The sequence below is a fragment of the Ruegeria discodermiae genome (genome assembly GCF_030758345.1).
Classification (GTDB): domain Bacteria; phylum Pseudomonadota; class Alphaproteobacteria; order Rhodobacterales; family Rhodobacteraceae; genus Ruegeria_C.
On the sequence record NZ_JAVAMO010000016.1, the window covers coordinates 1 to 57,671 of the forward strand.

The following is a 57,671-nucleotide window of genomic DNA, read 5'->3' on the forward strand; positions in this document are numbered from 1 at the left end:
TCGGTTCGTATTCATCACCCTAATCCTGCTCGGCAGTGGCAACCAGTTGAAAGTGTGTTCATGATTTCTTTCAAAGGCGCGCAGTATCTTACGCGATCATCGGCGACTACGTCTGCGCCCAAACTCAAGCTTAACCTTTCTACGGGGCCTTCAGTATCAGTGGATTTTGCCAGGGCAGGCTCCGCGATCAAATCCGGATCTACTGCCATTCCTGCAGCGCGGTTGCCACCCGGTCATAGATCAAGTCAGTGCTCGCTTGCGGTTGCGTCATCGTGTCGGCCATATCTGCGACCAGAGTTGAAATCTCATCCATCACCTGAGTGCGCGTCAATGTTCCCAGCCTGCGCATGTAGATTTCGGTTAGTTTGCTCAAGTTCTTGCCTCCCGCAGACAGGATCAGTTGCCGCAAAACCGATAGCTCAACAGTGTCAGATATCGCTTCCAGCGCGCGCGAAATGAGACCAGGCAAGGCGGCGTCCGAAACCAATTTGATCAGGTCAGTAAAGCAATCGATGAATGCCCGCGGCGAAGTATTTTCGACCTCTTCAACGATCGCCATTACCTCGTCCGGCTCAAAATGTCGCAAAAACGGAAGCAGGGTGGTTTGCGCGGCATCTGGCTGATCTGCGCGCCACAACTCATAGATTTGTCTCACCTCCTCGGTGGTCTTGTTTTTTAAGGCATTTGACAATTCCGCGCGTGAAAGATGAGCGAGAAAGTCGCTTGGTAGCATTGCGATGGCGCGCTCAAGAACCGGGCCAGTAGAGGCACTGAACACCGCACCCCTGATACGTTCGTTGTCAAAGCCCAAGGCGTGGTAGTCCAATAGGGCATCAAGTTCCGCATCGCTCAGGTAGATGGCGCCGAATTGCGCGAGAGACGCGACTTGCGCTGCAAGTAACCGACAGGCGTTTTCCCCACCCGGTTCGGGAACAGCCGGATCGTCAGGTTGCACGATTGCGCGCATATAGGCGCCCAAGTAATTTGCCTGCAGGGTCGCGTCTTCGGGCGGCAACGCCTGCAACACATCGGTCCATTCTCTCCACTGGGTCCAAAGATCTTCGGATTCGGCCAGAGTATCGGCCCGCAGCTTCTTGGCGAAACGTCTTGTTTCATCCTCGATTTTCGGGTCCGTCGCGCCTCGGCCTAGCGCATAGTGTCTGGGAAGGTCGTAAAAACCGCGCACTCCGACCAAGATCTCAGGCAGAACAGACGGTGTTTCCTCTTCAAAAACCTCGCGCAGCCGCCGCGTCAGGTTGAGCGCGTTAGTTGTATCGACCTCTTGCAAATAGTCTCTGATCTTGCTTTTGGCGGCGCCGGACTTCTCGACATATTTCTTGTCTATCAGGCTCGCAACGAGATCTTCGGTCCGACGCTTCGGGTGTTCAAGGAGCAAATCGAGAAGCTCGAAGCGCTGATCTGCCGACAGGCAAGGCAGCATGTTCAAGACAAACTCAGCGTTGAATTCTCCGCTTTCTTCCATGATCTGGGCGCGCCAGACAGACAGCCTATCCTCCATGTAAGACTGTCGGAAGCAGGCAGGAAGCGCCCCAAGTACTGCGGCTTGGGCGAGGCTCGATCCATAGGCCAGATCTTTCTCGTTCAGGCGCTGCAAGGCCACTTTCGCATCCGGTTCCGACAAAAAACCTCCCAGCGCTTGCAGACAGCCGAGACGTTCATGTGTCGAAAAGGTCAGTGTTTTCTCAAATGCGTGATGAATGTTTGACGGCGACAGGTTCGGCGCAGCGGAATGGATCATCGGAGCGATGTCGTCGCCCGTGGAAACACGCGTTGCCACGCGAAGGGCGTCTTCGACCGTCTCGGAATCGAGATGGACGGAGACTGAGGCCAACGCCTCTTCGCGGTCCACGAGAAACGGTGATTTTTCAAGCTTTTGAAGCACATCAGGAACAAGTGATGATCGCATTTCCCTAGGCAGAAAGGAAATGTTCCGGGCCAGTTCGGCGGGGGCAAGGCCTTGTGCCGAATGATATGCGTTTTGCAGAATCCGTTCGGCTTCCGAACCATTCAAGTGGCGTGCAAGCGAGGTAAGCGCTTCAATGCGATTGAAACCCGGAAGCTCGTGCAACTCGGGCAGTTCGGCGAGAGAGAGCGCAATATCCAGGAAATGTTTCCGCTGGTCCGGCGCACATCGCTCGATCAAAGCGGTGCTGCACAGGAAAATCTGCGAAGGCTTCATAATCGCCTGCGCAAGTTGAAAGACCGCTTCTGCCGAGCTTTCCTCGGCGGCGTCCGTCAGTTTCGCCGCCGCCAAGATGTAATGCTGGCGTACCCGGCCTTCAGCTTCCTCGCGCTGCTGCTCTTCGTCAAAATACTGGCCGTAAAAGCCATATTCAGGGTCTGCCAGCAGTTCCATCATAGTCTCGACGTCTTCTGCAAAACGCTTGGACGTCAATGACGCGATTTCAGAAATAGCCGGACCTCGGATACTTGCTTGCAGCGGTGCCAGGGCGCGATGGACATCCGTCCAGTCAATTCTTGAATGGTCCGAGGTGCGGATCGGCTGCAGCGCCTCGTCCGCCAGGGCTTGTTGATCATCTGCATTCAAGGCATGCGCGATGTTACGGAATGCATGCGCCCGATCGTGCAGATTGCTGCCCTTTTTGGCCATTGAAATCAGTTTCTGCAGTTTTTGCTCATATAAGTGCGGAGCCAATTCACTGATTAACTCAAACAGCCGCGACGATGACATTCTCGCCTCGGCAGCCTCCAAAACGCGGTCTTGATCAGCCTGCGGCAAAACAGGAATGAGACCCGCCAGCGCGGTTTGGAGTGCAAGCTCGGAATTTAGATCAAGCGCGAGTTCGAGTGCTTCGGATAGCAGATCATCTGGCAAATAGGGCGCGAGATCCGCCAGGGCGCTCGCTTGGTCGTTTTCTTTCGCTAATGTGGAAATAGAGGCAAGGGCGTCTTCCAGGACGGTGCGACGACGGCTCTCGGGCAACGCTTCGGCGACGGCGGCGATGGCCTTGAGCCGTCCGGCTGGAGCGCGGCGCTCGGCGAAATGCAAAGCTGATCCGACAGCCAAGACGCCATGTTCGAGTGCTTTGGCAAGCAGCGCAGGGGGAATGCCCAGGCTGAGGCTTTGAATTGAGCTGGAGATCAGGGCGCCTGCAAACAGCTCGGACCAAAGCACGGGCCGCTCGCCATCGTCCGCGGTTTCCAGGGCATTGGCCATCGCCTTTTTGGCGACATCCACATCGTTGGAAAGACCAAGATATCCTTCGCTTTGCCTATCAGCCTCCCAGGCGGTGCGCCATGCAGTCGATAACAGCTCGGAATACGCATCAATAGGTGCTCGGCAGACTTCGAGATGTTGTGCATGAAACTGGAGAAGATAGGCGGGCATTGCGGCGGCGGCGATGTCGCCCGCAGCCAAGGCCGCGATTTGATGGCGGCCCCAATCTACAAACACCTGTTCTGCGCGGGCCACGATGTCCGAGCCGCCGAAATACTCCGCCCGAATGTAGTTTCTTAGCTTGGGATGGCCCAAAGCATAGCCCAGTTCCAGCCCGTCCCCCACGATGAAGCGTTGCAGCGGATCGACCGTGTCCTTTGCCAGGATATGCCTGTCATCTGTCAGACGCTCGACAAGCACCGCAAGATCGCGCAGGGGCAACGGCCCTATGGCGCAGGCCAATATGGCAAGGATGGCTTTTATCACCTGTTCGTCAAAGGCTGCGCCCGTATCTTGATAGATGCCGCCTTGCCGGTCCAGCCAACGATCGAAATAGGGGCCGAAGCCCGCGTCGCTGTCTGAGAGTTTTGGTGGCTCGCCCTCACCGGATTTCAAGGATTGGCGAAAGTCGTCGACATAGTAGGTCAAGAGCAAGGGGTCGCCTTGCGTCAGCCGGTTCAACTCGGCGATCAGCTCTTCATCTACAGCCAAATGTACCAGGACAGGGTCAGTTTGCCGAAGCACATCCGCAATGCCGACCGCATTGAGCGGCGGAATGCGGAGCGTTTCGACAGAGGCACCCGGTACATCCCAGTCAAGTCGGCGCAACCAACCCTCTTCGCCCTGGTCGCCAGCAAGAATGCGCGCCGAAACCAGAACCTTGAGATTTGAACCCATGCAATCTGGCAGGAAATCCGCGTCAAAGCGCCAGCCCGTGGCCTCGTCCAGCCCGTCAATGACGATCAGGCAGGGCGTGCCGCGGTCTTCCATCGCCTCCAGATACTCGATGAGTTTTTCTTTGTAGAACTCTGTCGGGTCACTCGTTGCTGTCGGCAATTGTTGCCCTAGCAAATAGGCGAGACGTCCGGCAAAGGCCTGAAAAAATACCGAAGGCCGGCTGGTTTCGTAACGAATACTGATTGGCACAAATGCCAGCTGAACATCGTCTTCCAGCTGTTCGAGCCAGCGCACAAGAAGCGCCGTTTTACCGCGTCCTGCCTCTGCCGCGACCAACAGGTGGCTGGAGGCCTCCGGATCGCGAAACCACTGATTCAGTTCGGCAATTTCCGTCGCTCTACCACCAAAAGCGACAGGCATCGCCGCCGAGCCCAGGTATCCGTCTACAAATCGCTTGATCCGCCTGCGAAAACTGACCGGTACTGTATCCACACCAAGATGGACATGAATGTCGCGACCATGAAACGTGCCTACGTCGACGACGGGACCGGCCGCACGGCCCGCGCCGGGGTCAGTTTTTTTGGCGAATGTTGGTCGCCTTGAAGTCACCTGAGAAAGTGGCGTCATCTGCCTTTAGGACGGTGCCGCTTGCTTGGATGTCGTCGAGAATGAATGCCCCTTTTGCTTCAAGGGTTTTGAAATCGAACAAGGCTTGCGCTTGAGGTTCATCTTTCAGGTCGCTAAGCGCCTCAAGCAACGCTCTCGCCAAATCGGCAAGTTCGGTGTCGCCGCCCGCATTTTCCGTTTCCAGACGCTTTTCCAGAACCTGTTGCTCCAACTCGGAGTCCGGGTCTTCCTCCAGAGCTTCCACGGCATTGCCAGCCTTCTTGTAGCGATCAGCGATAAGCTTCTTGATCGCGCCATAAGCGTCTTTCAATGCGGCGCCGCCCAGATCCTTGCCAGCTGCGATCGCTCCCGCCGAAAGAGCGGCCACAAGACCAGGAATAATACTTTCCATAAAATTCTCCCGCTCCACATATTTGCCCACCATGACGATAAGCCTACTAATTCGCAACTTTTTAGGTTGAAAACACTGGCAACCCCTGAAACGCCAGACAAAAGCAACTTGACTGTCAGCACAAGCTATTGTGGTGCAGCCACTGAACCTGAGTGCTAGCTCGCGGCTTGAAATTGCCGTTCAAAGCAAGTTTAGGGCGCCGTCATGCGGCATGTCACAGCGGACGTTGATTATTGATGCGACCATACCTGTTGGGCCCCGAAACCGTAGAAGCGCGAGGCAGTTTCCCCAAACACCGCGTTTTGGCTCTCTGGCGGGATCAGCGCTCGGAATGCCGAGAGGAGCTTGGCATAGTCTGAATAGAGATTATCGACCGGGAAGTTCGAGCCGAACATAACCCGGTTGGCTCCAAATTGGTCCAGACAGGTTTCAACGATCGGGCTGAGGCTGTCGGGCGTCCAGTAGTTTTCAAACATTCCCAGCCCGGACAGTTTGCAGGTGACCTGAGGTAGCCCTGCGAGGTGGAGAAGCTCGGCCGCCCAGGAATTGAGCCCTGCTGGCGTTCGGTTGTGCGGAGAGCCTGCGTGGCAGAGCGCAACTTTGGTGTTAGGAGCCTGTGCCAGAACGCGAGCGGTTTTTTCCATCAGCTCCGGGATAAGCTGGAGGTCAAAGCTCAGCCCTCGCCGTCCGACCTCTTTCAAGCCTGCCAGAAAGCGTGGGTCATCGAGCAACGCATTCGTGCCGGTCTGCGCGTCCTCGCCCGGGGCGCGGCCAACGATTTGGCGAACGCCGCGAACGGTGGACAGCGACTGAAACGCATTCAATTGTTCGTGCAGATCCGACGCCGTGAGGTCGCAGAACACGACCTGCACCATGCGCCAATCCGGGTTGGCGTTGGCGACGGATTGCACCCACTGGGCTTCGGTCATGCCGTCTTGGGCGCCGACCTGTATGTGAACCGAGGCGGTGAACCCTTCCGCCTTGGCCTCGGCACGGAATTCCTCCAGCAGGTAGTTGCGCTGGATCGGCGTCGGATCGCCAAAGAACCGCCGCACCCCGCGCTCCATGAGCCAGGGGTAGTGCACCGCGTCCAGGTCCCACAGATGGTGGTGCGCGTCGATCCAGTTGTTCATGCGCGGGGAGCATACTTCATACGGGCGAGAATATCGACGCCCTGTTGGTTCCAGAAATGCAGCAGGTCGATGAAAATCCAGTTCTCGGCCAGCTTGTCGCCCTCGCGGCGATAAATGTCGATGACCCGGAATTCACCCGCTTTGTCCGTGGCAGGCATGCCCATAAACCCACCGGTGGGCCGGGCTGTGAAGTTCGGCAAGCCAAAGAACCCGCCATAGTGGCCCTCGGCCATCCGGCAGATGTGTTTGGTCTTCGACCGGTCGGTGAATCCAGCGCGAAACGGTCCTGAGTGCTGCTTTGCATAGCGCTCGATCGTATAGGTTGCACCGATCCCGGCGGGGCCCCGCCAGATCATGTCTTCGCACCATGTCCAGCGCAATTCGTCCTCAAGGCTCAGGCCGCTGTTCCATTGGCCGATATCGGAAATTATGGCATTGATCGTGCCGAGGGTCTTTTCACGCTCTTCGGCGGGCTGCGGGCCGAGCATGCGCCCGTCATGCGTCATCGGTCCGGGCTGAACCAGATGCGCCGCAGTCTGCGGTGGGAAGGGCTGCAACCCGGTCTGCATCATGAGATGCGGGATGTCGAAATACATCGCGGTCTCGATGATTTTGCCATTCTCGACCTGGTTGAATTCACAATAGCGCAGAAACGCCATCTTGCCTGTTGGGGCGATGCCCAGCCACTCATTGTTGAACAGGCCCATTAGGTGTCCCATCGAAACAACCCAGGCTTTGCAGGCGACAGCCCGCGAAATGCACCTGCTGACCTGAAGATGTTTCCCGGCTTTCTGCAACGGCTGGCCGATGATGGCGGCACGCCGCAATATGCGCGGCCGATGTGCGTTGGTGAGGTCCACACGAAGGGGCAACGCGAACTGCACAAGGATATCGCCAACCTAAAGGCGGCGATGGTCGAACATGGGGTCGAGCGGGGCTTTATGAACGCTGCCAGCCCCGGTGTTATCTCTCTGTTTTTGAGAAATGATTTCTACCCGAGCCGCGAAGCCTATCTGGCCGCTTTGGCTGATACGATGAAGTCGGAATACGAGACCATCGTGACCGCTGGTCTGGACTTGCAACTGGATTGTCCCGACCTCGCGCTGTCACGCCACATGCTGTTCTCCGACCACAGCGATGACGAGTTCCTGACGATCGCCAACATGCACGTCGAGGCGTTGAACCATGCATTGTCCGATAGACCGGCCGAAAAAGTGCGTGTGCATATTTGCTGGGGCAACTACGAAGGGCCGCATTGCTGCGACATCTCGATGGACAAGATGTTCCCGATCCTCATGGCGACGAAGTCGCGTTATGTGCTGTTCGAAACCTCGAACCCACGCCATGGCCATGAGTGGACCGTGTTCTGTGACCGCAAGGCTGAAATTCCGGATGACAAGGTGCTGGTACCGGGCGCCGTGGACACCACCACCAACTTTGTCGAGCGCCCGCAGCTAGTCGCGCAACGCATTGAAAAATTTACGGACATCGTCGGGGCTGATCGCGTGATCGCAGGCTCGGACTGCGGCTTTGGTACCTTCGCAGGCTTCGGCGCGGTCGATCCGGACATCGCCTATGCCAAGCTGAAATCCCTGTCCGATGGGGCTGCGCTGGTCGGATGACATCCTTGGTTCTGATCCCAAACATGATGTGCGACGCGCGGCTTTTCAGTCCGCAGATCACCGCATTTTCCGGCTTGCGCGATCTATATCTCGCGTCGATCAATCAGCGCGACAGCGTGTTGGGTTTGGCGCAAGACATCCTGTCAAATGCCGTGCCACGCTTTGCCCTTTGCGGCCTGTCTATGGGTGGGATCGTGGCGATGGAGATCTTGCGTCTGGCGCCCAACAGGGTTGACCGGATCGCACTGCTGGACACCAACCCACTGGCCGAAAGGACGAGGTTAAAGCACACCGCTTTCCCCAAATGATGGCCGCGCGCCAGGGCCGGCTCGCCGAGATTATGCGCGATGAAATGAAGACCAACTACCTTGCGGCTTCGCCCCGTCACGGCGGGTTGTTGGACCTTTACATGGACATGGCGCTGTCACTGGGCCCGCATGTCTTCCTGCGCCAATCCCGCGCGCTGATGGATCGCCGCGATCAAAGCGACACGCTCGCGAACGCGAGGCTTCCCGCCTTGATCTATTGTGGACGCGACGATTGTGGGCGTGTGGGCGCGACGATGCGCTTTGCGACGTAGATCGGCACTGGCTGATGGCCAACTTACTTTCCGGATCACAGCTCGAAATCATCGAAAACGCCGGGCATATGCCCACGCTGGAATAACCGGAACTTACCAATGCAGCGCTTTCGCGCTGGCTGGAGGCATGATGGATGACACTATTCTTTCCTTTTGAAACAGGTGGATACGCCCACGGCCTGCAACGCGATTGAGGGCGTGCAGGGCAAGCGCGGGTTCAATGACTTCACTCGCGTCACCATGCTGGCGTCCGACCCATTGGCGCCTGCCATGGCCGGCTATGCCCGCACTGCCAAATTCGCGGCAGTCAACCCGCCAGCCGAACCGCCCGAGGTGATCCGCGAGCGGCGCATTGCCTATTATTGTCACATGGCCGAAGGCCCACGGCCCGCAGTCACTGTTGTCGAAGACGTGGATTTCCCCGACTGCATCGGCGCCTATTGGGGCGAGATCAACACAACCATACAAAAGGGGCTGGACCTGTCCGGCGCGCTGACCAACGGCGTGATGTGCGACCTTGGGGACCTGCCCGATGGATTCCCGGTGGTGGCGGTGTCTGTCGGTCCAAGCCACGGCTTTGTCCATGTCCTCGAAATCGGCACGCCCGTGGCAATCTTCGGACGGCGCGTCAACAATGGCGATCTGATCAACGCCGACCGCCACGGCGCAGTAGTCATCCCGGCGGACATTGTGGACCGGTTAGGAGCACGCCATCGCCAAACTGCTCGACACCGGGAGACTGATCCTAGACCCCGCCCGCGAACAGGATTTCGATCTGTAGGCGTTCGAGAAAGCGTGGGCGGCCTTCGAAGCATCACGCACATAGGGAGCCGAGGCGGCCTATGTCAATTCTGCGCGCAGTCTACCGGATACCTCGAAGGTCCGCATCAGGGTTTAGTTTGTGACGCCGTCGCACTTGCAGGGAACAACCACTCTCTGCCCGATTTGCAGATCGGGCATTTCCGCTATGGCTGGGTGCGGTCATCTGTCTTGAGAAGGCGAATGACTGCAAAGTCCCGCAGCGCAGACGCCAATTTTTTGGGTACTCAAATGACCCCAATGCGGGTTGTTAGACGAGAACTATTGGTCAAAGCTGGAGGCGTGAGAGTTCGACCGGGATTGTCGCGGTCAGTATTTGGCACATAGGGGAATGCTATCTGATGTCTCACATCATTGGTTCGCCAACGATCCAATTGGCGCGTAGGTTTCTGGAGCTTATGCAAAGGTCTCAGGTATGTTGGCAGCTGTCTCCAGCAAGGCCTTTTCGATCTGAGATTTCTGCTTACCATAGCGGGTTGACGGTACCGGAATTGATATAGCGTGCAGATCTCCGCTCCAATCTGCGAAACAAAACCCGATAGCTGAAACGCCGTCAGAATGCTCATCCAGATCATACGCAAGGCCGGTTAAGCGGACTTCTTCCAATTCTTGCATCATCGGGTCGATTTTGCGCACAATGCCGTTGCGCTCCCATTCGTTGCGTATCAATTTGGTTGCGGCATCTTTTTCCATTTGGGCCAGACAAGCTTTTCCATTGGCTGTTGTCGTCAGCGGAAACACCTCGCCCACCTGTGAAACTGTTGTCAACCGGTGCAGACCAGGCACCTGATCAAGAAACACCATGCCAATTCCACGCATAACAGCGAGGTCAGTTGTCTCGCCGGTCTTTTGCGTTAACTCGGTAAGCAAAAGGCGGCAATGCTCAACAATATTGTACTGCGCTGCACCTGCGAGCGCGCTGAGTTCTGGCCCAAGCCGAAGCCCGCCACCGCCGGCATCCGAGATCACGAATTTTTCTTCGGCCAACGCGCTGGTGATTCTCTGTACCGTAGAGCGGGGCAGGTTAACCCGTTCAGCGATTTTACCAAGGCTCCTACCCGATTGGGTTTCCTTAAGAACGCGCAAAATCGACGCGGCTCGGGAAATAACCTGAATTCCTGATTTTTCATTCTTTTCAGTCACCTGATGTATCCTTGCCGTGCGTTTGATCGCCACCTCTTAGGGTGAATGCCGGACATAGATTGTACCGCGATACGGTGCAAGTCAACCACATTGTGAGTTTTTTGTTGACCGCATTGCGGTGCATATGCATCATGATACGGGACAGGTGGGAGGAGCCACCCAGACAATTCAAAGATCAACAGCGCCGGCCTCCGGCGTACAGAGGAGATGTGCCAAATGGTCGAAATCCGCGGCATCGAGTTTCAAGGAAACACCGAAAACGACATGGAGTTGGAGTTCTACAACCTCAGCCACCGCTATGGTTTTCAATGTCCAAATTGGCCGTATTTCAAAGACGTCCAAATTGATCGCAAACACTATATGGCGAAGTCTGGCGTATTGTCGCAAACCATTACCACAACCATGCATGTTACGACACATATCGACGCGCCTGCGCATGTCGTGCAGGGAACGCCGTTCATTGACGAAGTGCCGCTGCCGCATTTCTTTGGCACGGGTCTTGTGGTTTCCGTCCCGAAAAAGAAATGGGAGCAGATCACCGGTGACGATCTTGAAAAGGCCTGCGGCCATGCGATCCGCAAGGGCGATGTCCTGATCATCAATACCGGCTGGCACAATCAGTACGAGGATGGTGACTACTTTGCCTATTGCCCGGGTCTTGTTCCTTCGGCAGCTGAATGGATGATCGAAAAAGGCGTAAAAGTTGTTGGTCACGACACTCAGGCCAACGACCACCCGCTGGCGACAGCGATTGGCCCACAGCGAAACGGTCCGATCATGCCGCACCTTGAGCAGGAGTATCTGGAGTGGTCCGGCGGCACTTCGTGGAAGGTTGATTTTCCCGAATGGGAACCGGTCCACAACATGCTGTTTTCCAAAGGCATTCTGGGCATCGAAAATGTGGGCGGTGATCTGGATGCCGTGACCGGCAAGCGTTGCACATTTGCGTTCTTTCCCTGGAACTGGGATCGGGGTGATGGCTGCATCATCCGCCTGGTGGCGATGATCGACAAATCTCAATCCTATCGCATTGCGGATGGATCAGATTTCTGAGGCTTTGTCGTTCGGGTCGCTGGCCCACCCAGCTACCCACCAACTTCACGGACGGAGGGGGATATGCATCTCAAACGCTTTAATGACGCCGAGGCCTATGAAGCTCCGAACCATTTTGGATGTCATGGACTGCGTCTGCAAGGGTTCGAAGAGGGCGGACCCACCAACCAGTGGATTGGGCTCAGCCAGTTTTTACCGGAAGGCGGAGCCGGGCCGGACGCCACCCCTTTCGAGAAGGTCTATGTGGTTCTTGAGGGCGAAATGACCGTCATCATCGATGGGATCGAGACGACGCTTGGCCCAATGGACAGTTGCACGATCGCACCCGGCAAGGTGCGCAAGATAGAAAACCGGTCAAACCATGTCTGCAAGATGCTGGTGGTTATGCCCTACCCGCCCAAGGCCTAAGGAAACACGATATGCTTGATCCACTTAACATGTTTGACGTCAAAGGGCATGTCGCTCTGATCACGGGCGCTTCTGGTGCTTTCGGGATGGTTGCAGCCCGCGTGCTTGCCGGCGCTGGATGCCACCTTGTACTGGCGGCAGGCAATCAGGAAGCTCTCGACGAGATAACCAAGGAATGTGAAGCGCTCGGTGCCACTGTCGTTGCTGTGAATGCGCGTCCAGACGATGAGGCATCCTGCGAAGCTTTGGTTGATGAAGCCGTCAACAACTTCGGTAAGCTGGATATTCTCGTCGTTGCTTCGGGTATGAACAAAGTGGCGCTGATCAATGAAATGGAACCGGAAACCTTTGATGCGGTGATGGACGCGAACGTCAACCAAAGCTGGTTGCTGGCGCGAGCTGCCGCAGGCCGGATGAAAGCAAGCGCCTATGGCAAGATCATATTCGTCAGTTCCGCGCGCAGCATCCTGGGGCATCCGGCGGGCTATGCGGCTTATTGTGCCTCCAAGGCTGCCATCAACGGGATCACCAAAGCACTGGGATGCGAGCTTGGCCCGACCGGAGTGACCGTCAATGCCATCGCACCTACGGTTTTTCGGTCTCCCCTGACTGCTTGGATGTTCGAGGATACCGAAGAGGCTGAGGCGGTGCGCGGCGGTTTCCTCACCCGCGTTCCTAAGGGGCGTCTGGGCGAGCCTGAAGATCTGGCAGGGCCACTGCTCTTTCTCGCCTCAAGGGCATCTGACTTTTACACCGGGCATATCCTTCATGCCGATGGCGGCTATACGGCGGGCTGAGCGATGGTACCCAAGAAACAGCAGATGGCGGTGATTGGTGCCGGGCTTATGGGCCATGGAATTGCGCTCGCTTTGGCGAAAGCAGAGCAATACATTGCCATCACAGATCCCGTTCAAGAGGTCAGAGATAGCGTACCAGACCGGATTCGCGCGAGCATGGTGGCGTTGGGTGACGACAAAGTCACCATCTCAAAGACCCTCAAAATGATTGAGATTTTTCCAACGACGGAAGGCGCGGTTCAAAAGGCTGACGCAGTGTTTGAGGCCGCACCGGAGAAACTGGAGCTCAAAAAGGCGATCTTTGCTGAGATCGAATCGAACGCGCCCGAGACCTGTATTCTGGCGTCCAACACATCCGTGATGCCAATCACCCAGATCATGTCGGATCTGCGCCTGAAAGCCCGCGCGTTGGGAACGCATTGGTGGAACCCGCCCCACATGATCCCGCTTGTCGAAGTAATCAAGACCGAGTGGACAGACCGGGACGTCGCGCAAACCATGTTCGATTTGCTGCAGGCTGCGGGAAAGACCCCGGTTATGGTTGAAAAAGATGTCCCTGGGTTTATCGGCAACCGGCTTCAGCACGCTTTGTGGCGCGAAGCGGTCAGTCTGGTCGAAAACGGGATATGTGATGCCGAGGCGGTGGACACTGTGATCAAGTCCAGCTTTGGGCGACGGCTCGCCGTGCTCGGACCAATGGAGAACGCTGATCTGGTCGGGACAGATTTGACGCTGGATATCCATGAAAACGTGCTGTGCGATCTGGAAGACCGAAAAGGTCCGTCGCCCTATCTGAAGACGCTCGTTGAAACAGGCAAACTGGGCATGAGATCGGGCCAGGGCTTCCGGAGCTGGACCGAAGGTGAAGCGGATGCCGTGCGTCAGCGGGTCGCCACGCATCTCAAGCAGCTAGAAAAGACCTTGTAAGGTGAAACGAACACTGGCTGGAGGTCAGTGAAGGGAGGACGCAATGAAAAAGACTCTTAAAACGCCCACACGGCGCGGTTTTTTGACAGGCGCAACGGCGGCCGTCGCTGCCCCGGCTATTCTGCAAGCGACGCGCGCATATGCTGCAGATCCAACCCTGCGGGTGGGAAATGTCAGCCCGCGCACCGGGCCGTTGGCCGGGTTTGCAGAAGCGGATGAATATGTGCTTCAGGCAGTTCAACAGGCGTTCTCCGCCGGGCTGGATAACAATGGCAAGACCTGGAACATCGAGATCATCTCCAAGGACAGCCAGTCCAACCCGAACCGCGCTGCCGAAGTGGCAGCAGATCTGATTCTGGGCGACGAGGTTGATATTATCGTTGCAGCCTCGACCCCCGAAACAGTCAACCCGGTGGCCGATCAGGCCGAGATTAACGAATTACCCTGCATCACCACCGACTGCCCGTGGCAGCCCTACTTCTTTGGTCGCAACGGTGTACCGGGCGAGGGATTTGAAAACACCTATCATTTTTTCTGGGGCCTTGAGGATGTGATCGCCGCATGTCTCGACATGTGGGACGAGACCGGCGTGACCAAAACCGTCGGAGGATTGTTTCCCAACGATGCAGACGGCAATGCTTGGGGTGATCCGGAGTTGGGTCTACCAAAGCCACTGGCAGCGGCGGGCTTTACTCTCACTGATCCGGGTCGGTATCAGCCACTCTCAGACGATTTTTCGAACCAGATCGCGACGTTCAAGGCCGCCGGGTGTGAAATCGTCACAGGCAATATGATCCCGCCCGATTTTGCAACATTCTGGAGCCAGGCCGCTCAGCAAGGGTTCAACCCAAAGGTGGTCACGATCGGCAAAGCCCTGCTGTTCCCCTCGGTGATCGACTCGCTGGGTGATCGGGGCGACGGGCTGTCGACCGAAGTCTGGTGGTCGCCGCATCACCCGTTCTCTTCCTCCCTGACTGGTATCTCCTCGCGAGACCTGGCTGAGGGGTATACGTCGGCCACCGGGCGCCCCTGGACACAGCCTTTAGGCTTTAAACACGCGCTGTTTGAAGTTGTGGCCGATGTCGTGAAACGGGCCGATGATTTGGAAGATCCGTCCTCAATCATCTCAGCAATCACTGCCACGAACCTAAACACCATCGTGGGTCCGGTGAACTGGGGCGAAGGGCCGATGAACAACGTCACCAAAACGCCTTTGGTTGGTGGCCAGTGGCAAAAATCGGGAGACAGGTATGAGCTGCAGATTGTCGCCAATGACACAGCGCCCGAAGTGCCTGTTACAGCTGATATGAAGCTGCTGGGCTGACAGGATCCCTGGGTTCTTACGCCAGTCCCCTGATCTGAGACAGACATGACACCAATTCTGAAACTCAAACACCTGAACAAAGCATTTGGCGCGATCACCGTTGCCGATGCCATGAGCTACGAGGTCCATCCCGGCGAAGCGCTTGGGGTGATAGGACCTAATGGGGCTGGAAAGACCTCGATGTTCAACCTGATCACAGGAACGCTCCGTTCCAATTCCGGCAGCATCGAGTTCGACGGGCAGAACGTCAGCAAGTGGAGCGCTGCTCGTCGCAGTCATGCGGGTGTAGCCCGGTCTTTTCAGGTGCCGCAGCCGTTTTCGGGCATGACCGTGTTCGAAAACGCCATGATTGCAGCTACCCAATCCGCCGGGCTTCACGGGCAAAAGGCTGAGCGGCATTGTCTCGAAGTGCTGGAGCAAACCGAGCTGTTGCCTAAAGCGAACGTGCTTGCGGGCAGTCTGACACTGTTGGAACGCAAGCGACTGGAACTGACCCGCGCGCTGTGCGCCAAACCCAGACTGCTGTTGTTGGATGAGATTGCGGGCGGACTGACTGAGGCCGAGTGCCAATCTTTGGTTCAAACGATCAAGGACATTCACGCCTCGGGTGTCACGATCATCTGGATTGAGCATGTGGTGCATGCCCTTCTGGCCGTTGTGGACCGGCTGATTGTGATTGATTTCGGGAAAAAAATCGCCGAGGGCGAACCGCATGCGATCATGGACAGCGCTGCGGTGAAGGAGATCTACCTGGGGATTGAAGCCGATGCCTGATGCGATCCTAAGAACACAGGGATTGAATGCCCACCACGGCGACTTTCAGGCGCTCTATGAGGTAGATCTGGAAGTCAGCGCGGGCGAAGTTCTGGCTATCATCGGTGCCAATGGGGCCGGGAAGACAACCCTAATGCGCTCGATTACCGGCCTGTTGATTAACGGACCGGGGCAAATTCAGTACCAAGGACAGGATATCAGCCGCTTGCGTGCCGATCAGGTTGCATCGCTAGGGCTGGCCATGGTGCCGGAAGGGCGTCAGTTGTTTCCGTCTCTCTCAGTTCGTGAAAACCTGATGATAGGAGCCCAGGTCGGCCGCACCGGGCCATGGGATTTGAACGCCGTTTACCGACTTTTTCCAGTTCTCAAGGAGCGAAAGGATCAGGCCTCGACCTCCCTTTCAGGGGGGCAGCAACAGATGGTGGCCATCGGCCGCGCTCTGATGGCCAATCCGGACTTGATCCTGTTCGATGAAATCAGTCTGGGACTGGCCCCGATCATCATCAAAGACATCTACGCCACTTTGCCCGGCATCATAGGCGAAGGCATGAGCGCTGTGATCGTCGAACAGGACATTACCAAGGCGTTGTCCGTTTCAAGCCGAGTCTACTGTCTTCAGGAAGGGCGTGTTTCCCTAGAAAGCGCATCCGGCACTGTTTCGCGCGACGAGATATCGCGCGCCTATTTCGGGATCGAGTAAGATGGAATGGTTGAACGCAATTGTGCAAGGCACACTGTTGGGCGGGCTCTACGCGTTGTTCGCCGCAGGGCTGTCGCTAATTTTCGGGGTGATGCGGCTTGTAAACATTGCTCATGGTGATCTGATCGTATTGGCTGCCTATCTGGGGCTGACGGTCACAGCGGCCGCTGGGTTACATCCGATGCTTGCACTGATCATCGTCGTGCCGGCTATGGCGTTGATCGGCTATGTTCTGCAACGAGGATTGCTGAACCAAACCCTGGGCGATGATATTCTACCGCCGCTGCTGGTCACTTTCGGTTTGAGCGTGATCATCCAGAATGCATTGCTTGAGGTTTACACTGCCGATCCTCAGACATTAAACGCAGGCGCACTGGAGACCGCCGGCGTTGCTGTAAGCGGTGTGACGCTTGGGATTCTGCCGCTGCTTACCTTTGGCATTGCTGTCGCGGTGATCTGGGGGTTGCAGTGGATTTTCTATCACATGGCACTTGGTCGCGCGTTCCGGGCCGTGTCCGATAATCAGGGCATTGCCCAACTCATGGGCCTGAACCGCCGTCATATCTTTGGCCTGGCTATGGCACTTGCGCTGGGTGTGACCGCCATCGCTGGTGTCCTTCTTGGTATCCGGACCAGCTTTGATCCTTCAATTGGCGGCGGCCGCCTGATCTTTGGCTTTGAGGCAGTCATCATAGGTGGTCTCGGCAACCTTTGGGGCACTTTGATCGGCGGCGTCATCCTGGGTGTTGCGCAGACTATCGGGGCCAAGATTGATCCTGGCTGGCAGCTACTGGCCGGACATATCGCCTTTCTTATCATTCTTGCCGTTCGCCCCAACGGCCTCTTTCCGAGGATTTCCGGATGAACCTGCAGGACTACTCAGTTTCCCGATCGTCCAAGGCCGCGCGCGTCGCGGGACTGCTGGGTGCAGTTATGTTATTGGTGTTGGTTGCGGCACCCTGGTGGGCGGGGCGTGCGGATATGCGGCTAATGGGTGAGCTGTTTTTGTATCTCTCGCTCGCCACACTCTGGAACCTGATGGCTGGGTATGCCGGGCTCGTCTCGGTCGGACAACAGGCCTATGTAGGCTTTGGCGGCTACATGCTTTTTGCGCTCACGATGTTCGGTGGGATGCCACCAATGGTTGCCATAGCGTTGGCCGGTGTGCTGGGCGCCTTGATCTCGATCCCAGTGGCAGTTCTGATCTTTCGTTTAAGGGGTGCTTACTTCGCCATCGGCACCTGGGTGATCGCAGAGGTGTTCCGGCTAAGTTTTGCATAGGTTTCCGCACTTGGGGGTGGATCGGGTTCGTCTCTACCCGTCGCCATCGTGAAGTCGCTGGCATCCGGGCGGGCGATGCGCGAAGCGCTGAGCTATTGGCTGGCGCTTGGGGCGGCTATTCTGGTGGTGATCGCCGTCTACTTCTTCTTGCGCTCCCGGCAGGGTCTTGCGCTGACGGCCATTCGTGACAATGAGCTGGCCGCAGGCAGTCTTGGCATCGATATCTGGCGCACAAAGTTCTTCGTGTACGTCGTCACATCTGCGTTCACCGCAATGGTCGGAGCTCTGATTTTTCTGCAAAAGCTGCGTATTTCGCCGGATGCGGCGTTCAGCGTCAATGACTGGACGGCGTTCGTGATCTTCATCGTGGTGATCGGCGGCATCGGAACCATTGAAGGACCGATCATCGGCACCGTGGTTTTCTTCGTTCTGCGCGAAACGCTAGCCGATCTGGGGACCACCTATTTGATCGTCCTCGGCGTCGTCGCCATCGTAGTCATGCTGAAAGCACCCAAAGGCATCTGGGGTCTTGTTCGAAGCCGGTACGACCTGCAGCTGTTTCCGCTGGGCTATCGCGTGATGCAAACCAAAAACTCCAAGGAAAGCTGAACCCATGTCGCGGCAGAAGAAGACTGTTATCACCTGCGCCGTAACCGGCGCGATCCATACGCCAACAATGTCGGACGCGCTACCGTATACTTACGGAGACATCGCGCATCAGGCCATTGCAGCGGCCGAAGCGGGTGCTTCGATCCTGCATTTGCACGCGCGCAATCCGGAGACCGGCGCTCCATCGGTAGCTCCAGATGATTTTGCCCCGTTTCTACCACGCATCAAACAGGCTACGGACGCCGTGGTGAACTTGTCGACGGGTGGATCACTGACGTTATCCATTCAGGATCGGATCACCCCGGCCAAAACCTTCAGTCCCGAGATGTGCTCAATGAATATGGGCTCAATGAACTTCTCGTTTCACCCTCTGGCGAGCCGATATCGCGATGAGGATTGGAAGTTCAACTGGGAAAAAGACTATGTGGCGAATTCGGACCAGAACATCTTTCGCAATACCTTCCGAGACATCCGCGAAGCCGCCGAGACCCTGGCACCGCATGACATCAAGTTCGAGCATGAATGCTATGATGTGGGCCATCTCTACAATCTGAAGTTCTGCATGGATATCGGGCTATTCAAGGCACCTATCTTCATTCAATTCATCTTTGGCATCCTGGGTGGCATCGGGCCAGAAGTTGACAATCTAATCTTTATGAAGTGCACGGCCGATCGATTGTTCGGGGAAGATTACCGTTGGTCCGTACTGGGTGCCGGGGGCGCGCAGATGGCGCTGGCCACGACCGCAAGCCAGATGGGCGGGAACGTACGAGTCGGATTGGAAGACAGCCTGTTTATTTCACGTGGGCAGCTGGCGGAAAGCAACGCACAGCAAGTGGCCAAAATCCGGCGCATCGTTGAAGATCTGGGAAGTCAGGTCGCAACACCGGACGAAGCGAGGGAAATCTTGAACCTCAAAGGGGGGGATCGGGTCGCATTTTGATGCGAAAGTGCCAAACCCACAAGTTTTATTGAACGTTGTTTGGGTCATTGAAACGCTGATGTATCCTTCGGGCACCCTCAAAAAAAGATCTGCCTCTGACTTTCGTTTCACTCTCTTGGGGATCGAGCGCAATAGTTTGCAGATCAAATGCATTATCAAACACGCTGGAGGCCGACTTCTGTGTCGCGGCTCTGAATGAGGCGATGGCCAAATATGGCCTGCCCGGGATCATGAACACAGATCAGAGATTACAGTTTACGTCCTTCATCTGGACGGATCAGTTGCGGCGATGGAGTTCGAATAGTCATCGTGTAAGCTGGTTGTTGTACCAACCTGGAGAAGCGGAAAAGCCCTATGTCTGAAGATCTGCTGGTCAAAGCCCTTGAGATGCTAAAAACTGGAGGTCTCAAGCCAGGCCCGAAATTGGACCGGGCCCACGAGATTTGCCAGGATCACGAGGGTGAGCTTGCGTTCGACTGGATACATGCACTGGTTCATCGTATCGAAGGTGATGACGGGAATGCGGATTATTGGTACCGACGCGCTGGCAAGACCAGATACCCAGGATCCATTTCAGACGAATGGCAAGCTATTTGGGCCGACCTGTCTAAACCCGGATAGAAGATCCTCTGAGAAGCGAGGCAACACTCAATGCAGGCCTTGCAAACGCTATTTTTCACCCAGAAAGCTATGCTGGCCCGCGCTTCAACTACTCGAACTGCGGCACGTTGGCCTCGAGAGATTGACCCGCGCGAATAGCGGTGAGGGCGGTCCGCCAACGTGGTTCAAATGTCGGTCCTGTCTGCAATGTTCACCGTATCTTCGAACTTGACCCAGAGCTAACGTACCCCGGAGGCGTGGAGACGGGCCCTTGAGGGGTCGCGTGTCGAAGGAAGTTGAAAAATTCTCAGATTAATTTGAACCGTCCTGTGGTGGCACGCGACCAACGCATATCCCGGTGAATTCGGGCGTATCGATCTGGAGGTCTCAGGCTCTGGTCAGCGCTCAAAAAACAGCCGAGATGTTTGTTTGAAACGCTATATGGATGGATTACCCAATGCCTAGCTTTAATTTTTTCAATCTTATTTTTGGTGACAGAAACGCCCACGGCACAGGCAAGAATGACCTGATTATTGGAACGTTCGGCGATGACAATATTTCTGCAAAGGATGGAGACGATGTCGTCTTTGGCCGGTTCGGGGATGACCGGATTTCTGGGGAGGCTGGCAACGACAAAGTCTTTGGTGGTCTCGGTGAGGACACACTCGAAGGTGGCGACGGTGAAGACCGTCTGCTGGGGGGGGCGGGTGATGACGTCGTCATTGGCAACAAGGGCGATGACAAGATGTTCGGCGGCCACGGTGACGACCTTCTGGTCTGGAACAACGGCGACGGCTCGGACCTGATGGTCGGTGGCAAAGGCTATGACATGCAGCAGGTCAATTTCGACACCGATCTCGTGGATGATGATCTGCAAAATGACGATGTGGCCGAGTTTTCGGTGACCGATAAGGGCATCCAATTCGCCCGCATTGAGGTGAACGGCCAGACCGAGCGTGGTCTCTTCCAGCTCGACATTCGCGAGACCGAGGTGCAGGAGACCAACTTTGGCGGCGGCCACGATACGGCGGTGATCACCGGCACCGTGCTGGACGAGATCAAGCTCGATCTCGACGGTGGCGACGGGATCGACACGCTGGATCTGTCGCAGGCTGCTGATGCGGTCAAAGTGAACCTCGCCAAGGGTGAGGTGAACGGCCACGTCGCAGAGAACTTCGAAAATGTCGTTGGTACGGCCTTCGACGACAAGATCGTCGGGGACAAGCAAGACAATATCCTCTCAGGTCAGGACGGCGAAGACAGGCTTATCGGTCGGGGAGGCGACGACACCGTCATCGGCAACAAGGGCGATGACAAGATGTTCGGCGGCCACGGTGACGACCTTCTGGTCTGGAACAACGGCGACGGCTCGGACCTGATGGTCGGTGGCAAAGGCTATGACATGCAGCAGGTCAATTTCGACACCGATCTCGTGGATGATGATCTGCAAAATGACGATGTGGCCGAGTTTTCGGTGACCGATAAGGGCATCCAATTCGCCCGCATTGAGGTGAACGGCCAGACCGAGCGTGGTCTCTTCCAGCTCGACATTCGCGAGACCGAGGTGCAGGAGACCAACTTTGGCGGCGGCCACGATACGGCGGTGATCACCGGCACCGTGCTGGACGAGATCAAGCTCGATCTCGACGGTGGCGACGGGATCGACACGCTGGATCTGTCGCAGGCTGCTGATGCGGTCAAAGTGAACCTCGCCAAGGGTGAGGTGAACGGCCACGTCGCAGAGAACTTCGAAAATGTCGTTGGTACGGCCTTCGACGACAAGATCGTCGGGGACGCGCAGGACAATGTCATTCGCGGTGGTGCCGGCAATGACATCATGCTGGGCGGTGACGGCGCCGACACATTTGTCTTCTTCGAAGAGGATGCTGGCATCAATCTCATCCTCGACTTTGAATTCGGCTTCGACCGTTTGGAATTCGTTACAAACGATCCGAATGTCACGACCGACAACCTGCTGGGCAACATGACCCAGGTTGGCGACGACGTGGAGATTGCCCTCAACAACAAGGTGATCACCGTCGAAGATGCGCTGGTCAACGACTTTAGCGCCGCTGATTTTCTGATTGCTTAAGTTACCTTAGTACTGCGGCGCGGCCCCGCCAGTGGAAAGCTGGCGGGGTATTTTGGTATCTGGCAGCGTCATCGCCCAGAGCAAGAGCGAGCTTCACCTAGTCTGATTAGCTGTAGCCTCTGCGCAAAAGAGTGTCCCGACGGTCGGTTCGGCTGGCTGAGCAAGCAACGCTGAAAAGCGGCCTTTGCTCAGTCGCTGCAGATGTCATTTGCGAGGGCAAGACCATATCCGAACACCGGGTCGCGCCCTTCTGGGCCGAGTTCCGCGCTGGTCGTGGCCAGCCGGTTGCGCACATCCGCAACACTGCGCGCCGCAATGACAGAGGGGTCGGCCACCAGGCGCGCTGTGACAAAAGGTGTGGCAATCGATGTGCCCGTTATCAGGCGTGCGGGGCCATCAATGGGAACCAGGATGTCCACACCCGGTGCCGCAATATCCACATGTGAACCGCGCACGGCATCACGATAGATGCGCCCGTCCGCATCAACCGCCGTGACGGCGATCACGTCGCTGAAACCGGCAGGATAAAGCGGATCAACTCTTGGTCCGTCATTCCCTACCGCCGCTACCAGGACAAGCCCGCGATCCGCCGCCCGGACGACGGCCAGATCCAGAAGCTTGTTGTAAGGTCCCGCAAGAGCCAGATTGACGAACCGCACATTTTCGTCGGCAAGCCAGTCAAGGGCACGCACCAATGCGTCAGCGCCTGCGACCGGGCCCGACGCCTCGGGCTGGCCAAAGACATTCGCAGCGTATATCCTGACCCCTCGAAGACGATCCGGGTCTGCCAGAAGTGCCGCCACATCCGTGCCATGTGTTGCGGCAGCGGCATTCCCATCAAAAAACGTTCTGGTGACAACCTCCGCCCCTTGCAAGGCAGGCGAGGAGGTATCGATCGCGGTATCAATTATGCCGATCGGCGCGCGCGCGCGACATCCGCCTTCTTGCCAGCGCATCAGGGTGTCAGCATAGTTCAGCGCCCCGGGGGCTTGTGTCACCTGTTGCAGGCGATAGGCATGGTTGATGCCAACAGTAGATTCGGGAACCGCAGCTTCCAGGGCCTCAATGGCCTCGGCTCCGGTGACGCCATCGGGCATTCGAAATGTAAGCATCGTCAAGCCAAGCCCGTCGAGGCGGTGCGCATCAATCTCTTGATAGCCCCTCGATTGGGCCGTCTGGCGCATCCGATTGGTGGATTGAGCATTGGGCAGTAACGCAATCACCTTGCGCACTCCTACAACGTCTGTTCGCTCGGCTGCCGGGGCGGCACGATCTTGCGCTGGCGCGCAGCTCGTCAGTGTCACGCCAAGGCAAAGCGCAGCCAGAGCCTGAGATTTAAGTGCCGCGTGAAACATGGACCGCCTCCCTCTTGAAAGGGCAGCGCATCACGGCCTCGCCCCAGACAAATTTGTCGTATTGATCTGCGTGTTGATTCATCGACGAGCTAAAAACCGGCTGCTCTACACAAATAACTTTGAACCACTCTAAGGGATTGTGCGACAAACAAGTAACCTTTGCAACGATGCGGACAAACCGGCATGGAGCGCGACCAGGACATACTCGACTACCTGCAAGACCGGCTAGGCCCCTCGGAACGTGAGACGTTTGAAAAAACGATGGCGCGGGATGCGTCGCTTGCCGCCGAGGTGGCGGTCATGCGGGCGGTTCGAAGCGAGCTTGACGCGTCACCCAAACACGCGCAGGCCGAGGCAGTCTGGGATCGGCTGTCAGTCGAGATCGATGGTACGCCACGCGCCGCCAACGACAATCGCCAGGCCTGGCGACATGTGCTGCGCTATGCAGCGGTTGCGCTGCTCGCGATTGCCGTCTGGCAGTTTGCCGTCGTTCCACGCATCGGCGAGGCACCGGGCGGATTTCGAACCGCCAGCGAACAGGTCGACGACTTCGCACTGCAGGTGAAATTTGTCGACGGCGCGCCTTTCGGCGACATCTCCGACCTGCTTGGCACGCTCGGCGGGGTGATCTCGGACGGTCCAAGCGCGCTCGGCCTGGTTCGCGTCTCTTTCCCGGATGCCGCGGCGCGCGCAGCGGCGCTGGAGGCGATGCGTGAGCAGGTCGATTTCGTAGAGTTTGTGGCAGAGTGACGCAGTTACCTGCGCAGGCCCTTTTCAAGACAGCGCATCAGCGCCTGCTTTGCATGATGTATCCGTGTCTTGATTGTTCCGACCGGGACGTCTTCGACTTCCGCAACCTCGGGATAGGTCAAGTCCTCGAGGAACGCGAGGCGAATGGCAGATTGCTGCGCGCCGGACAGCCCATTGATGCAATGGTGTAACCGTGCCTTTTCGGCTGCGGCGATGGCGGCGGCCTCGGGATTAGGCTCGGTATCCTCAATGTCGGGCATCTCATCAACGAAAGACAACTTGCCGCGCCTGCGCAGGGCATCAACCAGTTTGTTGCGTGCGATAGAAAAGAGCCAGGTCTTGACGCTCGACCTGCCGGCAAAGCGGGATGCGGATCTCCAGACGTCCAGCATGGTGTCATGCACGCAATCCGATGCGAGCTCTGCATTGCCACAGCGCGAAACTGCAAATGAATAGACGGCATCATTGTGGCGCATATAAAACGCATGCATAGCGCGTTTGTCACCAGCTCCCACGCGTTCAATCAATTCGGTATCATCCATGGTCGTTGGTCCGTACCAGGCCGAAAATCGTGTCAAGACGAGGCATGCCACCCGAAGGACAAGGGTTCAACCGGTAACTTCCTGCTCATGTCGCCCGAATGAGGGCGGACCAAAGCTGCCTTTGATCGCGAGCAGGGATGTCCATTCCATCAAAGCCCTTGCCGCCCAATGTGACTATTGATCAGCCTGTTGACCCAAGATTTCGTTGATTGCGGTTAGTACTTCCTCCGCATTGCCCTGCTCCGCAAACAAAGTCCTAAAGAGAGCATGCAGTGGATAATCGGGCCAGGCCTCTTCCAGCAGCAACATAGTAGCGCGCGCTCTTTCATGTTCGCCAAGTCTTTGATACCCGGCTGCAAGATATCCTATCGATATGGCGCTGACAGGATCGCCCCGCCTTATGGCCTCGTTGAAACGGTCCACCGAACTCTGGAAATCTCCCATGTGGTAACTCGCCGATCCCAGCACGCTCCGATAGGGGAACCTCCTGCTGGTGTTATCGCTGAGCTGCGCCCGTTTTGCGGACGCGATGGCGCGCTCGAATTCGCCGCAAAAGAGCGCAAATAAGGCGTCGAAATTGGTGACATGTATATCGTCTGGCGCAAGGGACATTGCGCGGGTCGAATGCGCGACGGCTTTGTCGAAGTCCCGATGTGCAAACGCGACAAGCGCAAGCGCCGAGTGGCTCCAACCCTCGTCGGGACCGATTTCGATGGCTTGATCGGCCCGCGCGCGTGCTTCTTGGAACAACCGCTGCTTTTCGTCCCCGGGCGGTGAGGTGATTGCTAGGATGCCAAGCGCCTGCGCAGCTCCCGCATAGCCGCCGAAGTAAGTCCGGTCGAGCGCGATGGCCCGGTCAAACATTCCGCGCACGGCCTGAAGCCTGTCGCGATCCAGCACCGGAAACATCAGCGGTCGCGCTTCGTTGGCCAGGTTCACCGCCTGCAATTTGGTGGGGTTGGTCGAAAACAGAGCCTCCCTGACTGCCTGTTGTTTTCTGACGCTCTCGGACAGCGCGGCCCCATCCGGCGGCGCTTGAGCTGTCATGAAGATGAAAAGAGCTCCTGCACTGACAACAAGAACCCCCAGAATAGCGGCGCCCCGTAACCAGAAGCGCGGGACAGAGCGCGTACCGCCGTCTTTCTGCTCAGATGCGAGAACCTCGAATCTGGGAACATACCCGCCGGGATCGACATGAATGCGAAGGGTCTGGTCTTTGCCAGAGTTTGAGTAATAGTCCGCCAGTCGTCGGCGCATCCGGCCCGCATCGACACGCACGACAGCCATGGGATCACCGCGTTCGCCCAGCGATCTGCCATAGACATCCTCGGCGATGGATTTGGCGCGGATGTCGTCGGACTGCCCCGCCAGAAGCGTTTCCACGACATAGCGCAGGAAAGACTGAAGCCGTTCGGCCCCCTCAAACTCAGAGCTGGCCAGAATCGCCTCCAGCGCCCTTCGAATTTCTTCATCCGTCAGGTCGTCCCGGACCGGATCTCGCTCCGTCTGCGCTTTTGAACCCCTCGATGGCATCGCTTCGGTGGCTTTCAGGTGGCGTGTAAATCTCTGAAAACAAACGTGTTACGTCGTAACATACGCCAAGAAACCTGATTATGGAAATTAAATTGCGCGATACTGGGCTTGAAAGGAGGGGGTCACGTCGTTGGGGGGTATCGCCGGGATCACACAGCTTGAGGTTCAGAGTGGATTTGCTTGCGAGATCATTTCCGGATCAGGTGAACGAGATCGGACGTCTGCGCAGTTCCGATACGGTCTTTGCCCAGATTTGCAGTGACTATGAAAGCTTGATGGCGCTGCTGCCGCGCGATGCCAACGACCCGACCTACTCCGACATTATCGACAGTCTTCATGGGCTGGAGGACGAAATTCGACATTGCCTCGAAGCGGCATCCACGATGCCGCGTGGCAGCCAGTGAAGGCGAAGACAGACAACCGGAAAGGCGAACCAGATGCTTGCCAATCTATTATTCTACGTCGGGCTCATCGTCTCGTTGACCATCGGCTTCATGTATTTCCGCGATCTGGGCGATATCAGCCAGATGGTGCTGAAGGTGAAGCGGAACAACATGATCCGCTTCATTCGCAACGAAAACACCTATATCGCCGCGGGCATCGGCGCGCTTGCCCTGATGCTTATCGGCCATCTGATGGGCGGCGGTCCCGGCTGGCTGTTCTTTCTGGGCGCGCCAGCGGTGACGCTGCTGATCATCTTTCTCTTTGTGTTTCCTTGGGTCTGGGTTCATATCGGCCTGCGAAACCAGCAGGGAAGCGCGCGCTACTATCCCATTTCCGAAGCCCGGGATTTCATTAACCCGTCCGCGAGCGTTCTGGTGATCGAGAATAACGGCCATGCGCGCGCCCATTCGGATGCCCAGTTGATGCGGCCACATCTGGCGGGCAACGCCGAGGGGCTGGGCGGCGAAGACATCGTGATGACCTATTGTGCAATGGCCAATCTGGGGCTTGCCTACAAGCCCGTCATCAACAGCAAGCGGCTGGACCTCGAAGTGATGGCGCAGCACGGCAACAACCTGATCCTGCGCGACAACACTACGGGAGAGCCCATCCAGCAGATTTACGGGTATCTTGACAGCGACGCCTCGAAACAATCCGCGATGCAGCCTTGGCCCACTTTTAGGATGAGCTTTCGCGGGTTTCAGGAAGCCTATCCCGATGGCGAGGTCTTTCTGAACAAGCCTTCCTCAAACCCACTCTTGCGGCTCTTCGATATGTTCACCGAAACCGTTTTCTCGTCCGGGATCGCGCGCCAGCATCAGGAGGCCGCACCGATCATGGACAACATGAGTCATAGCGACGACCGTCTGCCCAACAAAACCTATGTTTGGGGTGTGACGGTCGGTGATTACGCGGTGTGCTGGACTGACGATTACATCGCCAACCAGCGGGGTCTGATCAATGCCACGGTGGGCGAGCGTGATCTTGTCGTCTCTTACGACCCAACCTATGAGAGCGTAGGCGTCTGGTACAACGATAGCGGTACGCCGGTCACTCAGATCGACTTTTTCGGTAATGCAAATTGCGGAAAGCTCAGCCGTGTCGAAACTCTTCGTTCCGGGATGTTCTGGCATGTCTGGGTCGAGTTCTTTCCTGAAACGGATATCAACCGAATTAACACCAAAGACTCTGCCCATGTTGCCGAAACGAGGGACACCGCATGAATAGCCAGTACAAAAATCCAGCTAGTTCACAACGCGCTGCTCGGCGCCCGTCAATTGCCGGGACGGTGCCCATGACTAAGACCGATATGAAACTTGCAGGAGCCATTTCAGCGTGCGTCTGTCTTGTATCCACGACCTTGGCGGCGCAGGACGCACCCATCATCCATGACGCTGAGTACTACATCCTGGAAGCTCAGAATGCCGAGCAATGGGCCAAGGACAATGCCGAGGTTGACCACTTGCTTGAGGCGTTTCGGCAATCAAACAACGGCAATCCGCCCAACATTCTGAACATTCTGATCGACGATATCGGTTTTGGCGATCTGGGTATTCCCGAACTCAATGCCGTGCGCGGGTATTCTACCCCCAACATCAATGCGTTTTCGGACGAGGCGATGCGGATGGTGCGCATGTATACCGAACCCTCCTGCACGCCGACGCGAGTCGCGATGATGACCGGGCGACTGCCGGTCCGCATGGGGATGGGCGATACCACGGTGGATATCGCCGGGTTTGGGCTGCCAGCGGATGAGCTCACATTGGCCGAGGTTCTGTCCGACGCGGGCTATGCAACGGCGCATGTGGGCAAGTGGCATATGGGCGATATCCCCGAAGCCTGGCCACATAATCAGGGATTCGACTGGGCCGGTTTCCCGGTACATCAGCAGGGTCAGCTGACGATCTACAACGATGACGCAATCAAGGAGCAGGTGTCGGTCGGGATTTCTGATTTCGAGGACCGCTATATTTTGGACGACTTCTTTCGGCCCGACCCGGCCGCCATGGTGACCGGTCTGGAGGCGGAAAGGGGCGAGCTCGCGCGCGAAGTCGGGATGAGCACCGGCGAGCGCTGGAACGCCGCAAAATATGACGAGATGAACCAGCGCTATCAAGATCAGACGCTGGAGCAACTTCGCGCGCTTGCGGACGGAGAGAAACCTTTCTTCCTGCAATACTGGCCGCTCGTTCCGCTGGACAACACAAGGGCGGGCCGTGACGGGCCGCAATCTCCGAATGGCGGCCTCTATGTGGACAAGATGCAGCAGCTCGACAGCTGGCTGGGCGACATTTTTGCCGAGATGGACGCGCTTGGCATTGCAGAGAATACGATCGTGATTGTCATGGGAGATAACGGACACTTCACCAAATATTCCCCGCAATCCGGTTTCACCCCGATGGTCTTTGCGGGCGGCAAGGGCGACGTGTCCGAAGGTGGCATACGGGTCGACAGCTTCATCCGCTGGCCCGGCATGATCGAGGCGGATGGGATTGTTGGGGATATCGTCCATGTGTCTGACCTCTATACGACGCTGGCCCGATTTGCCGGCGCAGAGGCAGGCATCCCGCGGGACCGGTTGGTGGATGGTGTCGATCAGTCGGCGTTGCTGTTGCTGGGTGAGACAAAGGGCAGGCGCGATCACCTTATCGTCTATTCCGTCCATACCCCACGGGCGATCATCAAGGACCAGCTGAAGCTGCGCATCCCGGGCTCAGGCGAAAGTGCTATCCTGGCGGATTTCTTTGATGTCTATCGCGATACCCACGAGAAATACCCCGTCTCGACCGAGGTGGGCGCCTGGGGTGGGCAGGAATTCGTCCGCATCCTCGGGCGTCACCTGAAGCGCAAGGAAAAGTATCCCGATACCGAACCCGCCCGCGGCGTTCCCTATGAGGGCATCGAAAACCTGCGCCCCGAGACGCAGGCCGCGGTTGATGCCTTCCTGATCAAGCAAGCCTCGGTCGGCAAGTGATCCGAGTTGTGTATCCCGCGGCGTGACTGGGCCTCTGGTTGCGTCGGACGCCCTTGCAAGGAGATTAACAGATGGCCATAAGAAACCGCGCGCATGCCGCATGTTCCATTGCCGTTTTCGGCCTCCTGTCCGGCACCGCATTCGCCCAATCGCTGCCCGCGCCGGGCCAGAGCGAGGAGGGTTGGCGGCATACGCTGGGCTTTTATCTTTTTACACCGCTCAGAACCACTGGCACATCAACCGTCGCCGGAGTATCGGCCGATCTCGACCTCAATCTCGGCGATGTGTTGGACGTCCTCGATTTCGCGGCTGCCGGGCGATATGAGGCTTGGAACGGAGACCTAGGCATCATCGTCGACGCCAATTACGTGGGCATCGAAGAAGACACAGTGCTTCCCGGCCCGCTTGGGTCAAGCGTGAATGTGGATGTCCGCCAGAAATGGTTCGCGCTTATGGCCGCCTATCGTGTCGCGGACGGAACCTATGGAGCCGATAGTCAGCGCTACACGTTCGATATCCAAGGCGGCGTCCGTTACAACTCGATCCGGCAGGAGATCGATATCACCACGCCAGGCCCGGGTGTACCGCCGGTTCTTGGCGGCGATCAGGACTGGATCGAGCCGGTCATCGGCGGCCGCGGCATGTGGCGCCTGAACGAGCAATGGACGACCATCGCGTCGCTAGATCTTGGCGGGTTCGGGGCGGGCGGGAACGACCTACAGATCGGGGCGAATGTGGGGTTTGACTACCAGCCGTGGGAGCGGACCGCGATCACGTTCGGATACCGCTACTTTAGCATCGACTACAGCGACACGCTCAGCACCGGCGACTTCGCCTATGATGTGACGCAGCACGGTCCCTATTTTGGGTTGAAGGTCTTTCTTAACTGAGTCTTTCTATCGCCGGTTATCCAGATTGCTCACCTCGCACAGGTGCTTAGAGGTGGCTAGCCTGATCTGCATGATCCGGCTTGATTGTTAGTAAATCACAGGCCTGATTTCCATCGATACGATTTTTTGGGGGGTGCTGGTAACCGCAGAGCTATTTGACAACCGGCTGCTCGAAAAGCCTCAATTCGCGCAACCGCAAAGACAGTCGGTTTCGTCTGCGGACTCACTTCAGGCTTTGCGTTCCCAGCGAGTGGCCGCAATGCGGGCTGTGACCGCAGAATGTTGAAGGCGGTTCGAAGGTACGGAATGGGCCGGCTCCAATGCTTGGCCTTGTCGAGCGTCGCTGGAGCCAGAACGCGCTATTCCTTCAGAATGCGTTCATCTATCATTCGGCAATGCGCAGTTCCAAACTCATCCACACAGTGAGTGCCCACGCCGCAGGCGAAGTGGGAGAAGTCATCGTCGCGGGGGTTGCGCCGCCGAAAGGAGCAACCCTCTGGGAGCAGCGCGCTTGGATTGCAGAAAGTGGCAGCTTGCGTCGGTTTATGCTGAACGAACCACGAGGGGGCGTGTTCAAACACGTTAACCTACTTGTTCCGCCGAAAGACCCGACAGCCGATTCGGCGTTTATCATCATGGAGCCAGAAGACACGCCGCCGATGTCTGGGTCCAATGCGATGTGCGTGGCGACGGTTTTGCTGGAAACGGGCATTTTGCCGATGCAAAGCCCTGAAACGCGGCTGACGCTAGAGGCGCCCGGCGGTCTTGTTCAAATTCGCGCGGAATGCTTGGACGGGAAAGTTACGCGGGTCGCAATTGCCAATCTCCCAAGTTTCGTTGATCGCTTGGGCGTGCAGCTGTCGGTACCCGGTCTGGGACACATTTCGGTCGATACGGCCTTTGGCGGTGATAGCTTTGTGCTGGTGGATGCCGACGCTTTGGGAATCTCGCCTGTACCCGCGAATGCCCGCCGGTTGGCGCAACTTGGCGCTCAAATTACTGATGCCGCGAATGAACAGTTGGGCTTTCATCACCCCACCTTACCGGATTGGAAGCATATCTCGTTTTGTGAGTTTACTTGGCCGGTCCAGCCGGGGCCGGTTGCTCAAAACACGGTCGTGATCAAACCAGCAAAGCTGGACCGTTCCCCCTGCGGTACCGGAACCTGTGCGCGCATGGCGGTGCTTCACGCCCGCGGAGAGTTGGGGATTGGCGAGACCCTCATTTCTCGCTCTTTGATCGGATCAGATTTTGAAGGAAAGATCCTGCGGGACGTCATGGTCGGTGAGCGCCGCGCAATTATGCCGGAGATTGCTGGGCAGGCGTGGATCACGGGAACCCATCAGTGGATGCTTGACCCTTCGGACCCGTGGCCAGAAGGCTATCGGTTGAGCGATACCTGGCCCGGGACCGCCAACCGAGTTCTGACACGCGGTCTGCTCCCCAAGCCATGTAGTAGTTGGGTAGGTTAAGCCTGAGCAGGCCGGTGTGTGACACCGATCAGGGAAAAGCCCTTGAGGAAATGCGCCTGCTGAGGCGCCCAAATGACCGGGTCAATCTGTGTCACCAACTCGTAGCCATGAACCACCAACGTCACCGGCAGAAGAAACCCGATCAGCAGCCATCCACCCAATCGAGGACGCTACTTGAAGAGGATCATCGCGGCACCCACAAGCTCAACAACCCCGGACGCCCGCGTCAAGTGTAGCCGCTGTATTTGCTGAATAGCCGGTGTGGTGGGACAAACCAAGTCGCTCTGCAGGTCGCGCAGGTCACGTTCACAATGTCGGAGGCAGCCAGATCTTGAAGTCTGATCGAGTAGGCTGGGCCAAGCGTGATTTCCCGGTAATGCATCGCGAACAACTTGCGCTGAGCATTCCGTCAATCTTCCGGCGTTCGATGTGTCGCGACCTTCAGGTGAAAATGCTCCGGATCGCCAGTCAGCTTTTTAGCCAGAACGTCAATGGCAGTCAGAACGTTTCGCGCGGCTCTGTATTCCGGGGACTTGATTTTCGCTTGCGTGCTGACCTGGATCGCACCGGTCCGACCAGTTGCGACCTTTTCTAGGACCTCTGGATCTGTCGCAAGCTTTGGCGAGGATCAAAGCTATCGCCCTGATTGGGCGGAATTATCCAGCGAGGCCTGCAAATTTTGCACTGCCCCCTTAAGACTGGATCGTTTGAAGCTGGAGTTTTCCGTTAAGTTTCCCTGACTGGGAGAGGAGCGAAATCGCCTGAAAGCGTCGAAGTTCACGGAATCGCAAAAGCATTCGTCCTGAAGCAGGGCGAGCAAGGTGCGCCGGTTGCGGAGATCTGCCGGAAGGCCGGGATCAGGCAGGCTACCTACGTCAATTGGAAGAAGAAGTATGGCGGCTTACTGCCGGACGAGATGCGTCGGTTGAAGGCGCTTGAGTACGAGAACAGCAGGTTGAAGAAGATCGTGGCGGACCTGACGCTGGATCGGGAGATGCTTCAGGATGTCATTCGCCGAAAGCTCTGAAGCCTAGCCGTTTGCGCGAGATTGTCACCGGGATGTGCGTTGATTGGGGCGTATCGATCGGGAAGGATTGTGGGGCCATCTGTTTCGACACGTCCACCTACCACGACAAGTCCCGGCGGACGGATCAGGCTGCCGTAGTGAGACGGATCAAGGAGATTGCAGAGACGCGTGTGCGCTATGGAAACAGGCGCGTGCACGTCCTGCTTCGACGCGAAAGCTGGGTGATCAACATGAAAAAGACCCGTAGGATTTACCATGAGTTGGGCATGCAGCTGAGGAACAAACATCCAAAGCGCCGGGTGAAGGCCAAGCTCCGAGAAGACCGCCACGAGGCAGTCGGGCCGAACGATGTCTGGGCGATGGATTTTGTTTCACGATCAGCTCGCCCTGGGCAAGAAGCTCCGCATCTTGACCGTCGTCGATACCCATTCCCGCCTCTGCCCGGCGACCGATCCGCGGTTCAGCTATCGGGGCGAAGATGTCGTGCAAACGCTCGAAAGGGTCTGCGGGCAGATCGGCTATTCAAATACGATACGGGTCGACAACGGCAGCGAGTTCATCTCTCGCGACCTTGATCTCTGGGCCTATGCCAACGGCGTCACGCTAGACTTCTCGCGGTCAGGGAAACCCACGGACAACAGCTTCATCGAGGCATTCAACAGCAAGCTCAGGGCGGAGTGCCTGAACGCGCACTGGTTCGTGAGCCTTGCAGATGCCCGCAAAAGTTGGAGGATTGGCGTCAGCACTACAACGAGGACAGACTCCACAGCGCAATCGGATACAACGTCCCGATAGCCAGCATTATCCCGATGGCGTCACCAGCCCGTCATCGGGACAAATCTGGAAAATTCCAGCTTCCGGCGATCCAAAGTCGGGGAGCAGTGCACCGACCGTCAGGATCGTGGTTTCGTCACTACCAATGCCGGGACTTAACACCTAGGGAAGCAAAATGCAGCTATGCAAAGGCGCTGAGCACAAATGAAATTTCTTGCGGCTGCTCATAAAGCGCGAGCTGGCCGGAGCCACCGAGCAGCGTTAGTGAAACCCCATCGTTTTTTGACGCAGCGTCTTCGATTCGAGACGGCAATAGGAAACTATGTGAATCACCATGAATAAAGCGGACGGGTGCAACTGACGCCACGGCGTCGAGGGCAGCCGACCAATCGGAACCCCAATCCCCCACATCTCGAGCGATTTGGGATGGGTGTTTGAAACAGTAATTCAGGTTCGCCAGCATAGTTTGCCGGTAGTACGGTTCAGACATAAGCTTGGCGTCTACGGGACTGTCTCGAAAGAAATACTCAAGGATCCTATCTTGGCCATATGAGCCGGACCGAAAGACCCGGGCCGCCGTGTGATAGCCGAGCGTCAGACCTGCCTTTGCAAAGCGCGCCGCCCTGAAACTTCGTTTGATCGTCTCGGGAGAGTCGTCGAACTCGGCAATGTTGTGCGTCGGGGCTCCCGTCGAGATCAGGATCAGCCCACCAACAGAGCCTCCTCGTTCAAGAACAGCTTGGGCAGCCTTGGCTGCGAGGATACCGCCCTCCCGGTGCCCAATGAACAAGGCGTTGGGGCCGGCCTCCTTTTGTAGGCGATCGATCCAGCCCTCGATGAGCGCGATGCTTGCATCCTCGTCTGCTCGGGCTGTCTCGCCCCGAAATCCTGGCCGTGCGGGTGCCATGATGGCCAGTCCGGCGTCCGAGAAAGCTGCACGCACCGCTTTGGTTTCTTCAGGCAAGGACGAGGTCGTGAAATAGATCGCCGGTCTTCCGGCACCGTATCTCACAACGTGTAACTTCCCGGCAGGTTCGATCCATGTCTCGGACTGGAAGTCGCTTGTCAGTTCATCGTCTTCGGGTGTAGCGTCCGCTTTTCTCCCGACCTGGCCCAGAATAGTGAGAAGCTGAACGAATTCCGTCTGGCGTCGGGCCCCGGATTTTGTCAGCAATGCCTTGATATGGCTTCTGACGGTCGCCAAGCTTCGGTTGAGCGTCGCTGATATCTCTTGTGCGGTGCGCCCCTCCAGCAATCCCCGCGCAACGCGCAGTTCTGCATCACTGAGGTTGAAGCGCGCCTTGAGTTGATCTGAAAACGCGTCGTCCCATTCCAAAAGCGATAGCATAATCATGGTATCCGCTTTCGGATTCTGCGCTTTGATCGCCGCTGTGACCGAAGCCTCTACTGTCAGATAGCTCGGGCCACCCTTAACACCTTGGCATCGGTAAGCGCTGATTTCTTCGGCACCCAAGTTCTGCTTTGCAGTGTGCCTTGATCCTATCAAGTGCTTGAGATCAACATCACCCCGGGCAATCATTCCGGATGCTGCTGCATTGACGGCGACCATGTGATCATCCGCATCCAGAACGATCAATGGCGCTTGTGTGTTCTCAATCGCAGATACCCGCGGCTGCTTGTCCTCCAGACGCTCCGAGGCTGACAGAGCGTCCTCGAACTGTGGTGAGATGGTCTTGAAGGCGACCTCTTCTACGTCGATGAATTCTTCACACCAACGATCCCATGCCTCAAGCAGATCATCAAAGCGTTCGGGCTCGATCGCCGCTCCATAAGCGGCAGAAACAAGCTCCAGTACTCTGTCTGATCGGTTAACGTTCATCTGCGTTGACTGTTACGCGCTTGGCCTTGTGGCTATCTTGAAACTGGTCCAGAGCAAAACGCCCGTGACGGCGAGCATATCAGTCACCGACGAGAATCCTCAATATTGATGATTGAAGGCGATGCCCCAAGCAGCTGATTTATTTTCTATTCGACATTGTTTTTGGCTGCTTAGGGATAGCCATCCAACGCCAGCAGCATTGATTCAGGGGGAACTATCATGGCGACCGTCAAGGCCGGAGCCCTTATAACAGGTAGCTTTGGGTTCGAAGAATTCGGGGCCGGTTTGGCAGGCGGCGATTTCAACGGAGATGGCATCGCTGATTTGGCTGTGAGCTACCGTCAGATTGGATCGTCCCGCAGCGACAGCTCATCTACAGTTCAAATTATCTTCGGCGGCAACGGGGTTCTGGAAGGCGAGCTGCAAGCTGCATCGCTGGCAGGAGGACAAGTTACCACATCCGGGGTCACCGACATTGGTGTTGGCGTGGGCGTTCCCGGCCCCTTGTCCTTTTCGGACGTCAATAGCGACGGTTTGGTCGACTTGCTCATCGGTGCGCCACGCGCCCTCAGCACCACTGCGCTGACAGGGGGCGCGGGCTATATCTTGTTCGGACGCGAAGGCATCGGCACGTTTTCATTTGGTCTTGGCAATCTTACGAACGGCGTGGATGGCCAGGGATTCTTCTCGACCGGTGGCCGCAATGCGGGCAGTTCTATCGTTGATCTTGGTGACGTGGACGGCGACGGACAGAACGAGTTGTTCGTGGGCGTCCCATTTGGCCAAGCGCCCGGTAGCCCATCCTTGGCGGGTTTGGGATATATTTTTGAGCGCCCGAATGATGCAGTCACCGACCTTGCCGATGCGTTGAACGAGCCGCCGTCGTTTGACGCCAACATTGTTGTGAGCAGTGAACGTGCCTTTTTAGGTGAAGACGCTGCCGCACTTGGTGATGTGAACGGAGACGGCCTCGCCGACTTTCTGGTAACAGGCCGTGGTGCCATCGGTGGCGGCACGAGCCCCTTTTCCGGCAACAATGGTGAGGCATATGTGATCTATGGCCAGCAAGGCGGCCTTCCTGACACCATTGATACCTCGCAGCTTGACGGGACGCTTGGAACGAGAGTCTTTGCCACTGATATCTTTTCGATAGCGGACCGGGCCGAAGCGGCGGGCGATGTGAACGGTGATGGCCTGGCTGACTTTCTACTAATGGATGCAGGCCCAAGCACAGACGAACCGCTCGTCTATGTGGTTTACGGTGTCGACGGAGGCTTGAGTTCCAGTATCGACCTGTCGACGTCGGATGGTGTCAGCAAACTGGGTGGCGTTTCGTCGGCATCGAATGCGAATGGCGTCGATATGGCGAGTGTCGGCGATGTAAACGGCGATGGTTTCGACGACATTCTGGTGTCGCGGGCGGGCGGTGGCCCGAACGGTGCTGGCGAAACGGCGCTTTTGTTTGGTTCAGCGGAAGGTTTTGGCGACACGGTAGACCTCGATAGCATTCCGCTGGGCGAGGGATATCGCTTCCAGGCGCCCGCAGACCAGTTTGCTGTCGGGTTTGCTGTGACGGGGCCGGGGGACCTGAACGGTGACGGCATAAACGACATCGTCATCGGCGGCCCATTCTATAACCCGGCCAGTAACGCGGATTATGACTTTGATGCGCCCGGCGCAGTATACGTCGTTTACGGTGGGGCAGAGCGGTTTGCCGCGTTAGATGCGCTCGATGGAACGGACGGACTCATCGCGCTGGAAAATGTCTCCGGTGATATTGAAATTGATGACGTGTCGCAGCCGGTGACTTTCTCGCTCGGAGACGATTTCATGGTTGTCGAACGCAATGGCGAAGACACGACATTCGCTGTTACCGTGACGCGCAGTTCCGGCACCGGCGCTGCAACGGTCGCATTGGTATCCTCCGGTTCGGCGCTGAGCGGAACTGTTGATGCGGACTTTTCCCGGATCGGTGGCTCGAACAGCTTTGCTGATGGCGAGACAGAGATCACAATCCTCTATCGCCTGACCGACGACCTGAAAGTGGAGTTCGCCGAAGAGATCGTGTTCGACCTCTCTATCGTGTCCTCTGACGAGCCCGCTGAAGTGACCAACGGCCAGCAGGTTGTGACCATCCAGGACGATGATGAGATTTCGTTCTTCAGCCTCGGCAACGACTTCACCATTGCTGAACTGAACGGTCAGGACACAACCTTTGCCGTCACGGTCACGCGTAGTTTTGCCGAAGGTGAAGCAGAGATCTCTCTTTCGACGTCCGGGGCCGGGGCAACGGATGCGTTTCGTTTTATTGGCTCAAACACATTTGCGGATGGTGAGACGGAAACACAGGTTCTGTTCCGGCTGATCGACGATACTGAAATCGAGCTGACAGAAGACCTGATAATCGATTTGTCTATTGTATCGTCGGACGCGACCGCCGAAGTGGTCAACGGGCGGCAAATCGTTTCGATCCTCGACGATGACACACCGGTCACCTTCAGCATCGGCGCAGACTTAACTGTGTTCGAGGAAAATGGCGTTAATACAGGCTTCACCACCTTTGTTACGCGCAGCTCCGGCGTGGGAGAGGCGGTTGTTAACATCGGGCTGGGTGGCACAGCCACTCCCTTTGGTGCCAACCGCGACTACGAGCTAGTTGATACTTCGGTGACGTTCTCAGACGGTGAAACAACCAAGGCAGTGCGCGTCAACCTTGTGGACGATGCGATAGACGAACCAGATGAGACTATCGAACTGGGCATCATTGTTGCCTCTTCCACGGGTGTCGCCATCGTCGAAGATGGAACGCAGGTCATCACAATCGTGGATGACGACGACGCCGCGCCGATTGTCGGTGGCTCGCAAAGCGATCGACTGATGGGAACGTCAGCTGACGACAGGATTGCTGGTCAAGGTGGCAACGACACCGTATTTGCGCTTGGCGGCGACGATTTTGTCGTCGGCGGATCGGGACGGGACTTCCTTTTTGGTGGCACCGGAAACGATACGCTGAATGGCGGAACAGGCCCGGATTTTCTCATTGGCGGCGCTTGGGACGACCGGATATTTGGCCAAAGTGGCAATGACGTCCTGCGCGGCAATGATGGTAAGGACACTATCAGCGGTGGCAGTGGCGACGACCGCCTGTTTGGCGGGGAAGACAACGATGTTCTGTCTGGATGGGTCGGTAATGATCGGATTGAGGGCAATTCCGGCGCGGACCTCATATTTGGCGGAGACGGCCGCGACACTGTCTTTGGCGGCTCAGGAAACGACCAAGTTTCGGGCGGCGACGACCATGACGTGATTTTTGGCAACTCCGGCGCAGATACGCTCCGTGGCGAAAATGGCGACGACTTTCTTGCTGGCGGTTTCGGCGACGACAAACTCGGCGGAGGTTCTGGCAACGACGAGTTGGATGGTGGTGCTGGCGATGACACGCTGACGGGTGGTTTTGGCGACGACAGGCTCTTAGGCGGCGACGGAGACGATCGCCTGTTTGGTGCTTCCGGTATAGACTTCCTACGTGGCGGTGTTGGAGATGACAGCATCAGTGGCGGGAGCGGAAACGACGTGCTCAGCGGGGAAAGTGGGAATGACTTTCTCATCGGAGGAAGCGGCCGTGACAACATCCTTGGCGGCTCTGGTCGCGACACCATCATTGGCGGGACAGGCGACGACACTCTGACCGGAGGTGGGGGTCAAGACACGTTTGTATTCAATGCGACATCTGGCGTTGATCTCATCCGAGACTTCCGCGACGGGTCGGACCGTATTGAGATCACATCCGGGGCAACCAGTTTTTCCGATCTCCAGATCACCAGCGGTGGGGACGCTGTGATCATCAACTATGCGGCGGTCCAAATCGAGCTTGACCGCTTCGACATCAACTTCCTAGATGCATCCGACTTCCTCTTTAGCTGAAGTCAGGGATGTGTCGCAAACTTCTGGAACGGCCAGCTCCAGCGACTTACTGGACACACCTATCCTGCGATCTCGGCAAATAGCCGAAAGCCCGAGGCTGTAGTGTTTGGGAATTGCTGCTTTCGGATCATGTCGGCGACCTCAATACCGTCCAGAGTAGCCGAGGCGGATCTGAACGACTTGAACCCGCACATGTGCCGTATGCGACGCTTGATGAACCTATGATCCTGCTCGATCAGGTTGTTCAAATACTTGGACCTGACTGTTTGGATTTTGGCTGAGCAACCAAATCGATTAAGGATTTTGTTCACTTTTCGAGTGCCCGCGCACGGCGATCATCGGTGAATACTTCACAACCCACCTGTTGAGAGTGGCGTGGTCCACCTACACGCCGCGTTCGGCCATGATCTCTTCCAGATCCCGATACTACACTGCGTACAAAACTGCATCCTTGCCCTTACACATCTCCGAACCGGCGTGCCGTGTAAGGACAAGATCGCCCTGCTAAATGTGCTTCTCGCGGAAGGTTTGAACCTCGGCCTGGAGTAACTGGCCAAAACGGAGAACAAAGATGACCGAACTACTTCGGGGTCAGGCGGCGGGTGATCGTCAAGCGGTAGATAAGGTTCCCGAATCCGAGGCGCGGGATCACCCCTATGACAAGGTCGACCGCGCCATGCGTGCTTCGCTGGCTCGGGCCACCGCTGGGGTTTCTCCGCATTCGATCATGGCGACCTGGATGGATTGGGCGGTCCACCTGAGCCGCTCGCCGGGGCGTCAGCTTGAGCTTGTGGAACGTGCGACCCGCAACGCCTCCAAGCTCTGGGCTCACGCGACCGACCTTGCAATGGGGAAATCCCCCGAGCCACCGTTCCATCCACGTGCCCAGGACCACCGGTTTGCCGCTGATGAGTGGCGGAAAACTCCATTCGCCGCTTGGCAACAGGCGTTCTTGAGCACGCAGGATTGGTGGCAGGCCGCGACCGAAGAGATGCCCGGTATCGCGCCGCGCGATGCCGAACGTGCTCAGTTTCAGGTTCGCCAGGCACTCGATCTCATTTCTCCCTCGAATTTCCCCTGGTCGAACCCCGAGATTATCAAGCGAACCCTGCAGACAGGCGGTCGCAATCTAGTCGAAGGTGGCACGCATTTTCTGGAAGACCTCGCGCGCACCGCGACACAGCAGCAAGAGCCTGCTCCTGCTTGCCACGAGATCGGCAATTGAGCCTCCCCATTTCAATGGGCCCACCGTTAAGATTCGGAAACGGAGAACCAAGAATGGCAAACAAGCGACCGAAGCCGGAAGAGATTGTCTCGAAGTTGCGGCAGTTTGAAGTTCTGATGGGGCAAGGCATGCCGCGTCTGGACGCGATCAGACAGATCGGCGTTGTGGAGCAAACCTATTACCGCTGGCGAAAGAAATGAGCCGTTGAAGGCGCCATTGGTTCGAGCCCAACGGCGAATGCGGAGTGGGTGTAAACAAATTGAAGGAACTAAGGCGGCTGTGTCGCGAACTCTGGCGTCGGTCAGAGCTATCGCATTGGCAGGCCGTCGTTTTCCAGCGAGCTCTGCAAATTGACGGAATCCGCTTGTCGATGGCCCAAGCCGGCCCTTGCGGATCATGTTGGCGGTCTCGATTCCTGCAAGTGTCGCTGCTGCTGAGACGAAGCTTTTGAAACCGAGCATCGGCCTCGTAAGCCGTTTGATGAACCGGTGATCCTGCTCAATAATGTTGTTCAAGTATTTTGATCTTACGGCGTCGATCTTTAGTGGTATCTGCAGCCTCTTGAAGATCTTGTTGCCCTCTTTGATCCCGGCCGCGTTGCTCCTGCTTTTGTCAATTGTGATCCGTTTCGGGATACCATTGTTGCACAATGCATTGGCGAAGAATTTCTTAGCAGAATTGGTGTCTCGCTTCTCAGAAAGCATGAAATCAAGGGTTTGACCATCACGATCCACGGCACGATAGAGGTACACCCATTCACCGCGAACTTTGATGTAGGTCTCATCCATACGCCAGGATTCAGCGGTGCTGGACTTCCGTTTCTGAGCCGCGCGGGCGGCCAAGGGTGAGTACTTCACGACCCAGCGGTTCAGCGTCGCGTGATCAACCATCACCCCACGTTCCGCCATGATCTCTTCTAGGTCACGGTACGGGATGCCGTAGCGGACGTAGAAATAGATCGCGAACAGGATCACCGACTTTGGGTAATGCGCACCTTTGAAGTCGATCACCGGACATCCCAAATAGCGTTGCAGACCAAACACCAGTTGGATCAAACCCGGCGAAGGTGCAACCTACCGACCAAAGTTTGCGACAGTGCCAAACTCCGAGCTGTATGACGATGTTTCATGCTCGGAAATCGTCAACATTCCGGTCACTGCCCATCGAGGACTCGATTATCTGCTAATGGACGTACCTGTTTATCTTGTCAGATACGACGTCGCTTGAGCGGTGAAACAAGCTCATTCGCGTTTACCAGCTGTTCCAAACCCGAAATCTGTTTGATGACGGTTGATGCCTCATCTTTGTTTGCGAAGAAGAAATAGGTGTGGAGCTTCTCTTCGATTTCGGTATCGCTCATTGGATCGGCGGGATCGCCGCGCGGATAGTCTCGGGAGGTTGTTTCGCTCGTTCCATCTTTGCGCGTGACCATGATCTTGCATGCCGATTTTGCAGGAAAGGCTGCGGTCATAAACGGATCTTCGGATACATGAACCTTAGTCATGAGGTCATTCAGTACTGGGTCATCTGCGCAGGGCTCATCAAAATCCTTGTAGGCGATTGATCCCTTAGCGAAGACACCAGCCACGCAATACGGTAGAGAGTGGGTCCGACCGGCGCGGCTATCGGGTGCCCATGCCGTTTCGCCAGCTGCTATGCTGACGCACATATCGTAGGTGCTCACGTCTATCCGTTGGATCGACTTTGGGTCTCCGATCCTGGCTACGAGATCAAGAGCAACATCAATCGGGGTCTGACAGAATACCAGCGCAGGCCAGCGTTTGAAGACAACGGATTCAAGATCCGGTTTGACCTCGAACATTTTCTCGGAGTGGGGGAAAAACCGATTTACACCCGCCGTACCTTGGTAAATCTCGTACGGCCCTTCGATCCCGGCCTTTGCCATCTTGACAGCAAATAGACCCCGCAGCGCACAAGATGCGTAAGTGCAGTGTTTCCAGTCTGTCACCCGATCGCGAGCGGATTGATTGGTGTCGAGCCCCATGCCGCCTGCGATCCGCTGGGCGTTTGTCAATTCATCGACGTTGAGATCAAGCGCGCAGCCAATTATGATGGTGGTATAGAAGATCGCAGCAGCGTCATGGTCATATTCGATGGATTCCGGAAAGTAGTAGTTAGAGAACATGCCTGCCAGTTGGTAAGCAAGATGCGTGAGGCGCAGTACATCCTGACCAGACTTTCCCAGCCAATCCGCCAGCGTCAAGATAAGCGAAACGTTGTCGGAAGGATGCGCGACGCCCATTTTGTTCGGCGAGAAATACGTGTTGAGAAGGTCGCTTCGACGTCCAAGAATGCTGTTCAGAAAGATCGCGTCCGCATGGGTCCCGGCCTTCCCGGTTCCCCAGACGGGTACATCGCATTCGGACGGCGCGATATCGACCATCCTATCGAATTTGGCAAGCATCTCGGTATCGTACATGGACCCGCAAATGCCCGCATAGGAATCAAGGATGTTGCGCTTCAGAAGATGTGCGGTGCTGGCATCCAACTCGGTACGACAGATATCCAGGGCAAACTCGGAGAGGCCGACTTCAAACAGTTTGGTCATCGGAATTGGCCAGGTTGAGATAAATGGAAACCTTTACGATCTTGCCGTCCCTGAGGTCATAGAATGCTGCGCAATAGCCCCAAAACACGTCACCTGCTTTGCGGGCGCCAAGATAGTTGGTGTCTTTCAGGCATCGCCACTCAATATCCAGTTCAACGGCAAGCTTGTTCTCTACCGATATGAAGTTCTTCAGGTGCAGGATCTCATGAATCCCGTCATGGCCTGAGTATTTGCCCGAATTCCAGAACCCAACCAGCTGCTCCTTGCCCTTAAATGTCCCTTTGTAAGGGTGAATAAAGGTCGCGTCGGGATCGTAGTATTTGTCAAAGAACGCACTCTTGTCAGTCGCGTTGTTGAACTCACTTTCGTACTGCTTGAATTGTTCTTGTGTAAAAACCATCTCTACTCCCCTTTTGCAGCATTGGCTGGGTGTATTGGCAGCTCCTAGGTCATGTCGCCTACCATTGGTCACTAAAGCTTACTCTGCAAGTGAACCAGCATACCGTCTATAAGAACACCGCGTTGAATTCAGCCTGCTTGAAATGCTCCGCTAGCCTGCTTGGTACTGCCATCATCAGTGCAGGGCTGTACATGATACATCGCGAGAGGCTCGTAGCCAGACAGTTGCTCACAGCGCGCGCAGTACCTTCAATCTAAGGCTATCCGCGTCCGGCGCAATCCGGATGGAGTGGGTGGCTTCTGCTCCACCGGCGTCGCGATGCGCCATATCCAGCAGCATATTGCAGATGGCTCGATCATCGATGCTGATGCCAGTCAAGCCTTCGCTGAGGCGCAGGATGCGTTTCAATTCGAACAGGACCTATCCGCCTTCGATCAATTCCTGTTCTGATCGGGAATCGCTTGCTGTATCCCACCCTGTCGCCGGACCTGCCCGGGGACCGGCGACAGGGAGTGTATCATAGAGAAGAGGCACATACGATGTTCGCTCCGGGCATCTGGTGGGTCGGGTCAACAATAATGGCTAGGTGGTCAGCGTCGCCTGCTGTATTTTGATACGTGTGCTCGGTGAGCACTGTTTTTCAAAAGGAATATCACATGCGAATTAAGTACCTCTCATCAGCTTTTTCCCTGATACTTCTGACTTCCAGCGCCGTCTTTGCCACCGAGGCCGAGATCGAAGCGGCCCGCGCTCAATGGATGGAACTCTTCAGCGCCGGAGACGGCGCCGCAGTTGCAGAGCAGTCCTTTACAGAGAACGCCGTTTTATTGCCACCTGACAGCGCGCCCGTTGAGGGGCGGGATGCTATCGCTACTTTCTGGCAGGGGGCCTTCGATGCAGGTGTTACTGGCCTCAAACTCGATACGATCTCGATCGACGTTATCGGCGACACCGGAATTGTAACCGGGTACTGGACAGTCACTGTTCCTACTGAAGGCGGTGGCACTGCCGACATCAGCGGCAAAGAGCTGCTAATATACAAAAAGGAGAGTGATGGTGTTTGGCGGGCCTCACATGACATCTGGAACGACGGCAAGTGAGACCGAAGTTCTTATGAGATCTGACATCTTCATGCGTGACTTCGACGAGTGCATCTCGTGCCATACGCAGATACGACTGTAGTGAATCAAGCAAGCGAGAAAGAAAGAGCGGGGAAAGCACTCCAGTGCTCTTTAGTTCTCGGCAACCCGTGGATCGACCGTACCCAATTGCGTATTACCGCATGATAGGTACGTGGGTGCCTTGGCCTCTCTGCTGACCTTAGAGCGATCACAGAAGCTACCTGTTGTCTTCGATGCGGCCGGCCCGAAGCGGATGAGGTGGGTGGCTCCTGCTCCAGCGGCATCGAATGTGCCAAAATGCAGTTATCATCGATTGCTAGGAAAGGAGCCACCCAATGACAGTAAAGACCGTCGGCCTCGATCTGGCCAAGGATGTTTTTCAAGTTCACGGCATTTCGGAGAACGGTCGCGTTATCTTCAACAAGGCCATCAAGCGCGTGAAGCTGCTGGCCTTCTTTGAGACGCTTCCGCCCTGTGCCGTCGGAATGGAGGCCTGCGGCTCGTCCCATCACTGGGGTCGCCAGCTGCGCAAATTAGGCCACAACGTGAAGCTCATGCCGGTCGGATAGGTCAAACCATATGTGAAGCGCGGCAGGAATGACGCCGCCGCACATCACCAATACCCTGATGGTTTTTTCCTGATGCTGGGCACGCTCTTTGCGCCCACGCAGGACCGCGATATGCCCGGTGAGGGCTTCACTCACAAGATAGGTGATCTCGTCGAAATATCGAACCCTGCGCTGGGTACGCTGACCAATACCGTGCGCCTCTCAACCGAATGCCCGCCTTGGGTCTTCGGTACAAGCGCACTGATGAAAAACCTTGCCGCGCGCAATCTGATCTAGGGAAACTGACATGAACGGAAACAGCCTTATTGCTGGCGAATGGATGGCAGGTGAAGGCAGCTTTCAATCCTCGCCCGCGACCGGTGATCCCAAAAAACTATTCCGCGGGTACGCCTGCGCTTGTCGAGAGAGCCTGCGCGTCGGCAGAGGATGCCTTTTGGTCATACGGGTATTCTACGCGCGAGGAGCGCGCTGTGTTCCTTGAACGCATAACGGATGAGATCGAAAAGCACGGTGCAGAGATCACTGAAATTGGCTGCTCTGAAACAGGCTTGCCAGCCGGGAGACTGGAAGGTGAGCGTGGCCGCACCACGGGGCAGCTGCGCCTGTTCGCCCAACATATCCGCGATGGCGCGTACCTGGCCTACCGCCACGACGCAGCCCTGCCGGATCGCCAGCCATTGCCAAGACCTGATCTTAAGATGGTACAACGTCCGGTGGCCGTCTTCGGCGCATCGAATTTTCCATTGGCCTTTTCGACCGCAGGCGGTGACACCGCAGCAGCTCTGGCAGCCGGATGTCCTGTAGTCGTCAAAGGCCATCCGGCGCATCCGGGCTCGGGTGAGATCGTGGCCGAAGCTATCGACGCCGCCAGGCAGGGCCTTGGTCTGCGCCCGGGGGTGTTCAGCTTTGTGCAGGATGGCGGCGTTGCTGTCGGCGGCGCGCTCGTTCAGAACGCGTTCATCAAAGCGGTTGGTTTTACAGGCTCCTTGCGCGGTGGCCGAGCGTTGTTCGATCTATGCGCGGCGCGGGACGAACCCATCCCGTTTTTTGGTGAGTTGGGGTCGGTCAACCCGATGTTCCTGATGCCAGAAGCCCTAAAGTCGCGCGGTACCGAGATTGCGCGGGGGTGGGCAGCGTCCCTGACCATGGGGGCAGGGCAGTTCCGCACGTATCCCGGAATCGCCCTTGTTTCGGATGGCCCGGACGCGGAGGCCTTTATCCATGAGGCGACCGCTGCATTGCAGGACACCACCCCTCAAACCATGCTGACAGATGGAATTGCGCAGGCGTTCTGTGAGGGTCGTGATCGTGTTGCCTCTGTTTCCGAAGTGACAACCTTGGTCTCTGGAACGGCCGAGAACCGCGATGCGAGCGCATTTCTTTATAGGGATTCGGCTATCGCATTCGAAGCCGACCCGGTTTTGGCGCATGAGGTCTTTGGACCATTGGGCGTCGTGGTTGTTGCCGAAGATGTCGGTGCGTTCGCATCTATCGCACGTGCATTGGAGGGTCAGTTGACCGCAACCGTGCACATGGACATTGAGGACACCGAGCATGCGGCCAAGCTGGTACCAATACTGGAACGCAAAGCCGGACGTGTTTTGTTCAATGGGTTCCCGACCGGAGTAGAAGTCGCCGACAGCATGGTGCATGGCGGTCCCTAGACGGCATCGACAAATTTTGGGGCGACTAGTGTCGGTACGCTCTCTATCCGCCGCTTCCTGCGGCCCGTTTGCTACCAGAACGTGCCTGAAGAGATCAACATTGCCACCTGATGTCCCGCACGTCACAGGCGGTCAGCTCAATCTTGTGAGCGAGATTACCCATTCCCAAAGTGTTGCAGCCGAGACGCTTTTCTCTGCTCTCTCGGTTAGGCAGGCGAAATAGCCCCTGTCGGTTGCGACAGTTCTATGCGCCAGACGGACCAACTGGCCGCCGTGCACATCCCAATTGAGCCAGAACTTGAGCAAACCTTGCCCAATAGAAAAATCGAGCCTTCAGCCTGACTTTTTGACCGAGTTTTTGGGTTCTCTGAGGTGCGCAACCTGGCCTAGAGGCTCAGAATACTTCGTGCCTGGGCCGCTGTTGCAACTGGGCGATTGTATTGGTCACAGATCTCTGCAGTCTGCGTTACAAGCGCCGCGTTTGATGGTGCCAGCGTATTTCGATCCAGTCGCACATTGTCTTCCAAACCCGTTCGCGCATGGCCACCTGACGAAATTGCCCAGTGGTTAAGAACCACCTGCTGCGCACCAATGCCTGCGGCGCACCAGGGCGCACCCGGAAACAGTCGGTCAACAGTCTTCACGTAGAAATCGAATACGTCCCGATCCGCAGGCATCGCGTTTTTCACACCCATGACAAATTGCACATAAGGCGTGTCTTTGATTTGACCTTTCTTGTGCATCTCGGCCGCCTTCAGGATGTGACTAAGATCGAAGGCTTCGATCTCTGGTTTGACGCCATATGTGGCCATCTCAGCCGCGAGCCAGTCGACAAGATCGGGTGGATTTTCGTAAACGCGCGCAGGAAAGTTGTTCGACCCTACCGACAACGAAGCCATATCCGGCCGCAACGGCAACATGCCGCCGCGCGTCTTGCCGGCACCGGACCGCCCTCCTGTCGAAAACTGGATGATCATGCCAGGGCAGTGTTTCTCAAGCCCCTCTTTCAACCTTGCGAACTTTTTCGGATCGCTGGACGGCGTCTCATCATCATTACGCACGTGCGCGTGGCAGATGGATGCCCCCGCCTCGAACGCTTCGTGGGTGCTTTCGATTTGTTCTTCGACAGCTATTGGCACAGCCGGGTTATCGGCCTTGGTCGGCAAAGACCCGGTTATCGCGACGCAAATGATGCAGGGCTCGCCCATTTCACACCTCTTTGGGTGCTAAGACGAAATCGAACTCGACATCCCAATACGGACCGTCGAATCCAACTTGCTCCGAGCTTGCCGGGTCATCGATGCAGTTGAACTCGGCAATCAGACCTTCTTTGACACCAAAAACGGAATCCGAATGGAGATATTTGTCCTCGGGGTCAAAAATGTGGGTTGTCAGTACATCATACCCATCCTTTGACACAATGTAATGCAAATGGGCTGGACGAAACGGGTGGCGCCCCAACCGGTTCAACAGATCTCCGACGGGGCCATCGTCAGGAATGGAATAATGTTTGGGCCGGACGGCGCGGAACCAGTATCTCCCGTCTGGTCCCGTTCTAAAGACACCGCGCAAATTGAAATCGGGTTGGATGCCCTTTTGCTGAACGTCATAGAACCCTTCGTCGTTTGCCTGCCAGACGTCGATTTTGACGCCTTCCAGCGCGTTGCCATCAACGTCTGTCACGCGCCCCCGCACCACCATATCTTCGCCCTTTTGATCAAGGCATATGTTGTGCCCCATTGCATATTCAGGGGCATCGCCGACGTGAAATGGGCCCAACACAGTGTTCTCCGAAGCCCCAGAGGGACGACGGGAATTTACAGCATCCACCAACATCGACACGCCCAAAACATCGGACAAAAGTATGAATTCTTGCCGCCAGTCGTCGCACATGTGACCAATCTTGGTCAGGAACATGATGGCTTCGAACCATTCCTGCTGCGTCGGCTCGATTTCCTTAACCGCTTCATGAAGCTTGCGGGTGATCACCTCCATCACCTCTTTAAGCCGTTCGCTTTCCGCGTTTTTGTTGCGGGCCGCAACCACCTCGGCCGAGTTTTCCTCGGTGAAGTATCCCATCTCATGCGCGTCCATTGTGATCTCCTAACCTGAAAAAACCTGATCCGTTTCTGCTCATCGTGAAAGCACTGTGGTCAGAGCACGACGCAACTCGGCTTCGGCATCTGCGGCCATGTCAGCTGCGCGCCATGCGACGTGTTGATCGGGGCGGACCAGTAAACAGCCGGTATCCGAAATTTCCGACGCCCGTGCCCAGTCTCCTGCGTGATCGACATAGGTCTGGCGCGGGCCAATGACGTGGCAGCGAATGAGCATACCCAGTTCCCGGGATACGGCCTCGGCCGCCGTGACCCACGCTTCTCCACCTATGCCGGTCAGCACGGTGAACTCGCCACGACCGCAAAGATCCAGTGTTGAATGCTTGCTGCCCGTGTCGTGATCGAACACCCAGACATGGGGAATGCGCGCGCCAGGCCAGGTGGTCGGCTGGTAATGCAACTCGGCATCCTGATCAAATCCGGGATTTGGTTGGCCATCTGTTTCGATTGCCCCAGAGTCGTACCGCTGGTTCATTTCGACACCGTGGGCGTCGAATTCATATTTCTTAAAGGCGATGGCCTCGCGGATGGCCTGTCTTTGCGCTGCAGCTTCCGGCGTTGATCCGGTTCTTGCTTCAAGGTTGCTTTGCATGACCTGCGGGTCGACCCCTTCGGCCATGCCAAGCGCCTCGAAGATCGGTCCGAATTCACCAATCGACTGGTTGGCCCGCGTGACGATCTGCTTTGCCACCGGCGCGCGTTCTTCGCTGTAGCTGTCCAACAAGCGTTTTCCTGCATGGCCTTTCAATACGGCCGCCAGCTTCCACGCGAGGTTGAAGCTGTCCTGGATCGACGTGTTCGATCCCAACCCGTTGGACGGCGGATGGCGATGCGCGGCGTCGCCCATGATGAACACGCGATCCTTTTGCATATGGGTCGCGTACATATTGTTGACGGTCCAGGTGTTGGCGCTGATCAGTTCGATCTCAAGCTCGGGGTCGCCAACAAGCTGGCGCGCAACCTGTGTGGCCATCGCCGCGTCCACCTCTGGCGCGGGTTGGTTGATGTCATAACCCCAGACGATCAGCCATTCGTTCCACGGGCGGACCATGCGGACCAGACCCATGCCGATGCCACCCACGTTTGCGCCGGGTTGCATCACCCAGTAGAGAACCGATGGGCGATGCGCGACGTATTTGCTGAGATCGGCCCGGAACAGGATGTTCATCGACCCGCCGACACCCATCTGACCTTCAAACGGCAGACCGGCATGTTCGGCGACCAGGGAATTGCCCCCATCTGCACCGACCAGGTATTTCGACCGGATGGTGATTTCTTCACCCGACAATCGATCCAGGCAGGTCGTCGTCACGCCGTCTGCGTCCTGTTCATGGCGCAGGTATTCGGTACTCATGCGGGCTTGGGTTCCTCGGCGGCAGGCTGTGCCGAACAGGATCGGCTCCATGAATGTCTGCGGCAGGTCGTTCATCATGGTCGGACTGGACAGCAGGTGTTCGGCCTTGGACAGAGGATGGTTGCCCCAGCTTTTCATGCGTCCTATTTCCTCACCGGCCAGGCTCTCGCAAAACACGTTCTCACCCATCAGATCCTGATGGGCGGCGTGCATGTAGGCCTCGGCTTCGACCTCGTGACCAAGGTCGCGCAGCACTTCCATCGTGCGCTGATTGGTAATATGCGCGCGTGGCGTATTGGCCAGCCAGCGATAGCGGTTGATGACCATATTCTCGACGCCATAGCTCGACAGCAAAGCCGCCGTTGCAGACCCCGCCGGGCCGGTTCCGATGATCAGGACATCCGTTGTGATGGTGGCCATAAGCTCTCTCCCTTGTTCTTTTAATTTCTCAGGGCCGCGGATCCCAAAGGCGTTCGTCATATTCGGCCTCATAGGCTTTGCCGTCCGGGTAGCTGACCAGTTCAAGCTGCATGCCCCAGGGGGCGAGGAAATAGACCCAAGTCTCGCCAGCACTTGGTCCGTCGGTCATGGTTGTCGGGTTGCCTAGGACCTCAATTCCCTTGTCCTGCAAATAGCTGACGGCACCGTCCATATCGGTGGTGTAGAACGCGATGTGATGCCCGCCGATATCCGAATTGCGCGGCAGCTTCGTATCCTGATCCGGCGCGGTGTATTCGAAGATTTCGAAATTGGCGCCGTAGCCACAGCGTACCAGCTGCATCGTCGGGATCTCGGCCTTGGCGTCCACGTTCAGATGATCCGCCATCCAAGTGCTGTCACCGCCCGAGAACGGTCCCAACGGGTAGAACACATTGCAACCGATGACGTCCTGAGAGAAGGTGACAGCCTCATCAACGCTCGGGACTGTGAATCCCACGTGGTCTGTGCCCGTCATTCCCGGCAGGGAACTGTCAGCAAATGCGTCAGTTCCAAGTGCTGCGGTCGCGACCGTCAACGCGATTGTCTTCATAGATCAATCCTCCTTGTTCGACTGCGCGCCAATCACCAAACGACGGCGCACGGGGAATATTTGAAGCCCGGTTTTTTCGGTGATCAGCCCCCAGATGCCGCGCGGGGCGAAGAGCATGATGGCGATCCCGATCAGCCCAAGCACCATGAGGTACCAGGAGCCGTAGTCGGCCAGCAGGCTTTGTAGAATAAAGAAGATCAGCACGCCCAAGATCGGGCCTTCGATTGTGCCGATACCTCCGATCACGACGATGAAGATCACATACGCGGTCCAGTCGGTGACCGAAAACGCTGCATCTGGTGAAATCCGCAATTTCTGCAGGTAGATCAGCGCGCCTGTCAGCCCGGTTCCTGCGGCGGCGACCAGATAGACCAGCCATTTCATCCGCACCGCATCGACGCCGACGGATTTTGCCGCCTCGACATTGTCGCGCACCGCAGCAAGCGCCAGCCCGCGTTTTGTTCTGAGAAGCCAGTAGATGCCCGCAATCGTTGCGATCACCAGCGCCAAGGCCAGCCAGTAGGTCAGGATATCGCGCGCTGCAGCTCCGCGGACGTCAAACGTGGCCTGGATCCACTCGGTCACCCACATTTGGCGCGTTGCCGTGCGCGGCAGAGAGGTTCCGGTACCGCCGCCGAGCACTTTCCATTGCGCCACCAGCAGGCGCATGACCTCGGCGATGACCCATGTGCCAATGGCGAAGTAAGCACCTTGCAGCCGGAAGGCGAAGAAGGCGGTGGGAATAGCGACAATCAGGGCCGCAACGCCGCCGAGCAGGATCGCAGGGACCGGGTCCATGCCCCACAGGATTACGCCGCCAAACATGGCGTATGCCCCCATGCCCACGAAGGCTTGCTGTCCGACTGAGACAAGGCCACCATATCCCGCTAGCAGGTTCCAGAACTGCGCCAATACAAGCATGGTGAAGATGAAGAACAGGTCTTGGATCAACCCTCGGCTGGCAAATGTCGGCAGCAGAATGAACAGAATGATCAGGGCGATGCAGACGGCTCCGGCACTGTAGGACGCACGGGTCTGCGTTTGGACGCGGTACATTGCAGTATCTGTCATCAGTCCACCGCCCTTGGAAACAGGCCTCTGGGTTTGATCAGAAGCACGAGGAGAAAGGCCAGATGACCTGCCAGGATTTGCCATTCGGGGTTGATTGCTGCGCCGACGGTCTGTGCGACACCGATGATGATGCCTCCGACCAACGTGCCCCACAGACTGCCCAGGCCGCCAATGATCACAGCCTCGAAGGCATAGATCAGGCGCGCCGGACCAATATTTGGGTCAAAGTTCGCCCGCATTCCGAGATAAATCGCAGCCAGTGTTACCACCAACATCGCAATGGCGGTCGCGGTGGCAAAAATGCGATCGGGGCGGATGCCCATCAAGCCGGCCGTCACCGCATCATCCGAGGTCGCGCGGAACGCCCGGCCCAATTCAGTGCGGTAGAAAAGCTGGTTCAGACCGACGATCACAAGGATCGCCGAGGCAAATGTCAGCAGCGGCAGAACACCGAGATTCAGTCCTCCCATCTGCACTGAAGCCGTAGCGATCTCACCCGCGGGCAAGCGTTGACTATCGGCCGAGAAAACTTCGAGCAGAGCGTTCTGCAAGACGACCGACAGACCGAAGGTTACCAACAAAGGCGGCAGGATATCAGGCCCTAGGACTCGGTTCAGCACATGCCTCTGCAAGGCCCAGCCGACGCAAAACATGATCGGTGCCGCAATGATTGCTGCCAGAAACGGAGAGAGCCCAAGCAACGAGACCAGCAGAAGGATCAGATAGGCGGCAAATACGATCAGATCGCCATGGGCCAGATTGACCAAACGCATGATCCCGAACACAAGGCTAAGTCCTGCCGCGAACAGCGCATAGAGGCCGCCCAACAGAACGCCCTGAATGATGGTGTCGATCCAGATCATGCTGCGGCCCCTCCGAAATAGGCGTCGTGAATGGCCTCGCGGCTGAGCGTGTCTGCGGTGCCTTCCAGCGTGACGCGGCCCTCCATCATGCAGTAGACGCGGTCTGCGACTTTCATGGCTTGACTAATGTCCTGCTCCACCACGATCAGGCTGGCTCCGGCTTCCTGAATGCGGGGGACGGCATCGTAGATGTCTTTGATGATCACCGGCGCGAGACCGAGGCTGATCTCGTCACAGAGCAGAACACGGGGATTGCTCATCAGAGCGCGACCGATTGCAACCATCTGCTGTTGCCCGCCAGACAGGGCTGCGCCCGGATGGTTTCGACGCTCTTTCAGGATCGGGAACAGGTCGTAGATTGTTTGCAAAGACCAATGCCCCTGCACCTTTCGGCCATAGGTGCCGATCAGCAAGTTTTCTTCGACACTGAGCGACGGAAACAGCCGACGTCCTTCGGGCACCATGGCCACTCCGCGCGCCATAATCTCGTCCGCGGCAAGGCCTCCGATGGGTTGCCCATCAAAGCGCACCTGGTCGGGCCCGTTGGTCAGAACGCCCGAGATCGAACGCATGAGAGTCGACTTCCCGGCTCCGTTTGCGCCGATGATGGCAACGGTTTCACCTTCGTCCAGATGGATATCCATACCAAACAGAGCTTGGAAGTCTCCGTAGTGGGCGGTCAATGAATGGGTCTCTAACAGGCTCATCAGACTTCGATCCCCAGATAGATTTCTTTGACTTCCCGGCTGTTCATTATCTCGTCCGGATCACCGAGACCGATGACCTTACCGAAATCGAGAACTAGCAGCCGTTCGACGACCGAGGTGAGCGCATGCAGGACGTGTTCAATCCAGATGATCGTAACGCCGCTGCTGTGCAGTCCTTTGATCGTGTTGATCAGCGCTGTACATTCCGCGGCGGTCAGACCCCCGGCAATCTCGTCCAAAAGCAACAGCTTGGGATTGGTTGCCATCGCGCGGGCCAACTCCAGCCGTTTGCGTTGCAACAGCCGCAATCCACCGGCCGTGTTATTGGCCACATCCAACAACTCCGTTTGCTCAAGAATGCGGGCGCAGTCCTCCTCGACCTCATGTTCGGATTTGCTCTGCCCGTGCGTTGCGGCCACCAGCAGGTTTTCGAACACAGTCAGATGATCAAAAGGCTGAGGGATCTGGAACGAGCGCCCAATACCCGACAAGCAGCGCTGCATGGGCGGCACGCGCGTCACGTCTGCTCCATCGAAATGGATCGATCCCGCATCAGAGGTCAGATTGCCAGTAATCAAATTGAACAGCGTCGACTTGCCCGCCCCGTTCGGGCCAATGATCCCAAGGGCCTGTCCCTGCACGACATCAAAACTGACATCCTCAGTGACGGTGAGAGCACCGAAGCTTTTCGAGACGTTTTTGAGCGAAAGTATGGTCATACCGGTGTTCCTGCCCCGGACAGGGTCCGGGGCGCTGGTTTCATTGCGATCAGGAGATTTCTTCCATCACACCCGCAGTCGGAATTTCGGGCGCTGAAGAGTTGTCGACGATCACGAGGTCATAGCTGCCATTGTCGAGCAGCCGCCATTGCCCCCCGACCAAGGGTGTTTTCGCAACGTTCTGCGTGGCGAAAGGTGGCAGACCCGCACCATCAAAGGCGATCCGGCCAACGATCGAGTCCAGCTGCGTGGCTGCGATGGCCTCGGCTACGGCATCGCCATCACCCGCGTCATCAACACGGCCCATGACATTTGCCGCCATTTCAAACAGCGCGTGCACAAAGCCTATGGGTTGGGTCCACTGGCGACTGGTGGCCGCGGTGTACCCTTGCGCCAACTCAGCCGAGCTTGCGCCGGTCAAAGACGATGAAAACGGATGTGTGGGCGACCACCACACCTCGGAACTCAGGTTATTGCCTGCGTTACCCAAAGCTTCGACGGCCTGCGGGAACAGGATGGCTTTACCGATACTTGCTGCCTTTGGGGTGAAGCCTTGCTGCTTGGCCTGGCTCCAGAAGGTGGTGAAGTCAGGCGGGATCGGGACGCCGGTTACAATTTCAACATTCGCTTGGCGAAATGCGTTGATTTGGGCCGAAAAATCGTCGGTCAGGTTCTGGTACCGTCCGGGATCTGTCAATGAATAGCCCAGTTCTGACAATACTGGCGGGAAACCTACATTCGGATCGCCCCATGCATTGCCATCGCCGTCATTCGGGAACAGAGCACCAACCTGCTTGTTGGTCGCCAACTGGCCCCACATCGCCGTGAAGACCGAGATCACATCCTCAAGCCCCCAGAAAAAGTGATAGGCGTAGTAGAACTGCTCCCAACTGGCTGGATCGCCGGGGTTGCCCTGCTGGCCGATGAACCACGGCTGCCACGGGGCAACAGTGGAAATACACGGCACTTCCTCAGCCTCACAGGTCGAGGCAACCGGGTTGGTCGTTTCGGGTGTCGAAGCGACCAACATCAGGTCAATCTCATCATCCACGATCAACTCGCCCGCGACATCCGCGGCGCGGTTCGGATTCGACTGGCTGTCTTTGACAATGACTTCGAACTTCGCACCGGCCTCGGACGCGGCGAAATTGTCGAGAATAAATTTGTCTGCCTCAGAGAAGGCAGCCAGTGGACCTGATTGCGGGCTGACATAGCCCAGCTTGATCTTGGCACCCTGAGCGATAACGGGCGCAGCGAGCGTGCCGGCGGCCAGCCCTAGGCCGGTTGCAGCGCTGGATTGCAGCAATTTGCGTCGTGTGATCATGTGTCCCTCCCTTGACACGGTGAAGTCAAACGCTTGGGGCGTTTCCCGCCCACGCGTTTTGAAGAAGCGCCCGCAGCCCATCGGCAGTGACCGGCTGCGGGTTCCAATACGGGTTCTTGAGTGCGATTTCGGTGGCGCGATCCAGATCGGCCTCTGACAGGCCAATGTCTTTCAGAGCCATTGGTGCACCCATAGTTTTGGCAAATTCCCAAAGCGCCTGGCCTGGGTCAGAGCCGCCGAGAATGTCCAACACGGGCGCCAGCAGCTCCGGCACACCCATCGCATTGTAGGCGATGGCATGGGGCAGAACGATCGCGTGGGTTTCCGCGTGCGGCAGATTGAAGGACCCGCCCAGCATATGGCAAAGCTTGTGATGAAGAGCCATTCCGACCAGACCAAGTACCGTGCCGCAGGCCCATGCCCCACGCTGCGTTTCTTCTCTGGATTTGAGGTTGTCGGGGTTTGCCACAACGGTCGGCAGACCTTCCGCAAACGCCTTCAGGCCGTCGATGGCCAGTTCCGTGGTCTGATCCGTGCGATCCTTGGCATAAAGCGCCTCAGTTGCATGAGCCATGGCGTTCAAGGCGCTGGTCACGGTCATTGCGGGCGGCAATGACGCTACAAGTTCGGGATCGTACAGAATGACCCGCGGCAGAACCTTCTGGTCTGTCAGGGTAGTTTTAATGCCATCCTCAGTCTGGCCCAGGATCGGAGTAGCCTCGCTGCCGGCATATGTTGTCGGGATGGCGATTTGTGGCAAAGCGGTCCGAAGGGCAATCGCCTTGCCTAAGCCAATCGTCGAACCTCCACCGATAGAGACAATGCTGTCGGCTTTGACAGACAATGCATGTTCAACCGCTTCCTCGGTCACGCCGACCGGGGTGTGCATAGTTGCTCGAGTGAAGACGCCTGCGGCACGATCCCCAACAGTAGTCGCAAGCTCCATTGCCATATCGACTTGCTGAGGCGTCGACAGGATCAGCGCCTTATTCGATCCCAGCTCCGCCAGCTCAGTGCAGATGTCGTTGCGCAAACCCGCGCCGAACTGGGCTTTCTGGCCATTGATGCTGGTGGTGCTAAGAGCCATTGGGTGCGTTCCTAACAAGCGATGGATTGCGGGTGTGAGGGGAACGCTAGCAGGCAAAGACAGCACTCTTGATCGAGTTATCGACCATCAATATAACTTTGAGTTATGAAGCTTGATCCAAGACATCTTGAGATCCTCGCGGCTATTGTCGAGGCCGGAGGGTTGACTGAAGGCGCTGCTTTAATTGGGAAATCTCAACCCAGTGTCTCCAGAAGCGTTTCTCTCTTGGAGGATCGGGTGGGAGAGCCTCTATTCCTTCCGACTCGAAGACCTTTGCAACCTACTGAGCTTGGTCTTGTGCTTGCTCAGGAAGGTCAAAGAATCCTTAGCGCGGGTCGCCATGCAAGTCGTGTTGTGGACGAACACCGTCAGGGCATTGCCGGTGCGGTGCGGGTTGCAGGTACGCC

Annotated in this window: 46 protein-coding genes and 11 pseudogenes (1 of these 57 running past the window's edge); 32 read left to right on the plus strand and 25 right to left on the minus strand. The window is 56.9% G+C overall.

The window, feature by feature from the left end; translation table 11 throughout:
- Positions 1-199: 199 nt before the first annotated feature.
- From Q5Y75_RS22840 to Q5Y75_RS22855, 4 genes and pseudogenes are all read right to left on the minus strand, one after another.
- Positions 200-4,723, minus strand: coding sequence for an ATP-binding protein (locus Q5Y75_RS22840; RefSeq protein ID WP_306201908.1), 4,524 nt, complete (start codon positions 4,721-4,723; stop codon positions 200-202).
- Positions 4,668-5,114 (minus strand): Het-E N-terminal domain-containing protein, encoded by a 447-nt coding sequence (locus Q5Y75_RS22845; RefSeq protein ID WP_306201910.1) that lies wholly within the window; start codon positions 5,112-5,114, stop codon positions 4,668-4,670. The genes Q5Y75_RS22840 and Q5Y75_RS22845 overlap by 56 nt, the downstream gene beginning before the upstream one ends.
- Positions 5,115-5,344: 230 nt before the next feature.
- The gene (locus Q5Y75_RS22850) at positions 5,345-6,247 is read right to left on the minus strand and encodes an amidohydrolase family protein (protein WP_306201912.1); all 903 of its coding nucleotides are present in this window, start codon (positions 6,245-6,247) and stop codon (positions 5,345-5,347) included.
- Positions 6,244-6,978: pseudogene (locus Q5Y75_RS22855) on the minus strand (ester cyclase); the annotation flags it as partial. The pseudogene Q5Y75_RS22855 and the gene Q5Y75_RS22850, both read right to left, overlap by 4 nt.
- On the opposite strand from Q5Y75_RS22855, the gene Q5Y75_RS22860 reads away from it, so the two are divergent.
- The 4 genes and pseudogenes from Q5Y75_RS22860 to Q5Y75_RS22870 all read left to right on the plus strand — a co-directional run bounded on the left by Q5Y75_RS22860 (position 6,958) and on the right by Q5Y75_RS22870 (position 9,230).
- Complete coding sequence (locus tag Q5Y75_RS22860) at positions 6,958-7,869, plus strand: uroporphyrinogen decarboxylase/cobalamine-independent methonine synthase family protein (RefSeq protein WP_306201915.1); 912 nt, start codon at positions 6,958-6,960, stop codon at positions 7,867-7,869. The pseudogene Q5Y75_RS22855 and the gene Q5Y75_RS22860 sit on opposite strands and share 21 nt — an antisense overlap.
- Positions 7,870-7,874: 5 nt before the next feature.
- Positions 7,875-8,177: an alpha/beta fold hydrolase gene (locus Q5Y75_RS28665; RefSeq protein ID WP_445758205.1), complete on the plus strand. Its 303-nt coding sequence runs from the start codon at positions 7,875-7,877 to the stop codon at positions 8,175-8,177.
- Complete coding sequence (locus Q5Y75_RS28670) at positions 8,174-8,449, plus strand: hypothetical protein (protein ID WP_445758206.1); 276 nt, start codon at positions 8,174-8,176, stop codon at positions 8,447-8,449. Before Q5Y75_RS28665 ends, Q5Y75_RS28670 begins: the two co-directional genes overlap by 4 nt.
- Before the next feature lie 130 nt (positions 8,450-8,579).
- A pseudogene (locus tag Q5Y75_RS22870) lies at positions 8,580-9,230 on the plus strand (RraA family protein).
- Positions 9,231-9,664: 434 nt separating this feature from the next.
- Here the strand turns inward: Q5Y75_RS22870 and Q5Y75_RS22875 are convergent.
- On the minus strand, positions 9,665-10,411 hold the full coding sequence (locus Q5Y75_RS22875) for an IclR family transcriptional regulator (protein ID WP_306201916.1): 747 nt from the start codon (positions 10,409-10,411) through the stop codon (positions 9,665-9,667).
- A 216-nt stretch (positions 10,412-10,627) separates the two neighbouring features.
- Here Q5Y75_RS22875 and Q5Y75_RS22880 point away from each other — a divergent pair, with 216 nt between their 5' ends.
- The 12 genes and pseudogenes from Q5Y75_RS22880 (at position 10,628) to Q5Y75_RS22940 (ending at position 21,919) form a co-directional block, all read left to right on the plus strand.
- Positions 10,628-11,464, plus strand: coding sequence for a cyclase family protein (locus Q5Y75_RS22880; RefSeq protein WP_306201918.1), 837 nt, complete (start codon positions 10,628-10,630; stop codon positions 11,462-11,464).
- A gap of 63 nt (positions 11,465-11,527) precedes the next feature.
- Positions 11,528-11,872 carry a cupin domain-containing protein gene (locus Q5Y75_RS22885; protein WP_306201921.1) on the plus strand — a complete coding sequence of 115 codons (345 nt, stop codon included), beginning with the start codon at positions 11,528-11,530 and terminating at the stop codon, positions 11,870-11,872.
- An 11-nt stretch (positions 11,873-11,883) separates the two neighbouring features.
- Positions 11,884-12,669 carry an SDR family NAD(P)-dependent oxidoreductase gene (locus tag Q5Y75_RS22890; RefSeq protein WP_306201922.1) on the plus strand — a complete coding sequence of 262 codons (786 nt, stop codon included), beginning with the start codon at positions 11,884-11,886 and terminating at the stop codon, positions 12,667-12,669.
- Positions 12,670-12,672: 3 nt separating this feature from the next.
- Positions 12,673-13,596 (plus strand): 3-hydroxyacyl-CoA dehydrogenase family protein, encoded by a 924-nt coding sequence (locus Q5Y75_RS22895; protein WP_306201924.1) that lies wholly within the window; start codon positions 12,673-12,675, stop codon positions 13,594-13,596.
- Between the two features lie 43 nt (positions 13,597-13,639).
- Complete coding sequence (locus Q5Y75_RS22900; protein WP_306201926.1) at positions 13,640-14,920, plus strand: ABC transporter substrate-binding protein; 1,281 nt, start codon at positions 13,640-13,642, stop codon at positions 14,918-14,920.
- Positions 14,921-15,031: 111 nt separating this feature from the next.
- Positions 15,032-15,694: an ABC transporter ATP-binding protein gene (locus Q5Y75_RS22905; RefSeq protein ID WP_306202097.1), complete on the plus strand. Its 663-nt coding sequence runs from the start codon at positions 15,032-15,034 to the stop codon at positions 15,692-15,694.
- On the plus strand, positions 15,687-16,394 hold the full coding sequence (locus Q5Y75_RS22910) for an ABC transporter ATP-binding protein (protein WP_306201928.1): 708 nt from the start codon (positions 15,687-15,689) through the stop codon (positions 16,392-16,394). The genes Q5Y75_RS22905 and Q5Y75_RS22910 overlap by 8 nt, the downstream gene beginning before the upstream one ends.
- Position 16,395: 1 nt before the next feature.
- Positions 16,396-17,259 carry a branched-chain amino acid ABC transporter permease gene (locus Q5Y75_RS22915; protein ID WP_306201930.1) on the plus strand — a complete coding sequence of 288 codons (864 nt, stop codon included), beginning with the start codon at positions 16,396-16,398 and terminating at the stop codon, positions 17,257-17,259.
- Between the two features lie 125 nt (positions 17,260-17,384).
- Positions 17,385-18,284: pseudogene (locus Q5Y75_RS22920) on the plus strand (branched-chain amino acid ABC transporter permease).
- Between the two features lie 4 nt (positions 18,285-18,288).
- Positions 18,289-19,227, plus strand: coding sequence for a 3,5-dioxohexanoate:acetyl-CoA acetone transferase (gene kce / locus Q5Y75_RS22925; protein WP_306201932.1), 939 nt, complete (start codon positions 18,289-18,291; stop codon positions 19,225-19,227).
- A 354-nt stretch (positions 19,228-19,581) separates the two neighbouring features.
- Positions 19,582-19,848 (plus strand): hypothetical protein, encoded by a 267-nt coding sequence (locus Q5Y75_RS22935; protein ID WP_306201934.1) that lies wholly within the window; start codon positions 19,582-19,584, stop codon positions 19,846-19,848.
- Between the two features lie 436 nt (positions 19,849-20,284).
- Positions 20,285-21,919 carry a calcium-binding protein gene (locus Q5Y75_RS22940; protein ID WP_306201936.1) on the plus strand — a complete coding sequence of 545 codons (1,635 nt, stop codon included), beginning with the start codon at positions 20,285-20,287 and terminating at the stop codon, positions 21,917-21,919.
- Positions 21,920-22,107: 188 nt separating this feature from the next.
- Here Q5Y75_RS22940 and Q5Y75_RS22945 read toward each other — a convergent pair whose 3' ends face one another.
- Positions 22,108-23,274 carry a S8 family serine peptidase gene (locus Q5Y75_RS22945; protein WP_306201938.1) on the minus strand — a complete coding sequence of 389 codons (1,167 nt, stop codon included), beginning with the start codon at positions 23,272-23,274 and terminating at the stop codon, positions 22,108-22,110.
- A 183-nt stretch (positions 23,275-23,457) separates the two neighbouring features.
- Between Q5Y75_RS22945 and Q5Y75_RS22950 the strand changes: the two genes are divergently transcribed.
- Entirely contained in the window at positions 23,458-24,024 is a 567-nt protein-coding gene (locus tag Q5Y75_RS22950; protein ID WP_306201940.1) for a hypothetical protein, read from the plus strand.
- Positions 24,025-24,029: 5 nt separating this feature from the next.
- On the opposite strand, the gene Q5Y75_RS22955 is transcribed toward Q5Y75_RS22950, so the two are convergent.
- Entirely contained in the window at positions 24,030-24,566 is a 537-nt protein-coding gene (locus Q5Y75_RS22955) for an RNA polymerase sigma factor (protein WP_306201941.1), read from the minus strand.
- A 174-nt stretch (positions 24,567-24,740) separates the two neighbouring features.
- Positions 24,741-26,099 carry a tetratricopeptide repeat protein gene (locus Q5Y75_RS22960; protein ID WP_306201943.1) on the minus strand — a complete coding sequence of 453 codons (1,359 nt, stop codon included), beginning with the start codon at positions 26,097-26,099 and terminating at the stop codon, positions 24,741-24,743.
- Positions 26,100-26,269: 170 nt separating this feature from the next.
- Between Q5Y75_RS22960 and Q5Y75_RS22965 the strand changes: the two genes are divergently transcribed.
- The 7 genes and pseudogenes from Q5Y75_RS22965 to Q5Y75_RS22995 all read left to right on the plus strand — a co-directional run.
- Positions 26,270-26,503 carry a hypothetical protein gene (locus Q5Y75_RS22965; RefSeq protein ID WP_306201946.1) on the plus strand — a complete coding sequence of 78 codons (234 nt, stop codon included), beginning with the start codon at positions 26,270-26,272 and terminating at the stop codon, positions 26,501-26,503.
- Positions 26,504-26,536: 33 nt separating this feature from the next.
- A complete protein-coding gene (locus tag Q5Y75_RS22970; RefSeq protein ID WP_306201948.1) occupies positions 26,537-27,766 on the plus strand; it encodes a DUF3179 domain-containing (seleno)protein in 1,230 nt (409 codons plus the stop codon).
- Between the two features lie 71 nt (positions 27,767-27,837).
- Positions 27,838-29,517, plus strand: a complete 1,680-nt coding sequence (locus Q5Y75_RS22975) for a sulfatase-like hydrolase/transferase (RefSeq protein ID WP_306201949.1) — start codon at positions 27,838-27,840, stop codon at positions 29,515-29,517.
- Between the two features lie 71 nt (positions 29,518-29,588).
- A complete protein-coding gene (locus Q5Y75_RS22980) occupies positions 29,589-30,407 on the plus strand; it encodes a hypothetical protein (protein WP_306201950.1) in 819 nt (272 codons plus the stop codon).
- Between the two features lie 395 nt (positions 30,408-30,802).
- Positions 30,803-31,879, plus strand: a complete 1,077-nt coding sequence (locus tag Q5Y75_RS22985; RefSeq protein ID WP_306202098.1) for a trans-3-hydroxy-L-proline dehydratase — start codon at positions 30,803-30,805, stop codon at positions 31,877-31,879.
- Between the two features lie 331 nt (positions 31,880-32,210).
- Entirely contained in the window at positions 32,211-32,474 is a 264-nt protein-coding gene (locus Q5Y75_RS22990; RefSeq protein WP_306201952.1) for a hypothetical protein, read from the plus strand.
- Between the two features lie 166 nt (positions 32,475-32,640).
- Positions 32,641-33,700: pseudogene (locus Q5Y75_RS22995) on the plus strand (IS3 family transposase); the annotation flags it as partial.
- A 161-nt stretch (positions 33,701-33,861) separates the two neighbouring features.
- On the opposite strand, the gene Q5Y75_RS23000 reads toward Q5Y75_RS22995, so the two are convergent.
- On the minus strand, positions 33,862-35,520 hold the full coding sequence (locus Q5Y75_RS23000; protein WP_306201956.1) for a LuxR C-terminal-related transcriptional regulator: 1,659 nt from the start codon (positions 35,518-35,520) through the stop codon (positions 33,862-33,864).
- Positions 35,521-35,739: 219 nt separating this feature from the next.
- Between Q5Y75_RS23000 and Q5Y75_RS23005 the strand changes: the two genes are divergently transcribed.
- Positions 35,740-39,444 (plus strand): Calx-beta domain-containing protein, encoded by a 3,705-nt coding sequence (locus Q5Y75_RS23005; RefSeq protein WP_306201958.1) that lies wholly within the window; start codon positions 35,740-35,742, stop codon positions 39,442-39,444.
- 59 nt (positions 39,445-39,503) lie between these two features.
- On the opposite strand, the pseudogene Q5Y75_RS28575 reads toward Q5Y75_RS23005, so the two are convergent.
- Together Q5Y75_RS28575 and Q5Y75_RS28675 are read right to left on the minus strand one after the other, a co-directional pair.
- Positions 39,504-39,710: pseudogene (locus Q5Y75_RS28575) on the minus strand (DDE-type integrase/transposase/recombinase); the annotation flags it as partial.
- 64 nt (positions 39,711-39,774) lie between these two features.
- A pseudogene (locus Q5Y75_RS28675) lies at positions 39,775-39,870 on the minus strand (IS6 family transposase); the annotation flags it as partial.
- A gap of 145 nt (positions 39,871-40,015) precedes the next feature.
- On the opposite strand from Q5Y75_RS28675, the gene Q5Y75_RS23015 reads away from it, so the two are divergent.
- Positions 40,016-40,669, plus strand: a complete 654-nt coding sequence (locus Q5Y75_RS23015; protein ID WP_306201959.1) for a poly-beta-hydroxybutyrate polymerase N-terminal domain-containing protein — start codon at positions 40,016-40,018, stop codon at positions 40,667-40,669.
- A gap of 53 nt (positions 40,670-40,722) precedes the next feature.
- Positions 40,723-40,866 (plus strand): annotated as a pseudogene (locus tag Q5Y75_RS28580) (IS3 family transposase); the annotation flags it as partial.
- A 135-nt stretch (positions 40,867-41,001) separates the two neighbouring features.
- On the opposite strand, the pseudogene Q5Y75_RS23025 reads toward Q5Y75_RS28580, so the two are convergent.
- The 4 genes and pseudogenes from Q5Y75_RS23025 to Q5Y75_RS23040 all read right to left on the minus strand — a co-directional run.
- Positions 41,002-41,679 (minus strand): annotated as a pseudogene (locus Q5Y75_RS23025) (IS6 family transposase); the annotation flags it as partial.
- Positions 41,680-41,876: 197 nt separating this feature from the next.
- Complete coding sequence (locus tag Q5Y75_RS23030; RefSeq protein ID WP_306201962.1) at positions 41,877-43,238, minus strand: MmgE/PrpD family protein; 1,362 nt, start codon at positions 43,236-43,238, stop codon at positions 41,877-41,879.
- Positions 43,222-43,638, minus strand: a complete 417-nt coding sequence (locus tag Q5Y75_RS23035; protein ID WP_306201963.1) for a nuclear transport factor 2 family protein — start codon at positions 43,636-43,638, stop codon at positions 43,222-43,224. Before Q5Y75_RS23035 ends, Q5Y75_RS23030 begins: the two co-directional genes overlap by 17 nt.
- A 228-nt stretch (positions 43,639-43,866) precedes the next feature.
- Positions 43,867-44,046: a hypothetical protein gene (locus Q5Y75_RS23040; RefSeq protein ID WP_306201964.1), complete on the minus strand. Its 180-nt coding sequence runs from the start codon at positions 44,044-44,046 to the stop codon at positions 43,867-43,869.
- Between the two features lie 248 nt (positions 44,047-44,294).
- Here Q5Y75_RS23040 and Q5Y75_RS23045 point away from each other — a divergent pair, with 248 nt between their 5' ends.
- The 4 genes and pseudogenes from Q5Y75_RS23045 (at position 44,295) to Q5Y75_RS23060 (ending at position 47,103) form a co-directional block, all read left to right on the plus strand.
- Positions 44,295-44,738, plus strand: a complete 444-nt coding sequence (locus tag Q5Y75_RS23045; RefSeq protein ID WP_306201965.1) for a YybH family protein — start codon at positions 44,295-44,297, stop codon at positions 44,736-44,738.
- Between the two features lie 356 nt (positions 44,739-45,094).
- Positions 45,095-45,325, plus strand: a pseudogene (locus Q5Y75_RS23050) (IS110 family transposase); the annotation flags it as partial.
- A gap of 45 nt (positions 45,326-45,370) precedes the next feature.
- A pseudogene (locus Q5Y75_RS23055) lies at positions 45,371-45,604 on the plus strand (fumarylacetoacetate hydrolase family protein); the annotation flags it as partial.
- A gap of 10 nt (positions 45,605-45,614) precedes the next feature.
- A pseudogene (locus Q5Y75_RS23060) lies at positions 45,615-47,103 on the plus strand (aldehyde dehydrogenase (NADP(+))).
- A 275-nt stretch (positions 47,104-47,378) separates the two neighbouring features.
- Here the strand turns inward: Q5Y75_RS23060 and Q5Y75_RS23065 are convergent.
- The 10 genes from Q5Y75_RS23065 to Q5Y75_RS23110 all read right to left on the minus strand — a co-directional run bounded on the left by Q5Y75_RS23065 (position 47,379) and on the right by Q5Y75_RS23110 (position 57,264).
- Positions 47,379-48,200 (minus strand): 3-oxoadipate:acetyl-CoA acetyltransferase, encoded by an 822-nt coding sequence (locus tag Q5Y75_RS23065; RefSeq protein WP_306201966.1) that lies wholly within the window; start codon positions 48,198-48,200, stop codon positions 47,379-47,381.
- Position 48,201: 1 nt separating this feature from the next.
- On the minus strand, positions 48,202-49,038 hold the full coding sequence (locus Q5Y75_RS23070; RefSeq protein WP_306201967.1) for an intradiol ring-cleavage dioxygenase: 837 nt from the start codon (positions 49,036-49,038) through the stop codon (positions 48,202-48,204).
- A gap of 87 nt (positions 49,039-49,125) precedes the next feature.
- The gene (locus Q5Y75_RS23075; RefSeq protein ID WP_306201968.1) at positions 49,126-50,883 is read right to left on the minus strand and encodes an FAD-dependent oxidoreductase; all 1,758 of its coding nucleotides are present in this window, start codon (positions 50,881-50,883) and stop codon (positions 49,126-49,128) included.
- A gap of 28 nt (positions 50,884-50,911) precedes the next feature.
- Positions 50,912-51,493: a VOC family protein gene (locus tag Q5Y75_RS23080; RefSeq protein ID WP_306201969.1), complete on the minus strand. Its 582-nt coding sequence runs from the start codon at positions 51,491-51,493 to the stop codon at positions 50,912-50,914.
- 3 nt (positions 51,494-51,496) lie between these two features.
- Positions 51,497-52,564, minus strand: coding sequence for a branched-chain amino acid ABC transporter permease (locus Q5Y75_RS23085; RefSeq protein WP_306201971.1), 1,068 nt, complete (start codon positions 52,562-52,564; stop codon positions 51,497-51,499).
- Complete coding sequence (locus Q5Y75_RS23090; RefSeq protein WP_306201973.1) at positions 52,564-53,427, minus strand: branched-chain amino acid ABC transporter permease; 864 nt, start codon at positions 53,425-53,427, stop codon at positions 52,564-52,566. The genes Q5Y75_RS23085 and Q5Y75_RS23090 overlap by 1 nt, the downstream gene beginning before the upstream one ends.
- Entirely contained in the window at positions 53,424-54,134 is a 711-nt protein-coding gene (locus tag Q5Y75_RS23095; RefSeq protein ID WP_306201975.1) for an ABC transporter ATP-binding protein, read from the minus strand. Before Q5Y75_RS23095 ends, Q5Y75_RS23090 begins: the two co-directional genes overlap by 4 nt.
- Complete coding sequence (locus Q5Y75_RS23100; protein ID WP_306201977.1) at positions 54,134-54,853, minus strand: ABC transporter ATP-binding protein; 720 nt, start codon at positions 54,851-54,853, stop codon at positions 54,134-54,136. The genes Q5Y75_RS23095 and Q5Y75_RS23100 overlap by 1 nt, the downstream gene beginning before the upstream one ends.
- Positions 54,854-54,902: 49 nt before the next feature.
- On the minus strand, positions 54,903-56,177 hold the full coding sequence (locus Q5Y75_RS23105; RefSeq protein ID WP_306201979.1) for an ABC transporter substrate-binding protein: 1,275 nt from the start codon (positions 56,175-56,177) through the stop codon (positions 54,903-54,905).
- 25 nt (positions 56,178-56,202) lie between these two features.
- A complete protein-coding gene (locus Q5Y75_RS23110) occupies positions 56,203-57,264 on the minus strand; it encodes a maleylacetate reductase (protein ID WP_306201981.1) in 1,062 nt (353 codons plus the stop codon).
- Between the two features lie 105 nt (positions 57,265-57,369).
- Between Q5Y75_RS23110 and Q5Y75_RS23115 the strand changes: the two genes are divergently transcribed.
- Positions 57,370-57,671, plus strand: the beginning of a protein-coding gene (locus Q5Y75_RS23115) for a LysR family transcriptional regulator (protein WP_306201982.1). Its footprint extends 628 nt past the window's final position; 302 of the gene's 930 nt are visible here — the first part of the coding sequence; its start codon is at positions 57,370-57,372; its stop codon lies off the right edge, out of view.

What these genes read in the sequence shown, in the direction of transcription:
- Q5Y75_RS22840 (WP_306201908.1), bottom strand. Translation starts at nt 4,723, where the DNA reads ATGACGCCACTTTCTCAGGTGACTTCAAGGCGACCAACATTCGCCAAA.
- Q5Y75_RS22845 (WP_306201910.1), bottom strand. Translation starts at nt 5,114, where the DNA reads ATGGAAAGTATTATTCCTGGTCTTGTGGCCGCTCTTTCGGCGGGAGCG.
- Q5Y75_RS22850 (WP_306201912.1), bottom strand. Translation starts at nt 6,247, where the DNA reads ATGAACAACTGGATCGACGCGCACCACCATCTGTGGGACCTGGACGCG.
- Q5Y75_RS28670 (WP_445758206.1), top strand. Translation starts at nt 8,174, where the DNA reads ATGATGGCCGCGCGCCAGGGCCGGCTCGCCGAGATTATGCGCGATGAA.
- Q5Y75_RS22880 (WP_306201918.1), top strand. Translation starts at nt 10,628, where the DNA reads ATGGTCGAAATCCGCGGCATCGAGTTTCAAGGAAACACCGAAAACGAC.
- Q5Y75_RS22885 (WP_306201921.1), top strand. Translation starts at nt 11,528, where the DNA reads ATGCATCTCAAACGCTTTAATGACGCCGAGGCCTATGAAGCTCCGAAC.
- Q5Y75_RS22890 (WP_306201922.1), top strand. Translation starts at nt 11,884, where the DNA reads ATGCTTGATCCACTTAACATGTTTGACGTCAAAGGGCATGTCGCTCTG.
- Q5Y75_RS22895 (WP_306201924.1), top strand. Translation starts at nt 12,673, where the DNA reads ATGGTACCCAAGAAACAGCAGATGGCGGTGATTGGTGCCGGGCTTATG.
- Q5Y75_RS22900 (WP_306201926.1), top strand. Translation starts at nt 13,640, where the DNA reads ATGAAAAAGACTCTTAAAACGCCCACACGGCGCGGTTTTTTGACAGGC.
- Q5Y75_RS22905 (WP_306202097.1), top strand. Translation starts at nt 15,032, where the DNA reads ATGAGCTACGAGGTCCATCCCGGCGAAGCGCTTGGGGTGATAGGACCT.
- Q5Y75_RS22910 (WP_306201928.1), top strand. Translation starts at nt 15,687, where the DNA reads ATGCCTGATGCGATCCTAAGAACACAGGGATTGAATGCCCACCACGGC.
- Q5Y75_RS22915 (WP_306201930.1), top strand. Translation starts at nt 16,396, where the DNA reads ATGGAATGGTTGAACGCAATTGTGCAAGGCACACTGTTGGGCGGGCTC.
- kce (WP_306201932.1), top strand. Translation starts at nt 18,289, where the DNA reads ATGTCGCGGCAGAAGAAGACTGTTATCACCTGCGCCGTAACCGGCGCG.
- Q5Y75_RS22935 (WP_306201934.1), top strand. Translation starts at nt 19,582, where the DNA reads ATGTCTGAAGATCTGCTGGTCAAAGCCCTTGAGATGCTAAAAACTGGA.
- Q5Y75_RS22940 (WP_306201936.1), top strand. Translation starts at nt 20,285, where the DNA reads ATGCCTAGCTTTAATTTTTTCAATCTTATTTTTGGTGACAGAAACGCC.
- Q5Y75_RS22945 (WP_306201938.1), bottom strand. Translation starts at nt 23,274, where the DNA reads ATGTTTCACGCGGCACTTAAATCTCAGGCTCTGGCTGCGCTTTGCCTT.
- Q5Y75_RS22950 (WP_306201940.1), top strand. Translation starts at nt 23,458, where the DNA reads ATGGAGCGCGACCAGGACATACTCGACTACCTGCAAGACCGGCTAGGC.
- Q5Y75_RS22955 (WP_306201941.1), bottom strand. Translation starts at nt 24,566, where the DNA reads ATGGATGATACCGAATTGATTGAACGCGTGGGAGCTGGTGACAAACGC.
- Q5Y75_RS22960 (WP_306201943.1), bottom strand. Translation starts at nt 26,099, where the DNA reads ATGCCATCGAGGGGTTCAAAAGCGCAGACGGAGCGAGATCCGGTCCGG.
- Q5Y75_RS22970 (WP_306201948.1), top strand. Translation starts at nt 26,537, where the DNA reads ATGCTTGCCAATCTATTATTCTACGTCGGGCTCATCGTCTCGTTGACC.
- Q5Y75_RS22975 (WP_306201949.1), top strand. Translation starts at nt 27,838, where the DNA reads ATGACTAAGACCGATATGAAACTTGCAGGAGCCATTTCAGCGTGCGTC.
- Q5Y75_RS22980 (WP_306201950.1), top strand. Translation starts at nt 29,589, where the DNA reads ATGGCCATAAGAAACCGCGCGCATGCCGCATGTTCCATTGCCGTTTTC.
- Q5Y75_RS22985 (WP_306202098.1), top strand. Translation starts at nt 30,803, where the DNA reads ATGCGCAGTTCCAAACTCATCCACACAGTGAGTGCCCACGCCGCAGGC.
- Q5Y75_RS23000 (WP_306201956.1), bottom strand. Translation starts at nt 35,520, where the DNA reads ATGAACGTTAACCGATCAGACAGAGTACTGGAGCTTGTTTCTGCCGCT.
- Q5Y75_RS23005 (WP_306201958.1), top strand. Translation starts at nt 35,740, where the DNA reads ATGGCGACCGTCAAGGCCGGAGCCCTTATAACAGGTAGCTTTGGGTTC.
- Q5Y75_RS23015 (WP_306201959.1), top strand. Translation starts at nt 40,016, where the DNA reads ATGACCGAACTACTTCGGGGTCAGGCGGCGGGTGATCGTCAAGCGGTA.
- Q5Y75_RS23030 (WP_306201962.1), bottom strand. Translation starts at nt 43,238, where the DNA reads ATGACCAAACTGTTTGAAGTCGGCCTCTCCGAGTTTGCCCTGGATATC.
- Q5Y75_RS23035 (WP_306201963.1), bottom strand. Translation starts at nt 43,638, where the DNA reads ATGGTTTTTACACAAGAACAATTCAAGCAGTACGAAAGTGAGTTCAAC.
- Q5Y75_RS23045 (WP_306201965.1), top strand. Translation starts at nt 44,295, where the DNA reads ATGCGAATTAAGTACCTCTCATCAGCTTTTTCCCTGATACTTCTGACT.
- Q5Y75_RS23065 (WP_306201966.1), bottom strand. Translation starts at nt 48,200, where the DNA reads ATGGGCGAGCCCTGCATCATTTGCGTCGCGATAACCGGGTCTTTGCCG.
- Q5Y75_RS23075 (WP_306201968.1), bottom strand. Translation starts at nt 50,883, where the DNA reads ATGGCCACCATCACAACGGATGTCCTGATCATCGGAACCGGCCCGGCG.
- Q5Y75_RS23080 (WP_306201969.1), bottom strand. Translation starts at nt 51,493, where the DNA reads ATGAAGACAATCGCGTTGACGGTCGCGACCGCAGCACTTGGAACTGAC.
- Q5Y75_RS23085 (WP_306201971.1), bottom strand. Translation starts at nt 52,564, where the DNA reads ATGACAGATACTGCAATGTACCGCGTCCAAACGCAGACCCGTGCGTCC.
- Q5Y75_RS23090 (WP_306201973.1), bottom strand. Translation starts at nt 53,427, where the DNA reads ATGATCTGGATCGACACCATCATTCAGGGCGTTCTGTTGGGCGGCCTC.
- Q5Y75_RS23095 (WP_306201975.1), bottom strand. Translation starts at nt 54,134, where the DNA reads ATGAGCCTGTTAGAGACCCATTCATTGACCGCCCACTACGGAGACTTC.
- Q5Y75_RS23100 (WP_306201977.1), bottom strand. Translation starts at nt 54,853, where the DNA reads ATGACCATACTTTCGCTCAAAAACGTCTCGAAAAGCTTCGGTGCTCTC.
- Q5Y75_RS23105 (WP_306201979.1), bottom strand. Translation starts at nt 56,177, where the DNA reads ATGATCACACGACGCAAATTGCTGCAATCCAGCGCTGCAACCGGCCTA.
- Q5Y75_RS23110 (WP_306201981.1), bottom strand. Translation starts at nt 57,264, where the DNA reads ATGGCTCTTAGCACCACCAGCATCAATGGCCAGAAAGCCCAGTTCGGC.